Annotated in this window: 54 protein-coding genes, 1 tRNA gene and 3 pseudogenes (2 of these 58 running past the window's edge); 26 read left to right on the forward strand and 32 right to left on the reverse strand. The window is 40.3% G+C overall.

Going from position 1 to position 57,671, the window contains the following annotated elements; all coding sequences use genetic code 11:
- The 12 genes and pseudogenes from G4D54_16915 to G4D54_16970 all read left to right on the forward strand — a co-directional run.
- A protein-coding gene (locus G4D54_16915; GenBank protein QJA04003.1) for a DUF1738 domain-containing protein crosses the window boundary here: on the forward strand, positions 1–953 show its final stretch. 967 nt of this gene lie to the left of the window's left edge; the window shows 953 of its 1,920 coding nt (coding positions 968–1,920); its start codon lies off the left edge, out of view; it ends in the stop codon at positions 951–953.
- Positions 954–963: 10 nt separating this feature from the next.
- Positions 964–1,413, forward strand: coding sequence for a hypothetical protein (locus G4D54_16920; protein QJA04004.1), 450 nt, complete (start codon positions 964–966; stop codon positions 1,411–1,413).
- 2 nt (positions 1,414–1,415) lie between these two features.
- Positions 1,416–3,119 (forward strand): hypothetical protein, encoded by a 1,704-nt coding sequence (locus tag G4D54_16925; protein QJA04005.1) that lies wholly within the window; start codon positions 1,416–1,418, stop codon positions 3,117–3,119.
- Entirely contained in the window at positions 3,116–3,781 is a 666-nt protein-coding gene (locus tag G4D54_16930; GenBank protein QJA05225.1) for a hypothetical protein, read from the forward strand. Before G4D54_16925 ends, G4D54_16930 begins: the two co-directional genes overlap by 4 nt.
- Positions 3,782–3,791: 10 nt before the next feature.
- Positions 3,792–5,753 carry a type IV secretory system conjugative DNA transfer family protein gene (locus G4D54_16935; GenBank protein ID QJA04006.1) on the forward strand — a complete coding sequence of 654 codons (1,962 nt, stop codon included), beginning with the start codon at positions 3,792–3,794 and terminating at the stop codon, positions 5,751–5,753.
- 14 nt (positions 5,754–5,767) lie between these two features.
- Positions 5,768–6,595, forward strand: a complete 828-nt coding sequence (locus G4D54_16940; GenBank protein QJA04007.1) for a hypothetical protein — start codon at positions 5,768–5,770, stop codon at positions 6,593–6,595.
- 997 nt (positions 6,596–7,592) lie between these two features.
- Positions 7,593–8,108: a hypothetical protein gene (locus G4D54_16945; GenBank protein ID QJA04008.1), complete on the forward strand. Its 516-nt coding sequence runs from the start codon at positions 7,593–7,595 to the stop codon at positions 8,106–8,108.
- A gap of 435 nt (positions 8,109–8,543) precedes the next feature.
- On the forward strand, positions 8,544–9,035 hold the full coding sequence (locus G4D54_16950; GenBank protein ID QJA05226.1) for a hypothetical protein: 492 nt from the start codon (positions 8,544–8,546) through the stop codon (positions 9,033–9,035).
- 57 nt (positions 9,036–9,092) lie between these two features.
- Positions 9,093–9,608 carry a transposase family protein gene (locus G4D54_16955; GenBank protein QJA04009.1) on the forward strand — a complete coding sequence of 172 codons (516 nt, stop codon included), beginning with the start codon at positions 9,093–9,095 and terminating at the stop codon, positions 9,606–9,608.
- Positions 9,598–9,846, forward strand: a pseudogene (locus G4D54_16960) (transposase). Before G4D54_16955 ends, G4D54_16960 begins: the two are co-directional and overlap by 11 nt.
- Positions 9,843–10,469 (forward strand): transposase, encoded by a 627-nt coding sequence (locus G4D54_16965; protein QJA04010.1) that lies wholly within the window; start codon positions 9,843–9,845, stop codon positions 10,467–10,469. Before G4D54_16960 ends, G4D54_16965 begins: the two are co-directional and overlap by 4 nt.
- Positions 10,470–10,471: 2 nt before the next feature.
- On the forward strand, positions 10,472–10,648 hold the full coding sequence (locus G4D54_16970; protein QJA04011.1) for a hypothetical protein: 177 nt from the start codon (positions 10,472–10,474) through the stop codon (positions 10,646–10,648).
- Between the two features lie 320 nt (positions 10,649–10,968).
- On the opposite strand, the gene G4D54_16975 is transcribed toward G4D54_16970, so the two are convergent.
- The 6 genes from G4D54_16975 to G4D54_17000 are packed head-to-tail and all read right to left on the reverse strand — an operon-like array spanning position 10,969 to position 15,626.
- On the reverse strand, positions 10,969–11,907 hold the full coding sequence (locus G4D54_16975) for a hypothetical protein (protein ID QJA04012.1): 939 nt from the start codon (positions 11,905–11,907) through the stop codon (positions 10,969–10,971).
- Between the two features lie 2 nt (positions 11,908–11,909).
- Positions 11,910–13,082, reverse strand: coding sequence for a hypothetical protein (locus G4D54_16980; protein ID QJA04013.1), 1,173 nt, complete (start codon positions 13,080–13,082; stop codon positions 11,910–11,912).
- A complete protein-coding gene (locus G4D54_16985) occupies positions 13,036–13,431 on the reverse strand; it encodes a hypothetical protein (GenBank protein QJA04014.1) in 396 nt (131 codons plus the stop codon). The genes G4D54_16980 and G4D54_16985 overlap by 47 nt, the downstream gene beginning before the upstream one ends.
- Before the next feature lie 24 nt (positions 13,432–13,455).
- The gene (locus G4D54_16990; GenBank protein QJA04015.1) at positions 13,456–14,292 is read right to left on the reverse strand and encodes a PTS system mannose/fructose/sorbose family transporter subunit IID; all 837 of its coding nucleotides are present in this window, start codon (positions 14,290–14,292) and stop codon (positions 13,456–13,458) included.
- The gene (locus tag G4D54_16995; GenBank protein QJA04016.1) at positions 14,292–15,113 is read right to left on the reverse strand and encodes a PTS sugar transporter subunit IIC; all 822 of its coding nucleotides are present in this window, start codon (positions 15,111–15,113) and stop codon (positions 14,292–14,294) included. Before G4D54_16995 ends, G4D54_16990 begins: the two co-directional genes overlap by 1 nt.
- A gap of 21 nt (positions 15,114–15,134) precedes the next feature.
- Complete coding sequence (locus G4D54_17000; GenBank protein ID QJA04017.1) at positions 15,135–15,626, reverse strand: PTS sugar transporter subunit IIB; 492 nt, start codon at positions 15,624–15,626, stop codon at positions 15,135–15,137.
- A gap of 344 nt (positions 15,627–15,970) precedes the next feature.
- Here G4D54_17000 and G4D54_17005 point away from each other — a divergent pair, with 344 nt between their 5' ends.
- The 4 genes and pseudogenes from G4D54_17005 (at position 15,971) to G4D54_17020 (ending at position 20,363) form a co-directional block, all read left to right on the forward strand.
- Positions 15,971–18,685, forward strand: a complete 2,715-nt coding sequence (locus tag G4D54_17005; protein QJA04018.1) for a PRD domain-containing protein — start codon at positions 15,971–15,973, stop codon at positions 18,683–18,685.
- Positions 18,686–19,053: 368 nt separating this feature from the next.
- Positions 19,054–19,546, forward strand: a pseudogene (locus G4D54_17010) (hypothetical protein).
- A 57-nt stretch (positions 19,547–19,603) separates the two neighbouring features.
- On the forward strand, positions 19,604–20,119 hold the full coding sequence (locus G4D54_17015; GenBank protein QJA04019.1) for a transposase family protein: 516 nt from the start codon (positions 19,604–19,606) through the stop codon (positions 20,117–20,119).
- Positions 20,109–20,363, forward strand: a pseudogene (locus G4D54_17020) (transposase). The gene G4D54_17015 and the pseudogene G4D54_17020 overlap by 11 nt, the downstream one beginning before the upstream one ends.
- A gap of 47 nt (positions 20,364–20,410) precedes the next feature.
- Here the strand turns inward: G4D54_17020 and G4D54_17025 are convergent.
- Positions 20,411–20,779, reverse strand: a complete 369-nt coding sequence (locus G4D54_17025) for a phage holin family protein (protein QJA05227.1) — start codon at positions 20,777–20,779, stop codon at positions 20,411–20,413.
- Between the two features lie 90 nt (positions 20,780–20,869).
- The gene (locus tag G4D54_17030) at positions 20,870–21,157 is read right to left on the reverse strand and encodes a hypothetical protein (GenBank protein QJA04020.1); all 288 of its coding nucleotides are present in this window, start codon (positions 21,155–21,157) and stop codon (positions 20,870–20,872) included.
- Between the two features lie 236 nt (positions 21,158–21,393).
- Here G4D54_17030 and G4D54_17035 point away from each other — a divergent pair, with 236 nt between their 5' ends.
- A complete protein-coding gene (locus tag G4D54_17035) occupies positions 21,394–22,791 on the forward strand; it encodes a recombinase family protein (GenBank protein QJA04021.1) in 1,398 nt (465 codons plus the stop codon).
- A 312-nt stretch (positions 22,792–23,103) separates the two neighbouring features.
- On the opposite strand, the gene G4D54_17040 is transcribed toward G4D54_17035, so the two are convergent.
- From G4D54_17040 to G4D54_17145, 22 genes are all read right to left on the reverse strand, one after another.
- Positions 23,104–24,159, reverse strand: coding sequence for an ABC transporter ATP-binding protein (locus tag G4D54_17040; GenBank protein ID QJA04022.1), 1,056 nt, complete (start codon positions 24,157–24,159; stop codon positions 23,104–23,106).
- A 681-nt stretch (positions 24,160–24,840) separates the two neighbouring features.
- A complete protein-coding gene (locus G4D54_17045) occupies positions 24,841–26,085 on the reverse strand; it encodes a hypothetical protein (GenBank protein QJA04023.1) in 1,245 nt (414 codons plus the stop codon).
- A gap of 256 nt (positions 26,086–26,341) precedes the next feature.
- Positions 26,342–26,926 (reverse strand): hypothetical protein, encoded by a 585-nt coding sequence (locus G4D54_17050; GenBank protein QJA04024.1) that lies wholly within the window; start codon positions 26,924–26,926, stop codon positions 26,342–26,344.
- A gap of 60 nt (positions 26,927–26,986) precedes the next feature.
- Positions 26,987–27,367, reverse strand: coding sequence for a hypothetical protein (locus G4D54_17055; GenBank protein QJA04025.1), 381 nt, complete (start codon positions 27,365–27,367; stop codon positions 26,987–26,989).
- A 480-nt stretch (positions 27,368–27,847) separates the two neighbouring features.
- Positions 27,848–28,678 carry a hypothetical protein gene (locus G4D54_17060; protein ID QJA04026.1) on the reverse strand — a complete coding sequence of 277 codons (831 nt, stop codon included), beginning with the start codon at positions 28,676–28,678 and terminating at the stop codon, positions 27,848–27,850.
- 49 nt (positions 28,679–28,727) lie between these two features.
- Positions 28,728–29,381, reverse strand: coding sequence for a hypothetical protein (locus G4D54_17065; GenBank protein ID QJA05228.1), 654 nt, complete (start codon positions 29,379–29,381; stop codon positions 28,728–28,730).
- A 142-nt stretch (positions 29,382–29,523) separates the two neighbouring features.
- A complete protein-coding gene (locus G4D54_17070; protein ID QJA04027.1) occupies positions 29,524–31,317 on the reverse strand; it encodes an aminopeptidase P family protein in 1,794 nt (597 codons plus the stop codon).
- 110 nt (positions 31,318–31,427) lie between these two features.
- Positions 31,428–31,859, reverse strand: a complete 432-nt coding sequence (locus tag G4D54_17075) for a hypothetical protein (protein QJA04028.1) — start codon at positions 31,857–31,859, stop codon at positions 31,428–31,430.
- Between the two features lie 49 nt (positions 31,860–31,908).
- Entirely contained in the window at positions 31,909–32,733 is an 825-nt protein-coding gene (locus tag G4D54_17080) for a signal peptidase I (protein ID QJA04029.1), read from the reverse strand.
- Between the two features lie 107 nt (positions 32,734–32,840).
- Positions 32,841–33,329: a hypothetical protein gene (locus G4D54_17085; protein QJA04030.1), complete on the reverse strand. Its 489-nt coding sequence runs from the start codon at positions 33,327–33,329 to the stop codon at positions 32,841–32,843.
- Positions 33,330–33,464: 135 nt separating this feature from the next.
- Entirely contained in the window at positions 33,465–34,382 is a 918-nt protein-coding gene (locus tag G4D54_17090; GenBank protein ID QJA04031.1) for a LysR family transcriptional regulator, read from the reverse strand.
- A 99-nt stretch (positions 34,383–34,481) separates the two neighbouring features.
- Entirely contained in the window at positions 34,482–34,919 is a 438-nt protein-coding gene (locus tag G4D54_17095; GenBank protein QJA04032.1) for a PaaI family thioesterase, read from the reverse strand.
- A 69-nt stretch (positions 34,920–34,988) separates the two neighbouring features.
- Positions 34,989–36,920: a hypothetical protein gene (locus G4D54_17100; GenBank protein QJA04033.1), complete on the reverse strand. Its 1,932-nt coding sequence runs from the start codon at positions 36,918–36,920 to the stop codon at positions 34,989–34,991.
- 197 nt (positions 36,921–37,117) lie between these two features.
- A complete protein-coding gene (locus G4D54_17105) occupies positions 37,118–37,606 on the reverse strand; it encodes a hypothetical protein (protein ID QJA04034.1) in 489 nt (162 codons plus the stop codon).
- Positions 37,607–37,612: 6 nt separating this feature from the next.
- Positions 37,613–38,485, reverse strand: coding sequence for a YitT family protein (locus G4D54_17110; protein ID QJA04035.1), 873 nt, complete (start codon positions 38,483–38,485; stop codon positions 37,613–37,615).
- A complete protein-coding gene (alr, locus tag G4D54_17115; GenBank protein QJA04036.1) occupies positions 38,482–39,627 on the reverse strand; it encodes an alanine racemase in 1,146 nt (381 codons plus the stop codon). The genes G4D54_17110 and alr overlap by 4 nt, the downstream gene beginning before the upstream one ends.
- Before the next feature lie 2 nt (positions 39,628–39,629).
- Positions 39,630–40,520 carry a D-amino-acid transaminase gene (dat, locus tag G4D54_17120; GenBank protein QJA04037.1) on the reverse strand — a complete coding sequence of 297 codons (891 nt, stop codon included), beginning with the start codon at positions 40,518–40,520 and terminating at the stop codon, positions 39,630–39,632.
- A 16-nt stretch (positions 40,521–40,536) separates the two neighbouring features.
- A complete protein-coding gene (locus G4D54_17125; protein ID QJA04038.1) occupies positions 40,537–40,962 on the reverse strand; it encodes a PTS sugar transporter subunit IIA in 426 nt (141 codons plus the stop codon).
- A gap of 15 nt (positions 40,963–40,977) precedes the next feature.
- Positions 40,978–41,454, reverse strand: a complete 477-nt coding sequence (locus G4D54_17130; protein QJA04039.1) for a PTS sugar transporter subunit IIB — start codon at positions 41,452–41,454, stop codon at positions 40,978–40,980.
- A 4-nt stretch (positions 41,455–41,458) separates the two neighbouring features.
- Entirely contained in the window at positions 41,459–42,112 is a 654-nt protein-coding gene (locus G4D54_17135; protein QJA04040.1) for a bifunctional 4-hydroxy-2-oxoglutarate aldolase/2-dehydro-3-deoxy-phosphogluconate aldolase, read from the reverse strand.
- A gap of 23 nt (positions 42,113–42,135) precedes the next feature.
- Positions 42,136–42,984: a PTS system mannose/fructose/sorbose family transporter subunit IID gene (locus tag G4D54_17140; GenBank protein ID QJA04041.1), complete on the reverse strand. Its 849-nt coding sequence runs from the start codon at positions 42,982–42,984 to the stop codon at positions 42,136–42,138.
- 3 nt (positions 42,985–42,987) lie between these two features.
- Positions 42,988–43,755: a PTS sugar transporter subunit IIC gene (locus tag G4D54_17145; GenBank protein ID QJA04042.1), complete on the reverse strand. Its 768-nt coding sequence runs from the start codon at positions 43,753–43,755 to the stop codon at positions 42,988–42,990.
- Positions 43,756–44,151: 396 nt separating this feature from the next.
- Between G4D54_17145 and G4D54_17150 the strand changes: the two genes are divergently transcribed.
- Entirely contained in the window at positions 44,152–46,485 is a 2,334-nt protein-coding gene (locus G4D54_17150; GenBank protein ID QJA04043.1) for a PRD domain-containing protein, read from the forward strand.
- A 128-nt stretch (positions 46,486–46,613) separates the two neighbouring features.
- On the opposite strand, the gene G4D54_17155 is transcribed toward G4D54_17150, so the two are convergent.
- Positions 46,614–48,074 carry a glutamate--tRNA ligase gene (locus tag G4D54_17155; protein ID QJA04044.1) on the reverse strand — a complete coding sequence of 487 codons (1,461 nt, stop codon included), beginning with the start codon at positions 48,072–48,074 and terminating at the stop codon, positions 46,614–46,616.
- Positions 48,075–48,190: 116 nt separating this feature from the next.
- Positions 48,191–48,266 (reverse strand) — tRNA-Gln (locus G4D54_17160).
- A gap of 761 nt (positions 48,267–49,027) precedes the next feature.
- Here G4D54_17160 and G4D54_17165 point away from each other — a divergent pair.
- The 8 genes from G4D54_17165 to G4D54_17200 form a co-directional block, all read left to right on the forward strand.
- Complete coding sequence (locus tag G4D54_17165; GenBank protein ID QJA04045.1) at positions 49,028–49,510, forward strand: PTS glucose transporter subunit IIA; 483 nt, start codon at positions 49,028–49,030, stop codon at positions 49,508–49,510.
- A gap of 5 nt (positions 49,511–49,515) precedes the next feature.
- The gene (locus tag G4D54_17170) at positions 49,516–50,361 is read left to right on the forward strand and encodes a PRD domain-containing protein (protein ID QJA04046.1); all 846 of its coding nucleotides are present in this window, start codon (positions 49,516–49,518) and stop codon (positions 50,359–50,361) included.
- A gap of 82 nt (positions 50,362–50,443) precedes the next feature.
- Positions 50,444–51,841, forward strand: a complete 1,398-nt coding sequence (locus G4D54_17175) for a PTS transporter subunit EIIC (protein QJA04047.1) — start codon at positions 50,444–50,446, stop codon at positions 51,839–51,841.
- A 60-nt stretch (positions 51,842–51,901) separates the two neighbouring features.
- Positions 51,902–52,792, forward strand: a complete 891-nt coding sequence (locus G4D54_17180) for an alpha/beta hydrolase (GenBank protein QJA04048.1) — start codon at positions 51,902–51,904, stop codon at positions 52,790–52,792.
- Position 52,793: 1 nt separating this feature from the next.
- Positions 52,794–53,684: an alpha/beta hydrolase gene (locus G4D54_17185; GenBank protein QJA04049.1), complete on the forward strand. Its 891-nt coding sequence runs from the start codon at positions 52,794–52,796 to the stop codon at positions 53,682–53,684.
- A 4-nt stretch (positions 53,685–53,688) separates the two neighbouring features.
- Positions 53,689–54,993: a glycoside hydrolase family 32 protein gene (locus G4D54_17190; protein QJA04050.1), complete on the forward strand. Its 1,305-nt coding sequence runs from the start codon at positions 53,689–53,691 to the stop codon at positions 54,991–54,993.
- On the forward strand, positions 54,990–55,928 hold the full coding sequence (locus G4D54_17195) for a carbohydrate kinase (protein ID QJA04051.1): 939 nt from the start codon (positions 54,990–54,992) through the stop codon (positions 55,926–55,928). The genes G4D54_17190 and G4D54_17195 overlap by 4 nt, the downstream gene beginning before the upstream one ends.
- A 453-nt stretch (positions 55,929–56,381) precedes the next feature.
- Positions 56,382–57,671, forward strand: partial view of a DEAD/DEAH box helicase family protein gene (locus tag G4D54_17200; GenBank protein ID QJA04052.1) — the start only. 1,965 nt of this gene lie beyond the right edge of the window; only the first 1,290 of its 3,255 coding nucleotides appear in the window; the start codon lies at positions 56,382–56,384; its stop codon lies off the right edge, out of view.

Genomic DNA, 57,671 nt, shown 5'->3' on the forward strand with positions numbered 1-57,671 from the left:
ACAGGCTTGCGGATGACGCGGAGGTATGGCTGGATCTGCCGGCAGGAGATAAAGAGATCGAGGATACCATGAGGAGCCTCGGTATCGCAAAGACCGAAGAAGGTGGATGGTACCGGGAAGCCTTCGATATCCCCAATCATGACGGATATCCGTTCTACCGTATCGATCCGCATGAAGACATCATGACATTGAACGTACTGGCCAAGCAGCTGAGCATGTTGAATGAGCGACAGCTGGCAGGACTCATCTGTTATGCAGATACGAAGGATATCTTTCAGAATGAGGCGCTGACGATCCTGAGCCTGCATGCAGATGATATCCCCTACTTCACCTATGACCACGAGCTGATGCAGAGCGATGTGATCAACGATATCTCCTTAGAGGAGCGCTACGGTATGACGAAGGCGATCGATACCGGGCTCATGAAAAAATTAGATGAACTGCAGATCATCACCTATTTTGATTTCAAGAGCTACGGATACGGCGATATATGTAACGGACGCGTGACGCTATATGAGGAAGGCTTCATAGACGATACGATTCGTGTATCGCTTCCGGAGACATTTACAGAAGCTCAGGTGATGATCACGGACGCTTATGAACACCGATACAGCATCGCCGGGACAGATCCGGTCAGTGCGGAGCGTCTCTGTGCAGATATCGACAAGCTGATCCATCGCTATCCCGATATCCGGAATCTCCACTATGATCTGTCATCCGATCATATGAGCTTCCTTTACGAGGATCGTAGCGTCGATGTAAGCTTGTCAGATATTCTCGAAAGGAAGAATGGGTTCGAACAGTTCCTGGTGCTGCAGCCGGGAGAAACGAATGAGGGATGCTTGGAAAGGAGTTATCGGAAGCTGGTAGCGATGAGCGATCTGCTCGAAGAGGAACAGGAGCTGTTCCTGGAAAGGAAAGAAGATATCCGGATCGCCGGGATCTCGATATGAGGAGGAGAGCATGGAAAAAAACAAGGAATCGATAGCATCTGTACGCTATATCGATAAGGAATTATATGAACGACTGGTGAAGACAGTCCAGTTGAAAGGAGGACCGTATGGAAACAAGCGGGAGCTGATCAATTATGTCCTGCAGGACTACCTGGAGATGAATGAGATCGAAAATATGCGCAATCCGTATCTGATCCGGATCATCCGTGAGATCGTCTCTTCTACCGTAGGAGAAAGTGAGAAGCGTCTTGGAGGCAGACTCTTCAAGCTGAGCGGAGAGGTGGCCCTGAATGTATCCATACTCAATCAGATCGTTTATGATTATATGAACAAATTCGGGAATGACGAGGAATCTGCGAAGGTCCTGCGACAGTATCGTGAATGTGCCGTAGAACAGATGAGAGAGAACAAATTCTATCCGATGACATATGCAAAGCTCGTCAGGGAAGAAGATGATTGAGCATGGCTCGTCTCATCATCTACAATGATTATCTCAATGCAGGGAGCGATCCGTCTCATGTCCTGCAAAGTCTGGACTATATAGCCAAAAGAGAAGGTGTGGAAAAGAATGGGATGGAAGAACGTCTGAGCGATATGAAGCGGCAGTTGAATCCTGCGACGGCCAGCCGTCAGGTGACGGAGAGGCAAAGAGTTCTGATCAACGCCCTATTAGAGGAATATCCGGATCTGAAAGAAGATATCCCCTATGAGGAATATAAAAAGGATCAGAACATGTATACGGCAAGCAGATTCATCGCGGAGCTGGCAGAGCGTCTGGAGGAGCTGACGATGGGAAACGAGATCTATGCGAATTATATAGCAGAGAGACCGGGCGTCGATAAGGACGTCGATCAGGAGCATGGGCTGTTCGATGAAGGAGGAGCCGCAGATCTGCAAGCGATACGTTCAGAATTACAGCAGCATAGTGGAAACGTATGGCGCAGCATCATTTCTTTACGCCGCAATGATGCAGAAGAGTTCGATAGAGATGATCAAGAAAGTTGGAGGAGCTTGCTACAGCAGCATGTCCCTTCCCTTGCGAAAGGTATGGGGATACCGATCGAGCATTTCCGATGGTGTGCCGCATTTCATGACGAATCCTATCATCCGCATGTCCATATGATGTACTGGTCGATCAAGGAAGGAGAAGGCTTCTGCAGCAAACAGACGCTCCATGATTTCAAAAGTGGACTCGTGAATGACATCTTCAGCAATGAATTGTGGTTGTACCGGGAGTTCAAGCAGGCAAAGCGGCAGGAACTGGAGGAACGTTTCCTGTTGAAGGAGAGCGATCCTTTGGAGAAGAAAAACGATGCCTGTTATAAAGCATGCATGAAGCAGGTACCAGCACAGATCGTAGAGGATATGGAACGATTGTCTACCCTGCTTCCTGACAGTGGCAGCAAGGCATATATGTATCAAAGCAGGGATATAAAACAAGAGATCGATCTAATCGTAGCGAAGATACTATCCGAGGAGAGCATCAAGCCGATCTTTCATGAATATATGTGCAGTCAGAGAGAACTGGCTGCTTTTTATATGTCGGATGATTCGAAGGCCATGAAAGCTTACATGGACCAGACCCTGGAAAGACTGATACATCCCGGAAAGAAGGATCGAAAGGTGCTCCATAACATGGTGCTGCAGCAGGCACATCAGATCAAGGAACAAAGGTTCATAGCAAGATTGAAGCTGGAGCCTATGCTGCAGGACATCATCGAAAGGATGAAAACGAAACAGATCTCTGCAGAGGAGATCAGAGATCCGAAAAGAGTCGCGAAAAGCATCTATCGGATATATGGAATTCTGGGAAGACCTGCCGAGGAGGCTCTGGAGGCGGCAGCTGCCGTCATCCGGGATGAGGAAAAACGTATGGAGCTCTATCTGGATATCAAGAGCGATGACACGCTCAGGCACATGACGAGAGCTGATTGGAAGCTGTTGAAGGATACCTACCTATCGAAGGCAGAGCAGGAAACACAGACCGATGTCCGTGCTGATCATACGCTGCATTCCTGTGCCAAGCTCCTGCATGGTATGCTCAGCTTCATGACGATCGAGACGAGACAAAATACGCAGGAAGCTGCCCGTCTGCATAATGCTATCCTACGAGATGAAAGGATGATCCGGATGTCAAAGTGGAAACGAGAGGCAAGAACGACGTGATAGGATATGAAAAAGAAGAATATGAGAACAATCTTACGAGCGTCGAACATATCCAGAGTGGTAAGCTCTATTGGATGATCCTCGATGCTGATTATATGGAATACCTGAAGCGCATCGATCCTCATATACCGGATCATGATTACGGTCCTGATCATATAAAACCGTTCTATGGTCCCCTCATCCGGAAGGATGGGATATGCTATGTGGCGGGCGTCAGTCATTATATACCGGACAAGCATGATAAGATACCGGCGAATCTTACATTTCAGAAATTGTACGATCATGAATTTCAGAAGATGGTCGCTGTGAGCAATCTGAGATATATGTTCCCGGTACCGGAGGAATGCATAGAGAGACTCGATTACAGAAATATCGATCGCTATGTCACCTTCCATTCACAGCGAGACCGTTACAATCAAGTGAATCTCTTGAAGAAGATGCTGCATGCATTAAATGATTCGGCATTACAAAAAAGAGCGGTGCAGATAAGGAGTATGAAGCTGCATGAGGTACGGCACTATTTGATCGATCGCTGTCTCGACCTCGGAAAACTGGAACAGGCCGCTCATCAGTATGCAGCAGAAGTTATCGGGCTGCAGGAGCAGGATATAACCGAGATGGCAGAGGAGCTCTATGAAGAAGCACCGACGATAAGACTATGAAGGAGGGCTTATGAACGAGATGATACATATAACACCTGTTTCGATCATCGCATTCATCGTGATCGGGATATGTGTAATGGCCATGGCATGGATATCCGGAAGTTCGCGAAAACTGGATAGGTTCAAAGCAAAGGAAGTAGGAGATGGACAGCACGGGAACGATCGATTCATGACAGAACGGGAAGCCAAGGATTTCTATACAGTGATACGATTACCGGAAGAGATCGAGGATCATAGCGGGGAGTATCCGGAAGGGCGGATCATACACTATGATGAGACGACGAGAGAGGCTTACATCGACACGACGAATACACATGCCAGGATCGTCGCACCGACAGAATCCGGAAAGAGTACAGAATATGTCATCCCGAACGTACAATACAATATCATGGCCGGGACCAGCATGATCATCCCGGATACGAAGAAGGAGATCTATGAGAAGACAGCGCAGGATGCCAGGAACTGTGGATTCGAGACATACGTTATAGATTTTCAGGATCCGGAGCTTTCTGTACAGATCGATCTATTTGAGGATATCAATGAATATATGGATCACCATCTAACGCACGGAGACATCAAATCGAAGGCTGCCTGCGAAGACGCTGCAGGAGCGCTCGCTATGGATATCGTATATTCCCGTGATCGTGGAAATAATGAGAATCCCTTCTTCGCTCAAGCGAGCAAGGGCGTGATCCATAGCCTGATTCTATTACTCTCTATGTTTGCAGAACCGAAGTATAAGCATCTGGGAAGCATCAACAATATCCTTCATGGCATGCTGGAAGCGCCGAAGGACAAGAGCGATAAGACGCCGATGATCCTGAAGATCATGCGGAAGCTGCCGGACGATTTCGGCGCAAAGAAATATCTGGGAGCTGCATTTGCGGCCGCTGAAGAAACGGAGACCAATATCTATTCCTCGGTCCTGGGAGATCTGGAGCCTTACATCAATGCATTGGCCGAGCAGATCATCGCGAAGCCCGCTCATGCGGGGAAGAAATTCTCGTATCGCGATCTATTGGATAAGAAGAGTATATTATATATCGTCATCCCGGAGCATAAGCCGCAGTTCCGCTCTTATGCGTCGATCATCATCCGAAAGCTATATAATCAGCTCACGGAATATGCGAATACATTACCGGGGAAAAAGCTGCCGAGAAGGATCTTGTTGGAATGGGAAGAGTTCGCCTTGTATCCTAAGGTCAACGAAGTGGAGGATTGGCTGGCCATCATGCGTGGCAGAGGGATCATCGGTGATTTCATCTACCAGTCAGACCATCAGCTGAAGAACAAATACGGAGAAGATATCATGAAGATCATGATGGATCAATGCGCAGTATCGATCTACCTGGCACTATCTCAGGAGGATACGGATACAGCAGAGCGTCTATCGAAGGCGATCGGAACGAAGACGATAAAGACCGGCTCTATCAGTGTCAGCCACGATTCTGGCAAGAGTGGCTCCCTGTTCGGGAGTACGAGTCATTCCGAGACCGAGCAAATGATGGAACAGGCGCTGATGAGGGTGCCGGAGCTGCTGCATATGGATCAAGCCGGCATGAAACTGCTCCTACGACGGAATCAATATCCATTCAAGACACATCTGTGCAGATACTATCTTCCGGAATGGGGACTGTGGCCGGCAGAAAGCAAGGGAGAAGAGACGATCAATGAAATGAGCGGGATCGATTATATGACATACGATCACCTCATGTATGCGATCGATGAGCACATGGAACGTCACGCTCCGATCGTTTCTGTAAAAGAGACGGAGCTGGAGGACAGAAAAGAGCGAGAGCTTGAGGGACTTGAGCTCGTGGCAGATCAGCTGTACAAGCTGACCGGAGACCGCCGGTGTGCGGAGCTCGTACTGGAAAAAAGCTATGGCGAGCTGATCGTCTATATGGACAGATATAAGAAGATCATCAGTAAATATGAGCTCCAGCAGCTGCTGGAACCATACGCGGAATGAGGAGAGATACGAATATGTTAATGATGCAATATGTACATGAGCGGATGCTGGAATTGGTGAGAAAGAGCTATCCGGAGGATTATGAAAGATATCGCCATTTCTATATCCGATTCGAATTCAAGGAAAAGAAGAGCAGCTACTCGAAATATATCTTCGAGAAGAGGATCCTGCAGATAACTACCTTATCCAGAGAGCCGGCAGATATCCTGCTCTCTTTGATCCTGGAGCTGGCACATCATATCGATATCATCCGGCGGAAAGAGACGCATGATGACCGGACATATCTGCTTATCGTCCGGAAATTATTAGATACAGCATTGAAGCAGAATATGATCCTACCCTCGGAGCTGTACCGTACAGGCATCCGGGGACTGAAGGATCGGTTGCAAGAGAATTTCGGTTCCTTTCAAAGCTGGAGATGTGAGCCGAGACAGGAAAGTGAGCATGTATATATCTTGGTTTTCGATGCTTATATGATCAAGAATCTATTGAAGGCGAACAGCTATCGGTATGATCCGGATCAGCAAGCCTGGAGCAAGTATATAAAGGCAGAAGAATACGATGACGAACTGTATTTTCTGAGCCAATATCAGAATCGAGCAGACTTCAGGATCATCAAGGACAATACGTTCTACATACGACCATGTTATTGTTTGAAGATAGAGACCTATTCGATTGAAGATAAGGAGCTATGGAAAGCTTTCTCTTATCATTATCGACCCACAGAAAAAAAGTGGTATAAATATATCTATGCCGCAGATCTGAGGATCGAACTGGAGATGATCCAGGATCTGCCGAAGCAAAAGATAACGATTTCAAGAATCAAAGCAGCTCGCGCTTGAGAGCATCTATCGTAGCTTATATAAGGGGCTGTGAAAGGATAGGATGATGGAAAAAGAAGCCGCTTCTATGCGAGAGAGCAGCTTCTTTTCATTTGCAATCATGACCGGAATATTGTATAAACGTGCTGTCTGATCTGTCATAATACATAGATTTCACAAAGACATACAATGTATCCAGTGACGTTCAGACATTGCCGGCTCTACGCCAGTTTTATGATGGTATATCGATATCGTTCATCTACATATTTATGATATTCTATTTACTATAGTCCTTTCGCGACGACTGGATAATGGATGAATAGAGTATTTACAAAAAGAATTTGGTATGATAATATAATATTGTTTTCAAGGGAAGGTTCACTTTATATGTAACCCCCCCTTCCCTTGGGATGGCGAAGGATGCATGTCTTTAAGACATGCGTCCTTTTTATAAACGTAGAAATTTATGTTTTTATTATACAAAACTTATACGAAACGTAACAGCATTTCTGCTGAATCAGCATTGTATCATATTGTGCAATATATTAAAACCCCTTTAAATAAAGTTTTTTTACTTTCATGATTCTATTTCTTATTACATGACATTTTAAAAGTGTGAGAAGTTTGTGAGAAAACACATAAAAAATATATACTTTCTAAATTTATTTTAGGCTTTAAGTAAAAGGCTCGCGCATCACGATAGCTGGTACTCATGAGTATATATGGGCATGTGGAAAAAGCCTAGCTATTTATTTAGTATCTCATAAAATAATAAATGTAATTAAAAATCATCAGATATGGAATTTTTTGTTTTTTCCTTCACTTCATAAATAGATTTATGTTTTTATTTGCATCCAAATAGCAATTTTGTAATTGAAACCGTTTTCTTAAGAAATCTTAAATATAGTTGATTTTTCATAGTAATTTGTTAAATTAGTTATATAAAGCAAAGGGGTGGTCATATGGTAATGATTGATGTTTTCTAAAAAAGACTAATAAAATTAAGGGAGGTAACTATATGAAGAAAATTATTTTATCAGTCATAACGTGCGCATTAGCGAGTATCTCATTTTCTGAATCATGCTCAGCGAATGCTAAGGAAGTGTCCAAAAGCTGTTCTCCTATCATCGTATCTGAAAATAATATACAAGATGACGATTATATCTATTGGGATTTCCATTATATTTCTGATACAGACTTTGAAATCATCGTACCATACGAAGAAGGTAGAAATAAAACATCTGGTTCATATGAAGAGAACATCACTAGAATCGAGACCAGATCTGCATCCGGTGTGGCTGCCTGGGTGTTTGGAACATGTCAAGTAATCCAATGGGTTTCGAATAAAGATATCTGTGGGCATTTAGTAAGGCAATCAATAAATCTTTTAAAAACAACAGGGAAGCCTTTACCGAATGGAAAATATAAAGTAACATACACTTATGTCTCAGGAAGAGTACCAGGATGTGAGCCAATCCATTCCGGTGTTTGCAATAGCGGATACTGGAAAATCACTTATCAGAAAATAGGATAAAAGACTATGAATTTAAATTTATTAAAAACTGTTCTTGGCTACCTTGTATGCATTACCTATATCGCCGGTTACATTTTCAAAATACATAAAGATATTATTCTTCCTATCGGCGTCATATTCTTTGTTTTTTATATCATCGTATCTCTATTAAAATGGTCTAAAAATAAAAAACCGACATAAAAGTTGGTTTTTATTGAATATATAAAACTGGATAGGGATAAATCAACCTTTAAAAGTCATAGGGATTTTTACTTTTAGAAAGTGATAACCTTTAAACACTTTTAGGATGAATTTCTCTATCTTTTTTGTTACAGTATTTTTAGAAAGATTGGACGTTAAAAAAAGATAGAAAACCACTAACCGACCAAAGTTCTGTGATTTCTATCCGTCCTCTAAGACAATATTATGATACTGAAAATTACCAACGACTTCAACATGATTTTGAATGAAAATGATTATCAGGCTTTTGTTGCTTCGATTGATTTACTTTCTTTATATTGTCCTGTTTGTGGTGTTGTTGGTTTTTTTATCTTATACGGACACTATAAAAGATTTGTGATTACAGATGATGTATCTAATGATTGTAAAATAAGCATTCGTGTTCAGCGTATCCAGTGTACTCAATGTAGATCCACTCACTCCTTGCTTCCAACTAATTTTGTTCCTTTTACGCAGTTCACTTATCTTTTCATTTACTATATTGTCACACTTGATGAGAATGATGATTTGATTACTTCTTTTGATGTTGCACTACAAACAGTTCGTAAGGTTAAAGCTCGTGTGATTGCTTTTTGGGATTCATTATTTCCAGATTGGAGAGATCTCAAGCAGAACGACTTAAAGATAGAATCTTTAAAGCGTCATAAGATCCTCTTTGGATCCACTCATGAGTATCATTCAATTTATATACCACCAACAGAGCTGTAACTCGGATTCTAATTTCTTTTGATATTATGTCATTGAAATTAGAAGGGAGATGATCTTATGATCGATAATGATGCTTTCAAACTGTTGTTAAACAATCTTTTTCACCTGAATCCTGATGATATTGCCAATATTCTCTGTACTACATTCAATAAGATGATGGTTCTTATTGTTACACTTGCAGATAAACATCAGGCTTGTCCATACTGTGGGTTTACTGCGCCCAAAATTAAGGAGTATGTGACCAAGGAAGTCACTCATTCAGCACTTACCACACAGAAATGCATAATAAAATACAGGGCGCGTCGCTACAAATGTCCTGTTTGTGGAAAGACCTATTATGAATTCAATCCCTTTGTCTTCAAATCTCAGAAAATATCGATCCTCACTGTGCATAATATTCTGAAGGATCTGAAAGACTTCAACGAAACATTTACTTCTGTTGCCAGAAGATACCATGTTTCTCCTACTTCCGTTTCTACTATTTTCGATAATCATGTGGACATTGCCAGAAACAAGCTTCCGGAAATCATCAATTTTGATGAGATAATATGCCTTCAAATCCGAAAAAAGTAAATATGTCTGCGTTCTTCTTGATTTTAAAAAGCAGGTTCCCGTTGATGTTCTACCGAACCGTAAAAAGGAATATCTTTTAAACTACTTTCAAAAGATCCCTTTAGAAGAACGCAAAAAGGTAAAATACGCCTGTTCAGACATGTATGAAGTATATCGGGATGTTGTACATAAGGTGTTTCCCAACTGTATCTGCCTGTTGGACTATTTCCATCTTTCACAAGATTTCCATAAAAAATGAATGAGGTGCGTATCAAAGTCATGAAAGGATACAAAGATGACAAGGCTTCGGATGAATACTATCTTCTAAAGAAATTCAACTGGCTATTATTTAAAAATCCAGAAGATGAAGATAAATATGGAAGACTGTTTGATGTAGAACGTGAACGCAAATACAACTCTCACTTTAAAAGCTATATGAACTACTACGATTTAAGAAAGAAACTTCTCGAAATCAATAATGATCTAACTATTTGTTACTCATTAAAACTAGAACTTGTAGACTTCTATTCAAAATCTACAATCGACAATGCGAAAGTGAATCTAGAAAAACTGATTCGCAGCTGCATTGATACAAACATTGAAGAAATGATCAAATTCTCTAATAATCTTATTAACTGGAAACAGGAGATCATTAATTCATTTACGATTGTAGGTACTGAATATAAAGTTGAAGCAGACAAAGGCCAGGTGGTGGTCTGCAATAAAAAAGTGAATAATGCGATCATTGAGGATCGAAACAAGATTATCAAGTGTATCAAGAACAACGCCAATGGCTACACCAACTGGCTTCGCTTCCGCAATCGCGTAATGTATGTACTCGATCCAGACGCAACATTCAGCCTAGAGCCAAAGGAGAAATAATTATGGATGCACAGGATATTATTGAACTGATCGAATACTTCAGAAAACTACAAAACAATGAATTAGAATTCCAAATCGAAGAATTACGCGGTTACATAGACATAAGATTTGAAGAACTGTATGACCGATTAACAGAATACATTGATTTGAATTATTCGGACTCAAATCACCCATTATAAAAGGAGCAGAGATTTCAACATCTCTGCTCCCTAGTTAATAATTCTTTAAACACTCATAGGGTTTTCAACCCTACAATTTTTGAAGCCAACTTTTAGTCGACCCTATCTAATTGCGGATTCCCACAAAAAATCAGTAGTATTAAGCATGTAGGTTTAGCTTGTATTCACAATCACTATCCTGTTTGCAGATTTATATTAACACATAGTTTCCCATAATGCAACCGTTTCCAAAAAATTTCTTTAAGGTTTTTTTCAGGCACTCTTTTACCTGATGCTTTCGATATAGTATTGTATGATTTTGATATTTTTCCATACTAGGTTTACTTATCTCTATAGCTGATATATGCTAAAAGCACATTTCCTTCTATCATGATTTTACCATAACCACAAGGAATGAAGAAGGTTTCTCCTGCCTTTATTTTTCTACCATCAATGACCCCTATTCCTTCTACACATAGAATGAAGTAGAACTCAGTTAAACAAAATTCTCCTTTATTCTTTATTTTAATTTTTCCGCAGGTATATAAACCAGGTCTATCCAAAAACTCAGTGATATGACATCCATCTTTTTCAATCTCCGTTGTTTCAAGAGGTTCTTTCTTATCATCTGGAATTGTAACATTATTAAATACATGTTCTATATGCAATTCTCTTGGATTACCATCTTTATCAACACGATCATAATCATATAAACGGTATGTAACATCACCATTTGTAGAAAAGGCAACACATACTCCTTCTCCTGCAGATCCGTGTAAGGTTCCTTGTGGGATATCAATAAAATCTCCTCCATGCACAGTCACTTTTCTAAATAGCTTATCCCATTCTTTTTTATTGGTCAGATCAATAAACTCTTTTTTACTTTTTGCATGATGACCGAGAATCATATAACCTTCTCCCTCACCTAACAACCATTCACTCTCCGGTTTTCCACGCATACCACTATATTTCAATCCATATTCATCACTTGGATGAACTTGTACAGATAATGGAGCAACTTGATTGCCAATAACCATGCGAACTGGTAAGTAATCTAAATTACATCCGAACAATTCTCTGTTTTCTAAGTAAAACTGAGATAATGGAATATTTTCTTCCCGCACATTGCAATCCAAATGATTTGGTATAGCAATTACAGAATAGATTTCTGCTACATTCGGTAAATCTGTTTTTAAATCAAACATTTTTATCAATGACCTTCCTCCCCAGATACGACTCTCAAGGATGGGATCAATTTGAAATATTTTTCTTTTCTTCAATTTTATCTCCTCTTCTTTAATCCTTCATAGAAATACATTATTTTACGAATTAACATGTCATGCGTTTCATTTAATTGACTATATCTTTTTAGTGTTTCTCTTATTCCATTATTTTTAAGGTAAGCCTGTAATTCTAACGCTTCTTCATCAGTTTCATCTACATACAGTAACCCTAGAGCAATTGCTTTAGCATGAAAATCGTAATTTTCTCCTTGTTGCAATGCCAGTACAGCTGGATATACTAATCTATCATTATAAGCTAATTTTCGAATAGGATTACAGGCAACTCTTTTAATGCTATCCAATATTGGATCTTTTGCCAAATTGGATATACTGATTCGATTAAGGTCAGCTTCCTTTAATTTATACTCATTTAATATAACTCGTTTTGTTATTTTTGCGACACCAAGTGCAACATCTTGGCAAAATGGGTTTAACTCAGCTTCATTCATCGTTTCTAAACCACAATAGAATCCACTATAGGCGTAAGCCGCATGTGGTCCATTTAGCGTGAATAGTTTCATTAATTTAAGTCTATGTACATCATCTGATTCACAAATTCCTGAAATATTTGAAATATCATTATAAGCTAGTTTTTCAATGATAGAGTCTGTTACAGCAAGACTTTGTACTTCCAATGCACTATTTGATTGAGCAAAAGTCGAACGAATAATAATTGCATCTTTAACTTCAACATAAGTATCAAACTCTTTATTCTCAAACTCATTCAAGTAATTCTTAATCCCCTCGGTAATAGATAAAATCAAATTTGTTTTATTAGTAAAAACAAGTATACTTAATCTCTTCTTCTGTGTAAGTTTATCCTTTGCAACTTTTCCAAGCAAAGGATAAAGCATGTAAATATCTTGTGGATAGGTATCAATCGCTATAACATTTGCCTCGCTTAATGGTTTGCTAATATCATCATTTACATCATATACGCCATAACCAGAATACTTTTTTTTATAAGTTTGATAAGGAGTGTGCATATCAACAGTAAATTCACTATTTTTTAAATTATCGATAACTTTTTTATCTATATCGTAAAAATCAACATTCCATCCAGCATTTAGAAATTCAGCTCCTAAAAAACCTTTTCCTAAACGCCCTGCACCTAAAATAGCAATTCTATTCTTCCTGCTCATCAAGACATACCCCTTCAATTCCAGCTTCATTAACTTTAATCGCAATTTCATTCAAATCTTTTGTGACTTCTCGCATTGTGATAGCTTGCAAAAGCATTGGTAAATTCATACCAGATATAATTCTATAATCTTTAACCTCATTTGTAAGAAGATTTATTAGCAATTGATTATAAGGACTTCCATGTTTTAAATCACAGAAGAATAGAATAGAACTATCCTTATTCTTATTCAGATATGAATTTAGCTTTTTAGAGAATTTGTCAATCCCTTCTTCATCTAAACAAATGGCTTCTATTTCAATTGCATTTTGAACTATAAACATACAAGAATTTACAAGTTCTCTAGCAAACATCCCGTGTGATAATAACAGTATTTTCATCTTATACATTCTCCATTCTGATTATCAAATAATTCCAATAGCTGCTAAAACAAACACTGCTATAATCAGTATTAGAATCATTTTAACAACAGAAACATTCTTTTTAGCCATCAATTGCCAACATCCTAAAACAAGCAATAGTGGTAATAGTTTAGGAAAAATTCCATCTAATAATCCCTGTAAAGAAACTTGATCATTACCGCTAGGATATGTAACAAGTAAATTAATTCCTACATAACTTGCGGCAATACCACCCATAATTGTTGTACCTAATAACAAAAATGAATCTCTGATTTTATTAGATGCTTCTCCTATCAAAGTTTGTATTGAATCTAATCCAAGTCTGTAGCCACTATAAAACAACACTTTTGATATCAATATTACAACTAAATTATATACTATTATATAGAAGACAGCTCCAAGAATAGATCCTCCAGTTGATAATGTAATTGCAATAGATAATAATAATGGAACAATTAATCCTGGATTAAGTGCATCTCCGATTCCGGCCATCGGTCCCATTAAAGATGTTTTTGTAGATTGTATAAGCTCATCGTCAACATCTTTCCCTAATGCTTTTGCTTCTTCCATAGCAGTAACAATTCCATAAATCACACTACCAAAAATATTTTCTGTATTGAAGAATTTATAATGTTTTAACAACTCTTCACATTTTTTATCATTATCATAGTATTTATCAAATAGTGGTTCCAATCCCCAAAGAAAGTTTGGACCTGACAATGCATCAAATGATCCAGCTACGCCATATGCGTTATAGAATCTGCGCCAAATAGTATCAATTTCTTTTTTTGTCAACGGCTCCGTCGTTTTTGTAATTCTATCTTTTTTTTGTTCAACCATTATAATACCTCCTCTTCTTCTACCGTAAGTGTGTTATTTGTATAAGTTGTTCCCTTATCACTACCTATATAATATAAATATGCTATTCCAGCTGCGATAAATGTTAATCCGATGATATTTATATTCATAAATACAACCAAGGTGAATCCAACAAGGAAAAAGATAATAAAGAACTTGTTATGAATCGTTGTTGTTAATAACGCTGCAATACCAACTGCTGGAAGGATTCCGCCTAATGCATTCATTCCATTTGATACAAACTGAGGTAACATCTCCATAAAATCTCCAATATATTGTGCCCCAAAATAAATTGCGATAAAAGACGGGATAAAGCGTAGTGCGAAATATATTGTTTGATTATATAGCCAGAATTTTTTTACAAAGCTTTTATAGTCATGATCAGCTAATGCCTTTGTATAAATTCCTTTAATCATACTTCCCACCGCAGCTTGTGCAGTAAAGGTAAATGACCCCAATACACCGATTCCAGATGCAATGGCAATTGTTGCGCCTGCATCCAACTTTCCTAAGATACCTATTGCGATAACAGGATAAGCCATAAATGAGACATCCAAACCAACAGCTCCTCCTGGCGTTACAACTGCTAAATAAACGAGCTGTACCCCAATTCCTAATTCGACACCAGCTTTTATATCTCCTAAAATAATTCCACATATAGTACCACCAATTAACGGTCTACCTAACGTATACCATCCTAAAGAATTACCTGATAACGGACGTTTTAAATTGCCAAGCAACGGGAATGCATTTCCACTAACTGCACAAAGTAATGAAATTATAATACATTGAATTACAAACATTGTGTTTCCTCCTTTTATAAATTAATAGTTATTAAACTTTTTCTTAAAACTCTTCCAACTTGATGGAACTTTAGATACCATCGTCATGATTTCAAATTCATAACCTAAATCATCTAATCGATTGTATGTTCTAATTTCTTCTGGTAATAAAAAGAAGCCATTATTAATTGCAATTGAATTTTCTTTTTTACTACAACAGCTTACAGTAATTGGTTCCTTTACAACCCATCCTAATTCATACAGACGTTCATAATCAGTTACATTTTTAGTTATAATATAATACTTTTTTCCTGACTTCTGTGCTTCTTCCAGTTTTTTTGATGCTTTAGTTACATCAAAAACATGCAATTTTACAGTACTAGGCAGTACACTTTGATAAATAGCTTTCATTTGCTCATTTTTAGCTATTTCATCATTCACAATGATGATACCATCACAAGGGTAATTGGGTAACAGTTTAATCATCGTCTGCCCATGAACTAATCGATCGTCAATTCTATACAAAGTAATCATAATATTTCCTCCTTAATTACACCGGCGCTTCATGTACTTGTACGATATCATCATATACGCTTTTTAATGTTCTGTATGAATTTACAATTTTTTTTAACATAAAATTAATAAAACATCCTTATTTCTTACACTATCTTCAAAATCCTATATATCTGTTAGCTACTTTTTGACACTATCCTTTAAGTTTGATAAAATTTATTTAATATTTGTTTAGTGTGAAAAAAAACTATTTAAGTGTCGAAAATAGAAAAAATATATATTAAAAAGAACTTCTACAGTTAAATACGCATTCCAGTTATGGATACGAAATAATATATGTTACAATAAAATCAGGAGATGATATTATGATTGAAAATACAAAAAAAGAGATTTATTCCTATGTAAAGAGCATCAGTAATCGCATAACAATAGATAATATCACTTTATTTTCCACTGCTAATATCGCCAATGAATTAAAGCTTAGCAGAAACTTAGTCAGTCAATATTTAAACCAGCTTCATAAGGAATATAAATTGATCAAGATTAATACACGTCCAGTGTATTTCCTAGATTTTGAAACACTGACAATGAAATACCAATTAGTTGACTTAAAATGGGAATATTTAAGTATTGAAGAGATATTTAATGTATTAAATAATGCAAAAGAAAAATATGCGGACTTCAATAAAGCCATAGGAAAAGATAATAGCCTCTCTTATTGTATTGAACAAGCAATCACAGCTGTAACCTATCCTTCTAATGGGTTGCCTATTCTCATTTTTGGTGAAAGTGGTAGTGGCAAAACTTTCATTAGTTCCTTAATTAGTGAATACGCATTAAATAATAAAATCATCCAAAAAGGAGAAGACATTATTTATGTCAATTGCATGCGATATCAAAACAACTCTATTAATTTTATTAAATTAATAAATAAGATTATTGAACAAGAAAAAAAACGGAAACTGATTATCACATTTGATGATATACATTTATTGGAAACTGAGGCTATTGAAAAAATTTTAGCTATCCTTGAGGGTAAAAGTTCTGCTTTTCATACAACAGCAATTTCTCATCAATACATACTGACTTGTTCAACTAGACTAGATGAGAATATTCGCCAGAAATTAACAGCAAGAATTCCTATCATTCTAAATTTACCATCTCTTGATGAACGTTTATTAAACGAGAAAAAAAATTTTATTCAATACTTCTTCACTGAAGAGGAGAAAAAAATTAAATATAAAATTTCAATAAGCAATCATGTATTGAACTTATTAATAAACTTTAACTTCATAGATAATATCAATGGCTTAAGAAATGCTATTCAACTCAGTGTCGCTAATGCCTACGTTAAAATGAATCCCAATTCGTCTACAGAAATGAATGTTTTTGTTCACAACTTGCCTGATCTTCTAATTTCAAGCCGGACGATAGATACAATTAAAGATGAAGAAACAAACATGATTCGTATAAATAAAGATTTTAATACTACTCAAACCAATGAGACACTTAACTTTTTTAATACAATGCTTGAAACTTATATTGCATTCTCTGAAAACACTTTAAGTTTTAATGGTTTTATATCTCAATGTTTCCGTAAAATAAGTGATTACTATGAATATTTAATGTTTGATAATAAATATTCAAATTCAAGAATAAAGGCTATCGAAAATGTGACTAACACAATCGTTAATGAAATTGAGGATACCTATCACTTATACTTTCCAGCAACATTTCAGCATGCATTAGCATCTTCAATCTTTACAAGGTTACAAATGCATTCCAAATTTATGTCATTTGAAGAACAAAATGCTAAATTAATTGAATCATTTTATCAAACTGTCTGTGAAACCTTATCTAAAGAAGCCATCATCGCCGATGAAATTACAAATTTAACTTTCTTGAAATTAGATTTTAAGATGAGTAATCTTGAGAAAATTATCATTACCTTAAGTATTCATGTATATAATCACAATATTCATAATACAGAAACACTTGGAATTATCATTGCACACGGTTATCTCAGCGCTTCCTCAATTGCTGATACTACAAATAGCTTATTAGGCTATCACCTATTTGAATCCTGCGATATGCCTCTAACGATGCAAATGCCAGAAGTAGCTGAAAAGGTAAAAAAATTGATGAATGTAAAACGAAATGTGAGAAATCTTGTTCTTATGGTAGATATGGGATCTTTAGAACACTTAGGTGAAAATCTCGATTCTCTTTATAATATAAATATTGGTATTGTAAATAATATATCAACTGGATTAGCCATAAATATTGGTCAAAAAATTCTTGCTAATGTTTCGCTAGAACATATTATGAAAGAGTCTTGTAATGAACATTTAATAAATTACAAAATTATCATAAATACTAAGCGAGATAAAGCTGTCTTATTTACAAGCGAAAACGGGAATATAATTAACGAAAGACTTGTTGATCTCTTTAAGAAAAGTCTACCAAGAAAAACTGGTATTCATATTATTCCATACGATTACAAAACCTTACTTGATGAAGGCGATAAAAGCTTTATATTTAACAGTCACGAAATTCTATTCATATGTGGTACCTTAAACCCAAATGTTACTTCTGTACCCTTCATAGGTTTAGATTCCTTCTTAAATACAAGTGAGCTATCAAAAATCGCTTCCATCTTATATTCGTATATGAATAAAACAGAGCTTATTCAATTTCAAGAGAATCTTTTATTAAATTTCTCAATGCAGAATGTAGTCGGCTATCTTACAATCCTGGATGCACAAAATGTAATAAAAACAGTAAATACAGCATTGGCTGTTCTTCAAAAGAAGTTACATATAAAAATGGATTTTAGCACCTCTATAGGATTAATTATTCATATAAGTTGTATGATAGAAAGATTAGTTACTCACACTGCTGTAGAAGCAGAGATTGATTTTAAGGATATTAATGACAATCAAAAACATTATTTATCCATCATCCTAGAATCGCTAAAAAGTATAAGTTATACATATGGTGTTAAAATTCCTATGAATGAAGCTCTTTATATTTATGATTACATAAATGAATTTCTTAACGATTCCGATATAGCTGTATAAGAAAAAGCCTCTTAAAAAAGGAATATTCCCTTATCAAATTATATGATACTTATTATCAGTAATATTATATTCACTATCTTTTCAACATATTATAAAGCAAGAAGAAGCAGGCACCACTTGACTATTAGGAATATATAAAACTGGATAGGGATAAATCAACCTTTAAAAGTCATAGGGATTTTTACTTTTAGAAAGTGATAACCTTTAAACACTTTTAGGATGAATTTCTCTATCTTTTTTGTTACAGTATTTTTAGAAAGATTGGACGTTAAAAAAAGATAGAAAACCACTAACCGACCAAAGTTCTGTGATTTCTATCCGTCCTCTAAGACAATATTATGATACTGAAAATTACCAACGACTTCAACATGATTTTGAATGAAAATGATTATCAGGCTTTTGTTGCTTCGATTGATTTACTTTCTTTATATTGTCCTGTTTGTGGTGTTGTTGGTTTTTTTATCTTATACGGACACTATAAAAGATTTGTGATTACAGATGATGTATCTAATGATTGTAAAATAAGCATTCGTGTTCAGCGTATCCAGTGTACTCAATGTAGATCCACTCACTCCTTGCTTCCAACTAATTTTGTTCCTTTTACGCAGTTCACTTATCTTTTCATTTACTATATTGTCACACTTGATGAGAATGATGATTTGATTACTTCTTTTGATGTTGCACTACAAACAGTTCGTAAGGTTAAAGCTCGTGTGATTGCTTTTTTGGGATTCATTATTTCCAGATTGGAGAGATCTCAAGCAGAACGACTTAAAGATAGAATCTTTAAAGCGTCATAAGATCCTCTTTGGATCCACTCATGAGTATCATTCAATTTATATACCACCAACAGAGCTGTAACTCGGATTCTAATTTCTTTTGATATTATGTCATTGAAATTAGAAGGGAGATGATCTTATGATCGATAATGATGCTTTCAAACTGTTGTTAAACAATCTTTTTCACCTGAATCCTGATGATATTGCCAATATTCTCTGTACTACATTCAATAAGATGATGGTTCTTATTGTTACACTTGCAGATAAACATCAGGCTTGTCCATACTGTGGGTTTACTGCGCCCAAAATTAAGGAGTATGTGACCAAGGAAGTCACTCATTCAGCACTTACCACACAGAAATGCATAATAAAATACAGGGCGCGTCGCTACAAATGTCCTGTTTGTGGAAAGACCTATTATGAATTCAATCCCTTTGTCTTCAAATCTCAGAAAATATCGATCCTCACTGTGCATAATATTCTGAAGGATCTGAAAGACTTCAACGAAACATTTACTTCTGTTGCCAGAAGATACCATGTTTCTCCTACTTCCGTTTCTACTATTTTCGATAATCATGTGGACATTGCCAGAAACAAGCTTCCGGAAATCATCAATTTTGATGAGATAATATGCCTTCAAATCCGAAAAAAGTAAATATGTCTGCGTTCTTCTTGATTTTAAAAAGCAGGTTCCCGTTGATGTTCTACCGAACCGTAAAAAGGAATATCTTTTAAACTACTTTCAAAAGATCCCTTTAGAAGAACGCAAAAAGGTAAAATACGCCTGTTCAGACATGTATGAAGTGTATCGGGATGTTGTACACAAAGTATTTCCCAACTGTATCTGCATATTGGATTATTTCCATCTTTCACAGGACTTCCACAAAAAAAATGAATGAGGTGCGTATCAAAGTCATGAACGTATTCAATTATAACTGCCATTCTGTTATGGTTTGTCATTATTTGTCGAATATAAAAAAGCGGCGATCAAGCTTGCCAGTACGAACCATCCAAGCAGTGTTGTAATCTGCAAGTCTACACCGATTATCTCACCGATTTCGATCAAGCCTGCCGCAATCATGAATGCAAACGTAATCATGATCCAGTATCCAATCTTTTTGAGTACTCCTTTCCACCCCTTTACAGAATTTTCTTTTTTCATGATTCTTGACTTCATCCAACCTGTTACCCAGTCTGCTATATTAAGTGCAAGGAACAACGCAAACAGATACCAGTGTTCTCCGAATATCACGCTGATAACTGCTATAACAGTGCCCACAAATGCGTTGTAGTTGTCTGTGATTGTTTGTACCATATGTTTCATATACCTCATCTCTTTCCGCCATTCTTGGCAATATGTGGGCGTTTAACGCACGCCCATGCGAGATACTTTGGATCACTTCCTTTACAAATCCTTTTTCCCCCATGTGCCATTATTTTTATAAAAATAAGTCGCTCCATAGTGTGCTATAAACCAAAATCCGCCATAATCACCACCCTTATACATCTGTCCGCATATCCTCGCTTGCATCGTCGTATGTAACATGATGTCAAACATCACCTCATCATCTTTAAACGATTCAGCTAATTGCTTCGCTAGGTCTTGCGTAGATAAACCGGAAGATGAATCTGGAGCGATATAATATCCTTGAATAATCTTTACTGGATTTGTGCTTATCTTGGAGCCTTCCAATACTGGCTCCGCATTTCTGATTGTTAAATTTGTTTGGTATAAACTTTAAAAAGAAAATATTTACAGTACAAAAAAGAGCATGTTATTATAGAAAAGTCTATTAAGATAAGGTTCGTCTACATGCAATAAACCCCTGATCTTAATGAGGCAGGAGAGGGTGTATGTCAATAAGATATATGCCCCTTTTCTTTTCGCTCGAACATATTACCCTCTGTGCAAATGGAGGAAAATAAAAAATGAAAACAACAATGATGTATTCACAGCGAAATGAAGTTATCGATACGAAGTATTTAACAAAACTTAGAGAAGAAAGAACGAAGAATACAGCATTAGTAAAAAAGAGAGCAGTCTATGCTCGTGTATCTACCCGGGAGCAGGCTCTAACCGGTTATGGAATTGATGCACAACTGTCAAACATAATGAATAAGTTACAGGCAGACGGCATCGATATCAATACTGTGGAAGTTTATATAGATGATGGGTTCAGTGCAAAATCATTGAATAGACCTGCTATGCAAAGACTTCTGAAGGACATACTGGATGACAAAGTAAACGAGGTCCTCATATACAAGCTGGATCGCTTGGCACGGAATGTCATCGATACATACGAGCTGTTGCAATTTTTTATCGATCAAAAGTGTGAATTGAAAGCAGTCGTGGACAATCTGGATATTCACAGTGCGAATGGAAGACTATTAGTGGGAGTACTGGCAATCATTGCGCAATGGGAACGCGAAGTGATCAAAGAAAGAGCTTCCGATGCGAATGAGGAGATGTTGAATCAAGGAAAGTATCCCTTTGGTCAAGTTCCATTTGGTTATAATCGGGATCCTGAAGGATATCTGCATATCGATCTTCAAGCAGCGGAATATATCAGATATTGTTTCGAACTGGCAATGAGTGGAAATACGATGAAAGAAATAGAGCATATAGCACCATTGAAGTATCCGGAGTTCCAAAAGAAAGCAGAGGTGATACGAAATATGTTGTTGCGAACGATAAACTATGGTGTATATGAATTTGAAGATAAGGAATATGAGTTACCGGGAATCGTTTCCAAAAGAACATATGAGAAGGCGAAAAGAATGATATACAAGCGTTACAAGGAAACAGATCCTAGTAAATATTATTTTGGAAACAAAATCACAGATACATGTGGAAAAATCTGTGAGCGAAAAAGCACATCAAAAAAGTTAAAGGAAGGTGTAAAAAAATACTATTACTATGTTTGTCCAGAGTGTCAAAAGCGGATATCACAGGATAGGATCGTAGAGGCAACCTTATCAAGGATTGCGGTATACGCAAGAGAGCAGCAGGAGATGAAAAGTCAAAATTATTTATATCGAAGACTACGTACATTGGATAAAAAAACAAAAAATGCATATCAAGATTACGTTTCAGCAAAGATCGATGCAAAGGTTTATGGTATGTTGGTCAATAAGCTGGAAGAAGAAAAAGAAAAGATCATGAAAAAATTATCAATAAAAACTACAGGTCGGGATATGAATACAGAAAAGTGGAGCAGTATGAGTGATAAAGAACGCAAAAACTACATAGAATACTATGTAAAAGAGATCATTGTGGACACATCACTAAAAGCAGCCATCTCAATAGAATTCAATGAAGAAGCTTAAATTGAAAAAAATAAAAAAAAGACCTAAGTAACGAGTCGAACTATTGACATATATTTTATATGTGTTAGAATATAGATATAGAGTGAAATAGTAATGGGGTTTATTGCTCTGAAGGTAAAGAAGTTGATTTAAAGCTAATATTGGAAAAGGGAAAGTTCTCCTTTAGCAAAGGGCAACCCACCATGATAGATCAGAAGAGATTCCTAACGGAATCTTTTTTTGTGCTTTGTTTAAATGGTATAAAAAAATAAGCCGATTCCACATCTTCAGCAGGAGAAAATACGGGAATACGGCTTTTTTATTTCATCCTATTTATTTCATCTTATATATACGATTTTGCGTACAGGCATCGAACAGAAGTACATATTCCCAGTCAATCCAGAACCGGATATTCTCCATGCGCTGATGGATATGGGAAGTATCTGACTTCATAATAACGACTCCCTCTTCATATTGGATATGATAATACACCTGCTCACCGGACTGTTCAACCAATACAATGCTGCCGCATATACCACCTGTTGATACCTCAATGACATGTTCACAACGCACCGCCAGTATTACGGAAAGATTTTTATCCTCTGACAGCCATGGTATCTTCTGCTCATGAAAGAGAAGCTCCCCTTGTGCAAGGACTGCTGTAAACTGATTGATATCATATACACCTAAAAAAGAGGCAGTAAACAGATTGATTGGATTTTGATAAATGGCAATCGGATTTCCCATTTGCTGAATCTCTCCATCCTTCATAATAATCAGAATATCCGCCAGTGTCATTGCTTCCATTTGATCATGAGTTACATAAAGAAAGGTGGCATTGTTTTTCTGATACAGCTGCGCAATTTCAATTCGAAGCTGTGTCTTAAGTCTCGCATCAAGAGAACTCAGAGGCTCATCCATCAGAAACAACGACGGTTTTCTTATGAGTGCACGGGCAATCGCACAACGCTGTTTTTGCCCACCTGATAAATCACGCGCTTTGCGTTCCAGTAAGTCACAGATACCCAGCACTTCACATATCTGATAGACAGCTTCCTTTATATCCTGCTGCTTCATTCCGCTGTGAGCAAGACCGAAGGTTATATTCTCAAAAACACTCATATGAGGAAACAATGCAGCTTCCTGAAATACCATGGAGATACTTCTCTGAGCAGGTGTTTTCTGATTGACAAGCTGATCATCAATATATATTTCTCCTGAATCCGGAGTCAGAAATCCTGCGACAAGCTGAAGCAATGTCGTTTTCCCACACCCGGATGGACCTGCAAGCACAATAAAGCTTTTTTCCGAGAGCTCGAGATGAAAATCGCGTACTGCCTTAATATCCCCATAGGATTTTGTTATATTTTTCAATAAGAGTTTACTCATGCACATCTCTCCATATTCCACATTAAGTGTAGCCGAAGAAAACAAAAAAAGCAACCTTGTCGAGCAAAGCTGCTGTTCTTGTAATCCCCCATTCGTATTGATTTTGTAAACAGTATCAGTTTATTTACTAAGAGTGTACATGAGAATAAACGGGCTTGGGGAAGACCATTTTCACAATCTCCATCAATACGATTCCCATATGATCACCGAAGTGATCCCCAGTGTCTCGAAGCCCACCCTCTTCAAGACACCTATATGTTACTAGAAATAGTGAATTTATACAATGGATTTCACGCAAGTTGACATTTAATAAAAATTTTGGCGATTATTACAGTTTTTCAAGAAAACCGTCAACTCGGGCTGTAAAAGAAAAAACTTCTTATGAAAAGAAGTAGTTTTCAAGTATTAGATTTTAACGTTTACATATCCGCCGCCACTTGCTACTGTAAATCCCTTATTTGTATCTACAGCTAAAAAGAACGCACTTGCTAATCCCAGACTACATAAACTTGCAATCAATAATTTTTTCATTACTTTTGCCTTGATATTCTATTAAGACCATATGCATATCATCTCTGACATAAGAATGATATGTTAAAAATTGATTTAACTCAATAGAATCGGCTTAAGTTAATGTTTATATTGAAAATCTGGTTTTAAGATACTTTTCAAGAAAAACCATCAACTTAATTTGGTATTTAAAAAATGTTCAAAATAATGCAAACTTTTATAATGACCTGTTCGTTCAACTAGTTTGGTTAATTCAAATCTGAAAATATCTATATCAATATCATCTGTTATTTTAGGAAGAATTCTCTTGATAATAAAGTTTTGTTTTACAAAATCCGGAACATTTTCATCAAGACTAAAATATTTATACATCATTCGTATTTCTATAGGATAACCAGATAATACACCTTTTTCTATAACAGGCATTTTTATCGGTAAATCCAAATGATTTTGACAATCTGCTATATAAATCAAATGCGGTACAAAAACTCCATCATAATAATCTAGCATCAAATTGAAATATTCTAATGCTTTTTCATAATCTTTTCTGTGATGATAGTAAGATGCTATATTTGAATATAATTCATAAATTTTTATATTCGGTATCTCATTTCCTTTTAAGATTTCATTCACTTCATTAACAACACTGTCAATTCCTTTATTTGATGCATAACTATACATTATTATTTCATAATTATAAACATCTATAAGTCTAATAAAATTCTTACTTTGTCTAAATATGCATTTAAGTTCGCTTATCATCGTAAACATCTCAAGGTATTCTTCACTCACTAAATAATAATGTAAAACGATAATTTTTAAACAACTTAAATTAACATTTAATAGATTTAATTTTTCAATCAGGTTATAGTACTTCTTTAAATCTGTTTTGCACTCGATCTTCAATTTAGCAAATAATAAAACTTTGAATACATCATTCCAAACAAACACATCATTATTAAGTAAGCCTTCATAAACGTATATTCGTTTCTCATTTATCAATATGTCTGATTTATAATAATTATATAAATCCTTCAATATATAGTAAAATTCACCATAATATACATATCCTTTGAAATTTTCTAACAATCTTATTCCTCTATTACATGCATGTAATAAGGATTGTATTTGAAAATACTCAATATCTCTTAAAATCCCTTTAATCAGCTTTTCTATTTCATCATCAACAATTGGAAACTCACCAAATTTCAAATCCAGCTTATCCAACAATTCAATATAAACATTCTCAGATCTGCTCAATCCGCCAGCTTCGATATTCTTTAACGTATTTATACTGCAAATGCCATCACAAAATTTCTTCAGAGTAAAACTATTTTGTGTATTACCCCGCCGTTCTTCTCTGTAAATGCCAATCAGTTTACCGATAACTGATAATCTATCTCTACTAACATTCATATATATCCCTGCCTTTAACTTCACTCTCTAGTAATGCTACTCATATATTATAGAGGTTATTTCCAATATTTGGAAGTTAAAATCACATAAATGTCACATTCTTACTTCTTTACTATAGCTTTTCACCGATTATTGTCAAAAAGATAGTAAATCGCCGATGATTAAAGGTTAGCTAATGCCTCTTATCGCTTCTGTAATGTATGCAGAAAAAGAGCTGTGATGAAACAGCCCTTTAAAATATTGTGGGTATAGCTTTTTAGGATAGTTGTAGAGATTGCAAAATCGCAGGTCGAATATCATCTTCAACATCCAGTATATTCATAGCATCCACCGCACTGACATCGATTTTCTGCATCAGTTTTTTTACATAAACTAGTGTTGCTTCCACTTTTCCCTCTTCCTTGCCTCTTTGCTCAATGAAATCGCTAAAGTTGCACATCGTCATGACCTCCTGATCTATCTCCTTCTCCATTAGTATACCATACGTCTTCTGTAATTGTTCCATTTTATCCTCTATAACGAGATTTTTTATAAACAAAATCTTTAACAGCTCTAAAAGCCTCTGCTTGTTCTCATCCTCCTGCTCTACCGCATTCGGAATATCCTGCGCTTTTCGTATGCCTTCCTTCTTTGGATACACCATGACCGCTGTGAGCAAGTCATAGTCCTCCCTTTCGGCATGCCATATCTTTGTTTCACATGTTTCCTGTATCTTATAGGTGTTGATGACATCATTCTTTTGATTGTTATGTCCGATACAGATCCAGATGGAACAGACCTTTTTGATCCTGTCATAATCCGAATGCTGAAATCCATCCTTTGGATGCTTCTGTCTTGCCATCAATCTACTGCAATAATACAAAGCACGCTTGATCAGAGGATAACCGGGATCATCCTTTGCCTAGCTTTCCAGATTGATGATCATGCGAACTTTCTTATCCGCAGGTGTGCTCTTCTCGGCTTTCTTCTGCTTCATGGGGATTGTCGCCTCGAACTGAATATCGTATTTGATCTGTGCCCCCGGTATGGCTTCATCCGTGACCTCAACCTGCTGATCATCGATATATTCACAGTCTGCTGTGTTTATAGAAGACATTTCGATATAGGACGGTATGTCCTCCAGTGGAATATCTGCGTATTCCGGAATACAGCCCTTCATCACATAGGCGAGAATCTGCTTGTTTGATAATAGCTTTTTACAGTACATGTCATATTTCTTTTTATTATCATAGCAGCTAATCATAGCTGCTGCTTCTGTTTTCATTTTTGTTGTCATAATCATATCCTTTCTTTCTCCTATTGCTATCTGTACTTTAAGGATATGATCCGGTGGTGCTCTTGCTCTGCTGTTGTTTTTATTAGCATATAGAGGTTCCTGCTGTTTCGTATCATACGCAGGAACGGATGCAACAAAAACAAGGCAGTCCTTACCGCCGACAAGCGGTGTTCAGCTGCTGTAAGCTACTTAATAATTGTAAGGAAGGAATGAAAGCATAAGAAAAAACACTTCTAGCAAGCGGTTGAGCTACCGAAAGGCCGGGGCTTTTGCGGATGAATACCATGTGAATGCAATGTATTATTTATATAGTTTCTCATAGACCGACCTCTCCTTTTTTTGTATCTACAGTGTAGCATATCCCCTGTCAAAAATACAGAAAATTCTATAAAATCTCTATGTCATAAAAGAAGTGAAAAGCTAGTTTTCTGCCTCACTGTAAAAAAAGCACCCACCTGGATGCCAATATACGTTCGCAGTCTTGTTTTAACCATTCGCTTCATTTTTCACCAGAAAGATATGCAAATACTCCATCGGCTGTACAACCTTGGAAATGATACGGTATATATAACCGGCTTCCTCCAGACTGCCTTCCAGAGGAAGCCCCTGTGTTATAACTGCATTCATGCTTCTGTATGTCAATATATCATATAGAAAGCTGTTCTTTTCCTTCAGTAGCGAAATCATCTGCTTTGCCTGTTCAAAATCCTCCTCCTTCATAAGATAAAGAAATCGAATAAAACAGCAAAACGCATCATTCCTTCGATATTTATCAAGCAGCTCTCTGCAGGACTCCAGCTCCTCAAAATACAACGCAATGCTCATGAGATAGTGCCGCACCTGAAACAGATCCTCGGGATTCAGATTTAAAATCTCCTGAAACTGTCTTTGCGCCTTCCTCATATATCCGGCCTCGTACAAAGATGCCGCATAAGCGAACTTGATATGAAACAACGGCTTTGCTTCATCAAATTCAAAAAAATCAGATGCATCCCGCAGAAAAAAATCCTTTCCCAGATTCATAGTTGCCAGCTCCATGCCCTCTTTCAGCATACCGAGCTTTCTGTACATATTCTGTTCATTGATTCCCAGCACTAGGTAAGCCTCGATACAGTCTGTGCAAATCCCCAGCGCTTCTCTTGCAATCGTCTGTTTCTTTTGCGAGCTGCGGCAGTGATTGGCTTCCTCCAGCTTTTTCAGTGCGTCGCGATACGTATTCTGATTTGTATCCTTTACCGGATGTGTTTCATCCAGAAAGGCATCCAGTGTCATCTGGAAGGTAATGCCGATATCTGTTGTATCTGAAATATGATTCATATAGAGTCCCTCATCATTTCCCTTATTATATGCCAGTTCCCTATATTACTCAATGACTTTCGTTCGACTGTTTCAGATAATCTACTGCCCAGTAACTGTCAATTTCCTCAAACTGATTCTTTTGCGGTGGCAATTTCGAACAGATTGCATCATAGGATGTCTTCCATATTCCAATCACATCCTCTTCTTCATCATGCTGTACATGAAACCAGATCGTATCTGTCTCCTGATCCTGATAGACGACATTCTTCGGCAGCCTTCCCTTTTTCTTCTCCCGCAGAATGATTTTTAATTTCAGAAGCTCCATCGCCCGATCATCCAGCTTATCCTCCAGCATTCTGATTTTCTCTGCGACCTGCGACGGATCGCAAAGGTAGCGGCGGATACAATTTTTTTCAGACTGAAAAATAGAAAAGTCCTTATCTGTCAAATCACTTTTTGGCTTAACCAGCAACACAAAGCGATGCTTTTTATCAACATATATCATCGTATGGAGAAAGGTATTGATTTTTCCACAGCTTGGGCAGGCTTTTTTAAAGAATACCCCCTCCAGCAGCTCCTTACGAAACTGCGGCTCCATCTCCGGCATGATCAAGGTTTCACTCTTTTTATGTGTTTTGTAAAAGCAGCGGGGACAGGTAAGCTCCACCAATATAGATTTCATAATATCACCATATGTAACATTATACCTGTAAGCGGGCATATTGCAATAACAAAACACAGGAAGGATGATTGTCCCATTCTGAAACAGCGCCAGCAATACGATATCAGTGCTCCCTTTTAGCTGCCACATCCAAAAAGCTTCCTGACATCAAAAAGACAGAGCGACCGCCCTGTCCTGTTTATTATATTTCTCTGGTTGCGTATTTCAGCCATTCCTTTTCCGCTTCATTCAGATAAGGAGAAACCTTGGCATACACCTCTTTGTGATATGCATTCAGCCACGCAATATCATAGCGCGTCATCAGATCAACATCTAACCCATCCAGATCAAATGGTACGAATGTGATCGTTTCAAAATACATGAACTGTCCGTATTCGTTTTTCTCACCTCTGCGTACCACCAGCTCATTTTCATGCCGGATACCATGGGAGCCTTCCACATAAACACCGGGCTCATTGGACTGGGTCATCCCCTCCTCCAGAACACAGCTGTCATTTCTTTCCGGTACCACTTTCCAGCGGAAGCCGTTTGGCCCCTCGTGTACATTCATCAGATGACCAACACCGTGCCCTGTTCCGCATTTATAATCGATTCCCATTTCCCATAACGGACCTCTTGCGAGAATATCCAGATTCATACCGCGGCAGCCTTCAAGAAATTTTGCCCTGCTCAGCTGAATCATGCCACGCAGTGCACATGTATAGTGTGTACGGATTTCATCGGAGATCGGTCCGAGGACAAAGGTTCTGGTGATATCTGTTGTGCCCTCCAGATACTGTCCTCCACTGTCAACCAGCAGCATCCCCTCCGGCTTCAGCTCGACATTGGTTTCCTCACTGGCACTGTAATGCATCATTGCGGCATGCTCCTTGTATGCGGAAATTGTAGAAAAGCTCAACCCCAGATTGTGTTCCTGTTTTCGACGCAGACTTTCCAGATAATCACTGGCACTGATTTCCGTAATTGTTTCCTTGCCGATGTTATTCTTTAGCCAGTACATGAATTTCGTCATGGCAACAGCATCCTTGATATGCGCCTTGCGATTATTCTCCAGCTCGATTTCATTTTTTCTTGCCTTCATCAGCTGGGAAGGATTCGGACAGTCTACGATGCGAATCTCCTTCTTCAGATTCTGTGTGATTGCATAGTTTACAACACCTGTATTCAGCATAACGCACGCATCTGCCGGAATGGTTTTCACAAACGCATAAATATCATCATATGCATGTACCGCTACAGCATTTTCCCTGAAGTTCGCAAGCATCTGCTCATCCAGCTTATTCTCATCTATAAAGATATGATTTTCATTATGGGTGATTACCAGATAACATAGCATGACAGGGAAACAGCTGATATCCCAGCCGCGCATATTCATCATCCATGCGATATCATCCAGAGAGGTTACGATGTGATGTGTTGCGTTTTGTTCCTGCATTGCTGTACGGATATCCGCCAGCTTATCCTTTGTACTTTTTCCACTGTATGCCTCTTCCAGAAAGAAGCCTTTTTTCGTAGGCAGTGGCGGGCGTTCCTCCCAGATCATCCCGACAAGGTCTTCCTGCGCGGAAATGGTAACATCCTTATCCTTCAGCTCCTCCATAATGTCATGTACAAGTTTGGTATTCATGACACGTCCATCAAAACCAAATACACCGTTTTTGCTCATATGCTCACGAATATATGCAGGTATGGCAGGTACCCCCTCTTCTCCCTGCTTCATCAATTCAATCGTGCTGTCCTTCAGCTGATTTGCCGCCTGAATAAAATATCTGCCATCTGTCCATAAGGCAGCACAATCTCTGCATACGATCAGGGTTCCTGCCGAACCGGTAAATCCGGACATGAAGCTTCTCGCCTTAAAATGCTCTCCGACATATTCAGTTTCATGAAAATCGGATGTCGGAATCATGTATACGTCCATATTTCTTTCATTCATCAATGCTCTTAATTGTTTCAATTTTTCTATTACCGTCATAAGTTCCTCCTTCAATCATCACAGTAACCATTGTACTCCAAAAGAAGGAAAATGAATATAGATTTCACCTTAAAATTATGGTTTGTTCCTCTGTTATCTTATGGCACGCATCAGAAGTTTGCCTGTTCCAGCTGTGCAGTGAGCTGAATCATGATTTCCCTGTTATGCAACCTGTCAGCATCTCCCTGCATGATAATAACGACGGGATGCGTCCCCTTTACCTGCATACCGGTATCATATATTTTCGTATCCAGTGTATCACTGACATCCTGTTTGGTTTGTGCATCATATGCCGTTACCTTCATATCCAGATATGTATTATCAAGATCGGCAGTATCACCCTCCACATGAACACTGGTTGTGCCCTTGTAGGTCATAATGCTGTCCAGCTTTTGTTTCATTTCCATATGCAAAGCATCGGTTGTGACCCGTATTCCCTCTTTCAATGTGATGCTATTCTCCCATAAGCGAAACATTGCAAATGTAATCAATAGCACAGATAGTACAGTTGCTATTCTTATATATACCATATCTCTTTTCATAGCCATATCCTCCCAAAAAAAACCAGTCATTTAGAGTATGACCGGTTTCTTATTTTTTATAGCTCAGGATATGAATTTTGTAGTATTTCGCTTCCTTCACGTCATATACGGTATAGTTGAATTTGGCATGCTCTTTCGAAGCAACGATGTCCTTACCAGTGAGGAACCATTTATCCTTCTTAATCAGCTTCTTCTGCTCATCATATAGTTGAATTTCCGCTTTTACGAAACGCACTGCGAATTTTGTATCATTGTGCAGCTCTCCACAAAGGACGCAATGCCCTTCCAGTGCTTCAAATTTCACTGCATCCACATAGAGTGTTTTCTGTTTTTTCAACACCTGCTCTTTTTCTTCCCATCTCGTACGTATGGTCTTATTGAACAGCCAGATTACAGCAAGCTCTGCATACAGCAGGATACCGAATTTACTTTTCAGAAAGAGAAAGATTTTACCGATAAAGGGGATATGAAACACATAGGTTCCGATGATATCCTTTCGCAGTGTCTTATACATGTCCAGATTATCCTTACCCTCTGCATTGGTGCGGTATATGGTATTTCCCTGGAAATCTTTTTCTGTTTTATTAAAATGGTGTGTTAATAATATATCATCACCAAAGCGGTCTGCCTTAAAGGTGATAATATCACCTTTATTCAAATGCAGTGGTTCTTCTGGATCAAGAACCTTCGTACAGACAAGTGAGAAGGTGGGAATGCGGGGCTCCATACTGTCTGTTAATACAGCATATAGGCGATAGCCGGTAACCTGTGCTGTTTCATCCGGATATTTTGCCATAAGAAAAGTATAGGCTGCCAGTAATACCACAACAACCACAAACACGATATTTGCTATGCGTTTGATTCCTTTTCCCATAAGTGCTCCTACTTTCCTCTTCTATATTTTATAAGATTATTGGAAGGTTGAAAAGATGTTTTTAAAAAAGCCGTCGGATGACGGCATTCTTTCAATGTAAGAAACTTCTAAGGTGCAACTGTAGCGTTCTCTAAAGTACCAGTCACCTCAACTTTAAGAGCTTTAGTCAAAGCTTCTGTTGCATCATCACTGGTTGGTGTAATTGTGACCGTATATGAATTTGCTGCATCAGTAACATTTTTATCAACACCAGTAGTAAGATCAGTACTACCTTTTTTAAATGTGACATCTACTCCTGAAACAACTGCATCTGTTGTCTTATCTTTAACAACTGCATTTAATTTTAAATTAGCTTTGCCTCCCGTTCCTGACACATTAAAATCAACAGTACCTGTAGCTACTGGTTTCTCACCATATGTTCTTGTCTCTGTTTGTGCATATGTTGGTGTAGAAGTAGTCGCAATTGTTACAGGACTATCAAAGCTTAATTCTCCAGAAGAAGTTGCTTCTGTTGTGTCCCACGCAGCGAATGTCCCTGCGGATGTAGCGATAACAGCACCTGCTGTTAATAACGATAATAGTGTACTCTTTTTCATATCATTGTTCTCCTTTTCAATGGTTTTAAGAATAGGTAATATTTTCTGTTACCTTTTACACTATTATTGTAATCCTTTTGGGAAACTTTGTATAATACCAATAACCCGCAAGCCGGTTATGCATTTTAGGTATAGCTACATATCTGCATAGGTTTCATGAATAATATTAAGAAACACCTTTCCTGCTTCACTCAGCACTTCGCGCTTTCTTCGGATGATCACAAAATACTTTTGAATATCACAGTTTCTGATGCGCATGCTGTGGATATGTGAATGCTTTAATTCCTCAATCTGCCATTTATTCCCCAGCATAAAGGCATCCGTATGATTCAGCATGTTGATAATCGCATGGTAGTTGCTCATTGTGATCGTTTTCTTAAATCTGCTCAGCTGCACACCATCCATTGTCAACGACATATTCAGATTCGAGAAAAAATCATATGGCAGATGAATCAGTGTGAAATCCAGAAAATCCCTTGCATCCTTCTCCTCCACCAGCTCATCCAGATTCTTCTCGTTGATATGAACGTACAGCGGTCCTTTTCCAAGGATATTCAATTCAATTTCCTTGGCATCCGCCATCTTACGATAAATACTCAATTGATAATCATTTAAAATCGTGATTCCGATTTCCGACTTCATTTCACTGACATTGGCCAGCACCTGCTCCGCCGTTGTTTCTACCATATGAATCTCTGTAGTTGCTGATTTCATATGCTTATAAAATTGTAAAATCAAATCATCCCGTAAGAATACGGAATCCACGGATACCGTCAGCTTGCTGTACAGCTTTTCCTCACTGACATCCTTTAAACGCTCCAGCACCTGAAACTGCGAGAGGATTGACTGTGCATAATAGTACATCAGTCTACCGGTCGGTGTCAGCGTAACCCCGTGATTGCTACGGATAATCAGCTCTTTCCCCATTTCTTCCTCTAATGACTGTATACTTCTGCTCAGACTTGGCTGGCTGACAAACAGCTTCTCCGAAGCCTTGTTGATGCTTCCACTGTCGACCACTTCAACGAAGTAGCGTAATTGTTGGTTTTTCATCTCTCATTCTCCCTAATTGTGGACATTTATGCTCATTATTATGATAACATAAAAGACAGATTTCTACGTATGCAGATTCTGCCTTTTTCTGTAAAATTATTATTTTGTATTCATAATATAGGAACCATTCGCTGTTGCGACTACCTTGCCGCTTTTCTTTGAGCGTGCAATAGCTCTGGTCTGTGACATTCTGCTTCCTGCATGATCACAAATTCCTTCCACCAGCAGCGTATCGCCACTGCTCACACCGCCAACATAGTTAACAGCCATTTGTATCGTTGGTGTAAACACTGCATTCCCGCTCACATACGATATACATCCCATCGTAATATCCAGTGCTGTCGCAATAATGCCTCCATGCAGATTTTTCGCCGGATTCATTTGCCAGTCTTTCACCGGAAAAGCCAGAATCACACTTTTTGTAAGAAAATCCGCGGTTACCAGCTCCATATCCATCATGGAATTTATCGTACCTTCATCGCGTACTCTCTGCTTTACAAAATACTGAATACGTTCATGGAACTGTTTTTTATCCATATATATCACATCCTTACCTGCCTATTATACTCCTTACAGGAAAGAATTCACACAGTTTGCACAATGAAATCATTTCTGCTTCCAGTTCAATATCCGGATTTTGTAATCATAAACACCATATACTTCATAAGCTGTATAGGAAAATTCTCTTGTTTCTTCCGGCTGTAAAAAATCTCTGCCGCAAAGATACCATTTCATTGTCTTTATCACATTACGGAAATCATCATACAATTCAATTTCCGCTTTAATATACTGTACAGGAACAGGTGTTTTATTGATCACTCTGCCGGTTAATACAGCAAATCTGCTGCTGCAATCGAATTCCATATCTTTCAAAAGGATTCCCTGTTCTTCCTGCATTTCCACAATTGGTGCTTCTTCCACCTTTGATTTTTCTATTTCCTCAGGTTCAGGCATTTCCTCCTGCACATCCGTCTGCCTGCTCTTGTTGATATCATATTTTCTGTTGAAGTTCGGATATTCCTGTTGTTCTGCTTCTACCCGCTGTGGTGCTTTCACACCGTGCAGCAGCTCCTGCACCTCTTTTCGGACTTCCTCCAGCAGTTCCTTATCTACACCGGCATCCGCAGTGTAAACATCATTTGCTGTTACCTGTTCTTCTTCATGAAATTCCTTCTCTGCAATTTCATCATTTTCCACCATTACTTCGTCTGGATCGCTGGATGGATCTTCTGTTTCCACCGGATTTTCTTCTACCAAAGGATATTGTCCGCCTTGCAGTGTTTCCTGTATACTGGTTACTACCGGTTCCAGAATGCCGATTGCCTGAATATGCAGTTGATTGTGCTCATTTGGTTGGTACTGCTCTTTTTTTTCTTTGACAGCTTCCGCAGGACTTGCCGTAGCGGTATCCTGATCCGATTCCTCTTCGTTTGTATTGATTGCAATCAGTATATCCTGTAGCTCAGCCTGTGTAAATGTAGCTCCCCCCTCTCGCAGATCAATCGTTTGTTCTGGCTTTGATTTTCCAGAGGATGTATGCTGAACCAGAGACTCCTGCGTATTCTCTGATCTCTGTACATGCTTCCCCTCTGCATCCGGGTGCTCCTGAATTTCCTGCTGTATTTTCGTTGGGCCTGCCGGCTTCTGATGCTTCTGCTTGTACACAATCGGCAGCAGCTCCTCATCATCAGCCGCTTTCCTTTGTTCCATCAATGCTTTTTTCACTGCATGGCGCTTGCGTAAGCGCTGCTTTCCGGTCTGTTTCGGAATCTGCTGTTTTGAAGCCTTGCCTGCTGCTTGTAAAATACTGTCGGCAGCTGCCTGCTGTTTGGCTTTCGCAGTCTTATCTTCTGTTCCCTTTGCCTGTCTTGAAATATCTTCCTTTGGAGTCTTTAGCAGCGGCTTCTCTGCATCTGGCTTCACTTCCTGCCCGTGCGTAACCTCTTTCTTTTCATCCACTGAGCGTTGATCAGGATCCAAAGCATTCTTTTTCGCAGACACCTCTATACCCGCTTTTCCTTTACGCTCCCGCAGCACACCCTTTATCAACAGCAGCATGGTGCTCAGGATACAAACGCCCAGCACCACGGCATACGTGATTTTACCATAGCTGCTTTGCAGAAATTCATACACCCTGCCCATATACTTTATATGAAAGAGATAGGAGCCTACCAGATCCTCATGTCTGGTTTCATAGGTATCATAATAGCTGCTGTCAGGGGCCTGCGTAATGTAAAAGGTTTCCTGATTTCGAACTTCACTTTTCACAAACATATGCGTTAAGATAACCGATTCCCCAAACCGCTCTGCCCGAAAGCTGATCAGCGTGTTATTTTTTGGTTCCTCGTTTTCTTTGAAGGTCTTTACAAAGATGAGAGAATCCTGTTCGATCGCTTTTTCCTTGTTTTTACCGGTAACCTGTATCATCCGGATATGCAGAAGATGCTCGCTCTGTTCCGGAACATAAATCAGAATCGTTACCAACAGTAAAAGTATTAGAAAAAAGCCTTCCAGAATCCATGACAGTTTTTGCTTCATATCGTATCCACTCCTGCTTGCACTGCTGTATTGTCTACCGTTATTCTATCATAGATTCCAGCTTATAAAACGCCAAGAAAGTCCTTATTTATAAGGTTTTTACAATTTCTTTCCGCAAATCTCAGCGTAAACATAAATTTGTGTTTTTATCTTAAGATTTACAAAAAAAGCCTCCGACAAGCAGTCGCAAGGCAGCCTTAAGCAGCATTGTGCTCAGACTCAAAAATATCTTCATCCAGAAATACCATACGCGGTTCATGGCAGCTTTGCAATACATCCGGAATCCCCATTAAATCCACACCGCAGAAATGGGATGCAGCATGCTGTGCGGCGTTTCCTGTGAGGGGTACATACAGATAGGCTATACCGCAGCAGTAAGCGGATGCTATAAAGCCTCCCAGCTCTTTTAGTTGCTGATTCCCTATAATCAGCAGGCTGCTATCCTTTTGACATCCGCTTTGATACAGGAATCGGACGATTGCCTCCAGATGATCAAAGGTCTTGATATGCGCTGTACCGGGAACAGTATAGCATGCAGCTTCAGGAAATTGCGCTGTGATATCCTTTTTTATTTCCGCCGGTACATCGGATTCACAAAGAATCAAAAGCTTATCCGCTTTGATATAGGCGTTAAGTTGTTTTACGATTCCCCGGCAGTGATATACCTGCTGTTTTTCTGTTTGCATCCTGCTTCACCTGCTCTTTCTCTTTTCATTGATCAGCTTTGGGAAATAACCGCTGATACGCACATGATCGAAGAAGATCACAAAGGCCTGTTCATCACAGCCCTGTACCTTTTTTTTCAAATGACCGTATTGTCCTCTGGTAATTGCCACCATCATGACCTCCTTCCTGCGTCCGCTGTAGCCGCCTGTTCCATCCCAGACAGTAACACCACGCCCCACATCCAGGATCAGCTGCTGCTTCAGTTCATGATTTTCCGTGATAATCAAAGCAGCCGATTCTGCATTATCCTCGTGAATGCGATCCAGCACGAAGGACAGGATACAGCTGTGTACGATGGAATATAAGGCTACCTGACTGTCGTAAATGAGAAAACAGAGTAGATAAATCACCGTATTGACCAGCAGATAGATACTGCCGACACTTCCTTTTCCTGTTTTTGTCAGATACAGTCCGATGATGTCAATACCTCCGCCGCTCCCGCGTCCCTTGAAGAACAGCCGTGTACCATATGCACATAGAAAGGAGCCAAGCAGGACAGAGATAAAGACATCCTCAACCAGAGGCGCTTTGGGCACCGGAATCAAAGACAAAAACAAAGATTCAAACAGTATGACGATTGCCGTATGCACGGCAAATGTTTTCGCCAGCACCCTGGCAGCGAGAATGATCATGAAGATATTCAGGATCAGATTTATAATCCCGGCGATATCAAAGGAAAGTCGATAGGGCAGGATATGGAGCAGCAGATCCCGGAGCAGCTGGGCGATTCCTAAAAACCCGGCACTGTAGATATGCAGCGGAACCAGAAACACATTCATCGAGAAGGAAAACAGCAAAGCTCCGCTGATACAGTACAGCCAGTCCTGTGCTGTCTTCATACGATATAGCGCTGAACGCGATCACTCATTCCCACCGCGATTTCTCCTGCCGTCCCCTGTATGATTTGGCCAAGCAGATAGCTGCTGACTGCCCCGGTTCCATCATCACCACTCAAAAGTGCATATTCCCCAACCTGCACTGCTTCTATATCGGTCACATCCACCATGAACATATCCATGCATACCTTTCCAATCAAAGGTGCCGGCCTGCCATGTATGGAAACATAGCTCTGCGGGGACTGTGCGATACAGCGTCGGTAGCCATCCGCAAAGCCTGCCGCCAGCACTGCGATTCTGACAGGCTGTTTTGCGATAAAAGCATGACCATAGCCCACCCCTTCTCCCGCTGCAATATCCCGCAGCAGGACGATTCTCGCTTTCCAGACAAGCACCTCCCGCAATGGTATTAAGCGCTGCTCCGGGGCTGAGGCAAGACCAAAGATATAGGCACCGACACGCACCATGTCCATATGCATATCTGGAGCATGTATCGCTGCCTTACTGTTGCATATATGACAGATGCCCGTATCGATTCTTCGTTCCTGCAACGCCCGGATGCAGCTTTGAAAGCGCTGATACTGCAATTCGGTAAACGCCAGCTCCCTTTGATTGCTGCCGGCACCGTATACCAGATGGGTATACATCCCTGTTATTTCTATATTCGGCAGTGAAAACAGAGGAAGCAGCTGCTCCACGCAGTCTGCTGTAGAACTACAGCAGTCGATTCCCATGCGGTGAAAGCCGGTATCCAGCTTCAAATGCACGGCAGTCTTCAGGTTCATACCTGCACAGCACTCGGAAATATGGGAAAGAAACGTTGCGGAAAAGGCACTGAGTGTGATGTTGTTTTCCGCAGCCAGGCGTATTTCCTCATCCGATACATAGCCAAAAACAAGAATCGGCTTTTCTCCTGATACGCTTCGCACACGCAACGCCTCCTGCATGGTGGCTGTTCCATACCAGTCGCATAAATCGTCCATCGCCTGTACACACGGCTCGATTCCATGACCGTACGCATTCCCTTTTACGACTGCCATAAACCTCGTTCCTGCTGTGAGATGCCGCTTCAGCTGCATCACGTTTTCCCGAATTCGCGCTGTATGGATTTCTGCATAGGTTCGGCAGCTGATGTTTTCTTCCATACCTATTCGGCTTTGCCGCACTCCGCAATGATGGCGGCTTCATATGCTTTTTGCAGCTGCTTCAAAATCGGTCCGGGCTTTCCATCCCTGATCGTATGCCCGTCCACCTTTAAAACTGCACTGCATTCCGTATTCGTATCAGCGACAATGACCTCATCTGCGGCATACAGCTCATCCAGTGTAAAATTGCCTTCACGAAATGGTATCTGTTCCTGCTCACACAGTGCCTCCAGTATTTTCTTCGTCGTACTGGGCAGAATATCCTCATTTTCAACATGTGTCAGTATACAGCCGTCCTGAACAATCAGGATTGAGCCGGATTTTTCTTCCGTGACAATACCGTCCTTTACCAGAATCGCCTTCCCTGCCCCTTTTCTCTTTGCCTCAGAGCGCGCCATGCAGTTTGGAATCAGATTCAGTGTTTTTACATGACAGTATTTCCAGCGGATATCCTCCACACTGATCGCAGTTGTTCCCGCCTGGATTTTCTTCACATTGCGGGGAGCATGTACCGCAAAGCCGGACAGCACCGGCCTTTGATCCTCACGCCCGGGATACAGATGGTTTCGGATACCGTCATCCCCTCTTGTCAGCTGCATATACACATAACCGCTGTGCATATCATTCTCCTCAACCAGCTGCTGAAAGAAGCCTTCGAATTCCTCCCTTGTATACTGCAGATTGAAATCAATGACATCCGCCCCCTGAAACAGACGGTCGAGATGCCGCTTTAGACCAAACAGCTTCCCATTGTATACACGAACGACCTCATACAGACCGTCTCCGAAGACATAGCCGCGGTCCTGCAGAGAAATGTGGATATCCTGCTCTTTGACCATAGCTCCCTTCCATAAATATCGTTCCCCGATTCCTTTTTTTTCTATTCCATTCATCCTTATATCCTTCTTTCTATTCCTTGCATGCCGAATAGCTTATTTTCCCGCTCAGCATCCCGTATGTTTCTTTGAACACCTCATCCATGTGCTCCTTCAGCTCATCAAAATTCATGAATTTACGGGAGGTCACAGCTTCCAGAAAAATCGGAAGGTTGATACCGTAAAAGCATTCCAGCTTTTTCTCTTTATACAGTCTGCCGATTGCCTTTGCTGTGACATTGCAGGGGGAGCCTCCCAGTAAATCTGTCAAAACGATCACACCGTCCCCTTCATCCGCCTGTTCGATTGCCTTGTATACCTTCTGTTCAAACTGTTCAATGCTGTCTCCGTGAAACAGTCCCAGATGTGCAACATTCCCGATATTTCCGACAATCAGCTTTCCGCTGCTGACAAAGGCTTCTGCCAGGGGTCCATGTGTGGCGAGTACCAGTCCTATCATACGACGTGCCCTCCCCTAGGCTGCGTCTTTGATTTCGATTCGCTTATCATCCGGTACGACTCGAATATAGACGTCCATGCCCTTGCTCTGCATAGCCTTGATGCTATTCATTTCTTCCTCATTCACCGCAATGTTGCGATACAGCTTTCGTCTGTCTGCCCGGGCACCGATTCCGCCGATTCCCACTTCCTGTATCGGAACACCCGCATCATGCAGATCCGCGAAAACCATCGGTGTTTTTGCGAGCAAAAAGATACGTTCATCCTCACTGCCTGCTTCTTTGAGATAGGAGATGGCACTGCTTACGGAAAGCACCTCCAGCTCCAGACTGCTCGGCATTGCGGATTTCATGATCATTTTCATAAAGGAATCCTTTGCGGCCTTATCATCCACAATAATCACCTTGCTTGCTTTGGTATGCAAGACCCAGGCCGTCATGACCTGCCCGTGTACCAGCCGGTCATCAACGCGTGCGTATACAATATTTTTCATACAATTATTCCTCTTCCTTCTGCAGACAGGCGATAAATGCCTCTGCGCGGTGCTGCAATTCCTCAAAGCGGCCTTCCTGAATCACACGCTTATCCATCAAGCGTCCGCTGATACCATAGCCGGTGCAGCCGACAGCCGCAAATTCTGCGATATTTTCCTCGGTGATTCCCGCAGTCGCAATGAATTTCACATGGGAAATCGGTCCCATCAGATCCTTAATGTAGGAGGCTGTCATTCTGGCAGCCGGAAACAGCTTAACATAATCTGCACCGTATTCATGTGCATCCAGTACCTCGCTGGGGCTCAGTGCTCCCGGAATGGACAGCATGCCCAGCTCCTTTGTTTTACGAATGACCGCTTCATTGACATTCGGTGAAATGATATAGGCAGCCTTTGCCTGATACGCAAGCTCCACCTGTGCAGGACTGACAACCGTCCCTGCCCCGATCGCCATACGGCCTCGAAAATGCTCCTCCAGCATGGTGATCGCATCCAGTGTTTCCTTATAATCCTTGCTTTTCTGATCGAAGGTGACCTCCGCCAGACGGATGCCGCCCTTATACAGTGCTTCCATCGTCTTGAGGAGGGTGTCACCATAGACACCCCTGCAAATCACGATAAGCTTATGCTCCTCCAGCATGGCTCGAATTGTATCCATATAAACTCCTTTCTTCGTTTATTTTAGAAGAATCCAATCAGCACACCGACAATAGCGATGGCAATCAAAATCAGTATGATCTTAGATGTTGAAAGCTTTTTCTGCAGCAGGAAGTAAGAGAGAAAGACAAAGCCAACCGGCAGTAAGCCCTTGAATATCGCATCGAAGATGGTTTCCTGCAGGACCATGTCCGAGCTTCCCAGATGCAGCACCGTGGAAGAAGTAACCGTTACAGTCGTAGCCGCAAGCCCTCCCAGGGTAATGGCTCCAACTGCCGTAGCCAGCGTCATAAAGCGCTCCAGCTTTCCGCTCGCAAACAGACCGTTGACAGCTTCCTTTCCCTTTTTATAGGAGGTCTGGAACATCCAGTAGCAGGGCACCATGACATAGAGAACGGTTACGATCATATAGAAGATCGGACCGAAGAAGTTGCCGTCCATTCCCATACCGATCGCAATGGAGGCAATGATAGGGATTGCCGTTCCCTGTCGCAGAGCATCAAATACACCTGCCAGCGGTCCCATCAGTCCGGTTTTGATTGCGCTGATGACCTCGCCTTCAATTGGCAGTCCGTTTGCACGCTCCTCCTCAAGGGAGCATACCAGCCCCATGATGATGGAGCCGCCGTAATACCCGGCTGTATTAAAGAATTCCATGTGTCGCTGGCACGCATTCACAAATTCTTCCTTATCATCACCATACAGCCGCTTCAGCACCGGTCCCAGACAGCCCAGCACACCGGGTGCCTGCAGACGCTCGTAGCTCAGCGTTGCTTCTCCAAGCAGATGCCAGAGAAGAAAGCATTTATTTAAATCGGTCTTTGTCAGCTTTTTCTCAGTCTGTACGTTGGTATCTGTTATCTGACGTTCCATACTCTACACCTCTTCCTTTGCTCGGTTGAATTTGAGATCAGCATACAGGGATGCAATAATGAAGGCTACAACTGCAATGACAATCATTGGCACATTGCCGTAGATAGAAAGCACGAAGCCCAGCATAAACAACTGAATAATATTCGGACGGTTGGACAGCAGCCGCAGGATGATCGCAATACCCATCGCCGGCAGTATCTGTCCGATCACGGTAAGAATCTGCATCGGCGTTCCCTTTAAGGCGTCCAGCACCTGTGTAGCGACATCTGTTCCGAAATACAGGATTCCGAAGACCGGTACCGCAGAGATACAGAAGGTTGCAATCTGTGCAAGTACGAATTGTACAAAGTAAATCTTTTTCATATCCCCCTGTGCGGCGGCACTGTCCACCATGTGTACGAATACGGAGTTGATGGTGCTTCGCAGATTCCATACGATGGTCCCGACAAGACCAAAGGATACGGCAATCGTAACTGCGACCTCCGGAGTGGCTCCAGTTGCTATCGCCAAAGATGTTCCGACAACCCCTGCAATGCCGGGATCGCTTGGAATTGCACCTCCGACATTCAGAAACCCAAGAACTACGGTATTGATCGTCGCACCGATGATCAGACCATTTTGCGGATCCCCCAGAATCAGACCGACGATGGTGCCGGATACGAGCGGCTGGCGAATGGATACGTGTACGATTCCTGTAAGCCAGGGTGGTGAGCACAGCGTCATATAATACAAAATTCCGATAAGCGCTGCCTGTAAAAAGTTAATTTCCATGTTTTTTCTCCTCTCATGTTGTTTGAAAACCTAGTAGCTACTGACTGTTTACACACATACTATAATCGCTCAAAAACCTCCCGTCAAATAACGCAAAAGCACAGTTTTTTTACATTCGTGTCACTTAAAAGATAGAAAAAGACGGTGATATTTTCCAATATATGCAAATTATTTCAATATCCGCATATGTGTGCTTTTATTACCCACACAAACTATATCCGTGCTATAATAAGTGTGCAAGCAGACGGCATGCGTGCATTCTGCAGCCCGGAAATTCAGCACCAAAAAGTGGAGGAAGTGTGAAAGAAAATCAAATTTATGAAAAGACAAGTAGCTTGAAACGTCTTTCATGCAATGCCTGTGTCCGCGTGCAAAACGCGGGGAGTGGAGGAAACTATGAAAAAAGCACCTCGAATGAAGGATATTCAAAACCTGATTGCCAGCTATACGGCAAACGGCATTACAGCACACACCTATGATTTCAGCAGCTGTAATGCGCATGACATCGCATTGATTCTGAAAATTGATCGAACCAATGTATCCCGCGTTCTCAATCAGCTGCATCGTGAAAACCGGCTCATCAAGCTGCAGGGACGCCCTACCCTGTATCTCGACGCCGGTGTCATTCACTCATTTTCTACAGAGCCGGTTCCGTATACACTGCCGGTGGGAAGAGATATTCAGGAATACCTGCATCAGGATAAGCTTGTGCGCGTGCGGGAGCACAGCAGCAGGCAAACGCTCACCTACACCGGTATTCATGCGAACGAATCCCTGCATTCCCTGTATCAGGAGCTGTTGGCGATTCTCATGTATCCCCAAGCCCTTCAAAGCTTGGCGCTTTGTGCCCCCTATGGAGAAGGCAAGCATCATTTTCTGAAATTTTTTATAGAAAAGGCGAAGGAGCTGCAGATGCTTGGCAGGCATACACAAATACTGGAGCATGTGCTAAGCGATGCGGCAGATGAGCAGAATCAGATTTATAACATGCATCCGGAGACCCCCGCCTTCCTCATTCTGGATGTACAATGCAGTGATATGCACATTGTACAGCAGGTGGCAGAAAAGCTGCAGAAGCAGCATGCCGCCTTACACAGCAGCTGGAAAGTATGTTACCTGTTTCATGATGCAAATGCGGATATCGCACAGCTGCAGCGGTTTATAGACTATCCGATGGTGTTTCCCAGTTATGAGATGCGTACGCTGAAGGAACGTCTGGAAATCATATTCGCTGAAATACAGCGGCAGTCCGATATTCTGAATCAAACCATCTGTCTGCATAAAAATGTAATCACCTGTATGGCACTTGCAAACAAAGCATATACCACACACATTTCCCTGCAGGAGCTGCGCCGTTCCATCATACGGGCACATTACAGCTTTATTCAGCGCAAGGCCAATGTCATCGATATCACCTTTGAGCATCTGTCCGATGGTATGCTGAACAGCATTCGGGATGTATCCTCCCGCTTTGCACAGCTGCACAGTATCCTCGATCTGTTTGACGGTGATGTGCTTTATTTCATACCGCAGACCTCCTGCCGCTTCTTTACCGCACTGCATCATGCCGTCCTGAATGAGCAGCATCTGATTGACAGCAACGATGATGAGCAGATTGTTTCCATCTGTAATTCCATGCTGAAAAAGACAGAGAAAATAGAGATCAATACAATTCGCTCCATCTTTGTGAAAGAGCTTTACGATCTGATGTTCCCGCTGCTGGCATCCACCCCGCTCAAGCAGAAGGAGACGATGATCTTCGTTTTATTTGAATATCTGCAAAATCTCATAACGGAATTAAAGAATAACACCTATACCCGCAGCTTTACACCGTCACACGGTCTTGGGACAAAGCGCACGGATGCTGTTACGGAGGATATCGCACAGATCATTCAATCCAAGATGGAGGTTGTGCTGCCGCAGGATGAGCGCATTCTGATCAGCACCTACCTGCAGCTGGCCATTCAAAAGCTGGAGGCCAAAACTCCGATACTGTTTGTATGCCACGGGGAGGATATCGCCGCTAATTATGAAAAATACATACGCTCAGCCAATCTTTACGAAAACTGTCATTCGCTCGATTATTCCGAAGCCTGGCGAAGAAAGGAATTTCACCTCTTCCTCGATCACGTATGCGACAGGATCCAGCAGATCGATAATCATGAGACCCTGCTGCTGTTTAGTGATATCGCTCCGTTAACAGAGATTGGCGAACAGATCAGCAGCCGTCTGCATATCGATGTACAAAGCTATGCCCCTATCTCGCTTCCGCTTATTCTCAATACCATATCCGCAATGAAGCACGGGCATGCACAGGAATACAGCCAGCCGCAGACACCAAGTTTTCCTGCTTCCTCTCTCAGTGAGAATTCCCGAACACTGATTGACCGTATTTCCCGTCAGATACTCCAGCAGTCCCTGGTCTTTCTGGATGCGAACAAGGCTTCCTCCTCTTTGATGGTTGTCCTGTTAAATATTTTGAAAAAGCTGAAGCTCGGTTATAGTGATGAAATTACCATCCGTTTTATCATACACGGTGCATTCGTCATCGAGCGTGCCATCCGCAGCGATCCCCTGCCAAACAAAAAAACACGCGAGATTATCAATTCCCATGCCGATGTGTACAATACGATCAGTCTTGAGCTGAATGAATTGAACAATATTTTCAACATCAGTATATCCAAAGCTGAAATTGCCACGATTACACAGATCTTTCTGGAATATATGTAATCAAAAAAATCATGTGCACCCTTTGATGCCCCGCTTCCGGCTTATACTTTCCTATTTCATATCACAAAAAAACGGACCGCTGCGCTATACCGGCAGTTGTCCGTTTTCTTTATGTATGGATGGAAAAATCAGGCAAGCTCAGCCTCGAGCTTTTCAATCCCCTTTGCAATACGCTTCAGGGTTTCCTCTTTTCCAAGGATATGAGCGATTTCAATGGCACCGCCAGGTGTAAACTGCTTTCCGGTGATGGCAGTACGAACCGGCCATAAAATCTGCCCGTTCTTCATTTCCATCTGCTTCGGTAAAGACAGCAGCAGCTCATGCAGATTTTCTTCACTCGACCAGTCATTCAGCTCTGACAGGGCACTTTGTGCCGCCTGCAATGCCTTATATGCAATTTCATAGGTCGTCTTCATTTTCTTATGAATATACATGGCATTATCATATTCCGGCAGCTCGTCAATGAAATCCAGACTTTCCGGAATAGAGGTCAGAATATCACATCTTGGCTGCAGAATGCGTGCAACCGCCATGATATCCACCGGTCTGTGAACGGATTCCTCGATATACGGCTTTGCCAGCTCACAGAATGTTTCCGTGCTCATCGCGCGCAGATACATACCGTTCATCCATGTCAGCTTGTCAATATCAAAAATAGCCGGTGATTTGGAAATACGCTTAATATCAAACACCTTGATCAGCTCATCCAGTGTATAGATTTCCTGCTCTGTTTCCGGTGACCATCCAAGCAGAGCGATGTAATTCAGAATCGCTTCCGGAAGATACCCTTTCTTCACAAGGTCCTGAAAGCTGGCATCCCCGTTACGCTTACTCAGCTTGTGCTGTTCATCCTTCATAACCGGTGGAACATGCACATAGGTTGGAATATCCCAGCCGAAGGACTGATAGATCAGATTATATTTTGGAGTGGAGGACAGATACTCGTTTCCACGCACAACATGCGTGATACCCATCTGGTGATCATCCACGATATTGGCAAAATTATAGGTTGGATAGCCGTCGCTTTTCAGCAGCACGGATTCATCCAGAATACTGTTATCCACCTCAATGCGGCCGTACACCTCATCATCAAAATACGTTTCTCCATCGTGACGAATCGTCTGACGCACAACATATTTTTCTCCCTTGGCAATACGTTCTCTGGCTTCTTCCACAGACACATGCTTGCATGGATCATCGTATTTGAAAGAGATTCCCAGACTTTCCGCTTCTTTTCTCTGCTTTTCTATTTCTTCCTCACCGCAGAAGCAGTAATGTGCGCCTCCCAGATCAACCAGCTGATCGGCATACTCCTTATACATCGGCAGTCGCTCAGACTGTACATACGGTCCGAAATCCCCTCCGATATCCGGTCCTTCATCATGATGCAAACCGACTTCCTTCATGGTATCGTATATGATTTCGACAGCGCCTTCCACGTAACGTTCCTGATCGGTATCCTCGATACGCAGAATAAAATCTCCGTCCTCATGCTTGGCAATCAGATATTCGAACAATGCTGTTCTCAGATTTCCGATGTGCATATACCCGGTAGGACTTGGTGCAAATCTTGTTCTTACTTTTTTCATACGGGCCTTCCTTTCCATTTATTGGTTTCTATATATAGCAGCAGCTTGGCATTTCCACACAGGGTGCTTCCCCGCAATAAAACAAAAAAGTCGCCGAAGCGACTCTCGTTTTTTATTGGCTGGGGTACTTGGATTCGAACCAAGGAAATGCCAGATTCAGAGTCTGGTGCCTTACCGCTTGGCTATACCCCAATCTCTCAGCGGCAACGACATTATTCTACTTGTTTTCCATGCTTTTGTCAATAGCTTATTTTAAAAAATTCATTTTTTTCAGAAGACGGTTCCTATTCACCGATTTATAGTATAGAAAACAGCTTATATTTGGTAAAAAAACAAAACTATCGCATAGCAGTTGTCTCATACATAAAGAAGTCCCTTCTATGGTATCCTTAATTGATTTGTTATTTTTCGATAAATTGAAACTGGAGCTGCTCACCGAAAGGTTAAAAGCAGGAAAATGGCTAATCAAATACAGATATAGCACGAGACCGGTTTTCATGACTTGTATATATAGTAGAGCACTATAATCGCTAAATTGATAATACAATGCAAAAAGAATTACCTTTCCGCATGACATATCCTTATGCAAACAGCCGCTTGAAACGCATCCTCTGAAAAGCTATCCATAATATCTGTATAAGGAATCTAAAAAAAGACGATTATCAACAAATAGAGTATGCAGATTTTTCAAAAGAGAAACCGATAAAATGCAGGAAAGCCATACTCGCATACGGTGTATATCACCCTGCTGGGTCTCTTGCATTTTGTTATCCTATTATATTTTACATTCTCCCTTTTCACGCGATGCTTGACAGCACTTCAAAATCGTGGGATAATTTTGACGAAATCGATGAGAGTAACTCACCTGAGGCTTAACCAGAGATTTGTGCATAGTACTACGCAGTAAATGAAGGAAGCAAGGAAGATATTTGTTTTCTAGATTAGGAGCGATTATGTTCGGATTGAAAAAGAAAAGCAGAAAAGTGGAATTGGTTTCACCGGTTAACGGAAAAATGATACGCTTACGTGATGTACCGGACCAAGTTTTTGCATCTGAAATGATGGGCCCTGGAGTTGCTTTTATTTCCAACGACGGAAACATATGTTCCCCATGCGATGGTGAATTGATGACTGTATTTCCCACAAAGCATGCGATTGGAATAAAGGCAGAGAATGGAGCCGAAATACTAATTCACTTTGGAATTGATACTGTCCAATTAGAAGGAAGTTGTTTCCATCAAAAGATAGATGCAGGAAAAAAAGTAAAAAAAGGTGATTTGATTATAGAAGCTGATATCGAAGCAATCCTCGAGCAAGGGTATAGCATCGATACACCTATGATTATCACAAATGCAAATGAATTCCATGTTACAATTCATCAGGCTGATGCCGTTACTGTAAACACGGCTGCAGTCATATCGATAGAAAAGAAGTAGAGCATATGGAAGTTATAAAAAAGCTGGGAAATAACGCGGCTATATGCAGGGATCATAGTGGCAGAGAACTGATTGCGATCGGATTGGGCATTGGATTTCCAAAATGTCCTTATATCTTAGATGATTTGAGTAAAATTGACCGCACGTTTTATAACGTTGATGCGGAATATCTAAGTCTGTTTGAAGATATTGATTCAAAAATCTTTCGTATTTCTGCCGATGTTATTGATTTGGCAGTTACCATGCTCAGTGTTCCCTTAAAACAAAACGCTGTATTTACATTGGCGGATCATTTAAACTTCGCTCTTGTTCGTCTGAAAAACGGAATGATATTTACAACACCGATAGCAAATGAATTAAGAGATTTGTATCCGGTAGAAGTAAAAATCGCAAAATATACGTTAAATTTATTACATAAAAATTTAAATGTACAATTACCGGAATCCGAAGTATATGCAATTGCCATGAATATTATCAATTCTGAGGAGACCTACACACGGAATAATCAAATCAGCCTTACAGCAGAATTCATTCAGGAAATCGTGAAGATTATCGAAGGACAGATGAAGGTTTCAATTGATACAAATTCATTTAATTATTCCAGATTTGCTTCTCATATGCAGTATTTATTCAGAAGAAAAAGCCAGTACAGTGAAATCAGCAGCACCAATAAAAAATTATTTGAAGTTTTGAAAAAGGAATATCCAGATACCTTTGCCTGTGTGCTGTTGATCAAAGAAATGATATTTCATAAATTTAGCTGGAGTATTGAGGATGAAGAATCCTTATATTTAATACTCCATGTAAATCGATTGTGTTCCCATGAGGGTGTAACGAATGAGTCGGCATAACCTTTGCACAATATAAACATCATCTGATGCTTATCGTGTAAAGGTTTTTATTTTATAGAAAATCAGAGAGGAAAAAACTATTATGAAAAAAGATAAAGCTTTAAAAATTGCAGAAAGTGTATTAGAACAAGTCGGTGGAAAACAAAACATTGCGAAGGTGTTGCATTGTCAAACACGTCTTCGCTTCAATCTAAAGGATGAAAGCATTGCAAATCATGAAAAAATAGAAGCGGTACAAGGTGTTTTAGGTGTTGTAAGAGCCGGTGGACAGGTACAAATCGTAATAGGTCCAGAGGTAAAGGATGTATATAACGAACTGTGTGAGCTGGGTGATTTTGATAACACGGACAGAGAACCTGTTTCTGCCGCAAAAGAAAAAATCACACTGAAATCTATCGGAAATGGAATTTTAGATGCTATTTCCGGAAGCATGGGACCTGCGATTCCAGCCATCGTCGCCTCCGCATTCTTTAAAATGCTGACAGCTATTTTAGGTCCAGAGCTGTTAAATGTCATTGGTGAAGGAAACGATCTGTATACATTATTCACCTTCGTGGGAGACGCTGCATTTTACTTCTTTCCGGTAATTGTCGGTTATACAAGTGCAAAAAAATTCAATCTAAATCCGGTAATGGGGATATTGATGGGCGCAATTTTGATACATCCGACATTTGTCGGTCTGGTGGGTAAACCATTTACTGTATACGGTATTCCCTGCAATGTTCAAAGCTATGCAAGCTCCATTGTTCCGATAATTTTATCAAACTGGGTAATGTCCTATATCGCTAAATTCTTCGATCGTATCGTTCCGGGGGCAATCCGTTCTGTATTTGCACCAGCACTGACAATCGCTGCGATGCTGCCGATTGCATTATGTGTCTTCGGTCCAGCAGGAGCATTCATCGGGCAATATGTAGTAGATGCATTATTCTCGTTGGAAGGAATTGCAGGATTCATCGGGATCGGATTGATTGCGGCATTGTATCCTGTTCTGGTAATGACCGGTATGCATATGGTACTGATTACAACATTATTTCAAATTTTTGCTACCTATGGAAGTGATGGATTCGCCGCAGTAGCTGTTTCCGTCTCCAGCTTCTCTATTATGGGGGTAGGAATCGGTGCTTTCTTCCGATTGAAAAATAAAGAACAAAAGGCACTTGCCCTGTCTTATGGGATAACCGCCATCGTCGCAGGGACCTCGGAGCCGACGATTTACGGTATCTGCACAAAATACAAAAAGCCATTTATCGGACTTTTGGCAGGTGGTTTCTTAGGAGGAGCATATGCCGGTTTAACCGGTGTTATCGATGCGACACTGGTACCATCCTCCAATGTATTTGCAGCATTATGCTTTTTAGGAGGCTCTCAGGCAAATGTAATCAACGGTATCATCGCATGTGCAATCGCTTTTATATCAACCGCTTTATTCGTTTACTTTTTCGGATTTAATAAAAACGAAAAGGATATCCAACGTTAATATCAATGCGATTAGAGAAGGAACTTCTTCCTATAGCTCAGATACACAAAGGAGTGTTCTATGATAAATACAAGGCTTACATTACCGAGTGGTGCGTATGCTGATACGTATATTATGGATTCGGAAATCAATTATTGTGAATACAGAAAGCGACCTGCAATCCTTGTGGCACCGGGTGGCGCGTATGCCGTTCATGCGACAAAGGAAAGTGAACCGGTGGCTATTCAATTCATGCAAATGGGGTATCAGGTATTTGTTTTAAAATATTCGGTAGGCTCAGATCGCTCGCGACCGGAAAAAGGCATTATAAAATCTGCAGTATATCCGCTGCAAGCTGTTGAAATGCTGGAAGCTTTACATATTGTAAAAGAGCATGCCGATGAATGGAACATAGATAAAAACCGAATTTTCTTAATGGGATTTTCTGCAGGCGGACATGTGTGTGCATCTTGTGGTGTACGATGGAATGACCCCGCAATCGTAAAGCAATTAAGCTTTCTCCCGAAAAAAGATGAACTGAAGGCAGCCGGAATTGTTTTAGGCTATCCGTTCCTGGTTCCGAATAGTGATGAATTTTTCAAAAAGCATCCTTTAAAAGCTGTCGAAAAGGTACAGCATATTATGAATTATGTTCTTTATCAATCAGATTTTCCATCACAGAAGGATGTCGAAAAAGTGAATTTGATAAATTATATTTCACAGGATACCGTACCGATGTTTCTCTGGCATTCCATTGATGATCCAGTCATTGATGCTGGAAATTCCACACGCTTTATTTCAAAGCTGTTGGAATATGGCATATCTGCGGAGTATCACTTATTTGGTCATGGCGAGCATGGAAAAGCATTGGAAAACAGTTTAACGCATAAAAGGGATGAGATGATCGATCATCATTTGAACAGTTGGATTTCTCTGGCAGATTATTGGATGAACAGGATAGGTGAAAAGTAAAATGAGAAAAGAAGATTATACGATTTTTGAATATCGAATGAGCAAAGAAATAAAATATGCTGATCTGATTTATAATGAAAAAATGAATGGTATATTCGAAAAAGTCTGTGTAAAAACAAAAACCGCAGGATATGTGGATATGTCGATTTATCGTCCCTTGAGTTGGGATGGGAAGCAGATTTTAAAGCCGGTATTTAACTATCATGGTGGAGGCAATGTATTGGGATACTATGAGCAGGATGGAAAATATTGCCGTTTATTGGCGGATTTAACCGGCTGTGCTATCTTTAATGTAGACTATGTTGTTGCCCCGGAATTTAAATATCCAAAGCCTTTATTTTCCAGCTATGAAGCAATCGCTGAAATACGAAAACGCTGTGATGAAGTAAGGATTGATAAAGAGCATGTTGTCGTAATGGGACATAGTGCAGGCGGTTATATTTCCGCCTGCTTGACACTGATTGACCGAGACAGAAAAGAACTCGGTATCAAAGGAGCCATTTTAGATTATCCGCCATTGCGACAGGAAATCCGTGCAGAATTCAGAAAAGCGAAGGACCCTTCAAAGGCGATATCCGAAAATAGAATGCTGCAGTATATCAACTGGTATTATAATAGCTTTGATGAGCTGAATGATGAACTCGCCTCTCCCCTACTCGCTGATTTGCATGATTTGCCGAAAACCCTGATCCTGAGTGCGGAATACGATTCTTTAAAAAAAGAAGAAAAGGCATATGCAGATAAAATGCAGAAGGCGGGAGGAGATGTAACCTATGTTGAATTTGCAAATTGCCGCCATGGCTTCACCCATGAATGGTTTGATGAATTTATGCCAGAGGAATCCGAAAAAGCATGGAATATGATGGCAGCATTTATCAGAGGGATAATGTAGAAGCATGGCGCAGAAGAACTTAAACTATCATGTAATGCCTCGAAGGGGCTGGCTGAATGATCCGAACGGCTTGGTTTATTTTAAAGAAAATTATCACATTTTCTACCAGGCAGATGAAAACAGTATGGATGGAAGTGTCAATAAAGCATGGGGTCATTATGCAACGAAGGATTTTCAAACCTATACACGTCATGCTACGGCTGTTTCTCCGGATTCCAAATACGATAAGAACGGCGCATATTCAGGAAGTGCAATCATCAGAGATGACATACTGTATGTATTTTATACCGGTAATGTAAAATATGAGGGCCCCTATGATTTTATTCATGAGGGAAGAGAGCATAATGTAATGCGAGTGGAAAGCCGTGATGGAATAACCTTTGAACATAAAAAATGTTTACTGCGAAACAGTGACTTTCCAAAGGATTGTACAAGGCATGTCAGAGATCCCAAGCTGTTTATGAAGGATGGCCGCTATCATTTAATTTTAGGTGCAAGATTGAAAAATGACACCGGCTGTGTATTGGAGTATGTGAGTGATGATTTAGAATCATGGAAGTATGCTCATCGCTATGTACCGGCAAAAGATACAGGATTCATGATAGAATGTCCGGACTACCTGCAATTACAAGGGGAAGCATTCCTTTTATGCAGTCCGCAGGGTTTAAAAAAGCAGGGCTATGAATTTCATAATGTATATGATTGCGGATATTATAAAATCAGCAATCGGCAACTGATTGATTATCAGACACTTGATTATGGATTTGATTTTTACGCAGCGCAAACGTTTTACAACGCAGATCGTAATATACTGATTGCCTGGATTGGGATGCCGGATAATGCATATATCGATCGTTATGAAGCATGGAATCAGACCCTGACGATGCCCCGCTCCATTTTCTTTGATAAGCGAATCATCCAAAAGCCGATACAGGAAATCCTGGCTTTGAGAACAGATAGGAAGCTGTATACGAATGATTTTGTAATCGGTAAATCCTGCAATATCGAATGGGATGCAGACTCCGATTTTTCGCTACAAATGAATGCGATACGCTGCGTGTATAGAAATCATAAATTCACACTGGATTTATCTGCATGCAGCTGCAATCGGCAGGAAAGATGCATTACGCCCATAGAAATCCGTCATGTTTCTGTATTCATTGATGAATCTGTATTGGAAATTTTCATCAATGAAGGTGAATACACAATGACCTCACGATTTTATGATGATGAGCACAGCTTACACGTAACAAGCGAGAATATAAAGCGATTTGTAACATACAACATGAGAGGATTCAATATACTATGAAAAAATTATTAGCAATCGGAGAAGCGTTGATTGATATGATTCCAAGCAATACAGTAAGAATTATGGATGTAGAAGGCTTTCAACCAAAAGTCGGAGGGGCACCGTTGAATGTATGCGGAGCATATACCGCATTAGGTGGAGAAAGCGCTATGATTACCATGCTTGGCAAGGATGCCTTTGGTGAAAAAATCATAAAGGAAATGCAACGATTCCATATTCATACAGAGTATATAAAACAAACGAATGCCGCAAATACATCTTTGGCATTTGTAGCCCTGGACGAACATGCAAATCGAGAGTTTTCATTTTATCGGAATATGGGTGCGGATATGCTTTTATCAGAGAAGGATATAGAGGAAAGCTGGTTTGAAGATTGCTATGGTTTGCATTTCTGTTCGGTTTCCCTTGGTGATTTCCCTATGAAAAAAGCTCATAATCGAGCATTGGAACTGGCAAAGAGGAAAAATCTACTTGTATCCTTTGATCCGAATGTCCGTCTTCCTTTATTCGACGATCACGAATATCTGAGAAGAACTATTCACGAATATATGCACTTTGCTGATATCTTAAAAATCAGTGATGAAGAGGTTTCCTTTATATTTGGAAGCGATCATATAGAAGAACATGTACAATATATATTTGATTCCGGTGTAAAATTACTGATTTACACTGCCGGAAAAGACGGTGCAGCTGCCTATACGAAATACAATACGGCATACGCGGATGGTATTGAGGTAAAAGCAGTTGATACCACCGGTGCAGGAGATGGTTTTATCGGATGTTTACTGTATCATCTATCCAAAGATGATATTCATGCTTCTGATTTGGATGGATTAAGCGAACAGCAATTAAAAAGCTACTTGGATATGTGTAATAAATTTTGCAGTATTTCTGTAACAAAGGAAGGTGCTATCGCAAGCTATCCATCCCGGTAGGATTCACGTTAGGCTATCATCAAAAGCATCCTGTAAGCAAGACCCGCTCACACAGCGTTGTGTGTTTCTGTGGTATCTGTTTTACAGGATGCTTTTTACAATATACGAAAAGCCGGTTCCATTGATAACGTACAGTTCTTTTCCATTGGAATTAGAAGGCTCTTGTTATGCATGCTCATTTGCTTGAACATACTTTGCGCTGGATATAGCGGTACAAAATATGAACGCATCCTCCCTCTTTTCGCGAGGATGTGCGTTCATTTACTGACAGCTTGCAGATCGCAGTTGAATGACATGTTGACTATATGCTTTTTGACATATTCTTGGCAAGGTAAGGTCCTCATATGGGGTTCGTATCTTTGTGCAATCCCCATTAACAAATAAAACCACATTTCCATACTTTCGAACAGTTGTGTTTTCTGGTACAATAGCAGAAGATACAGGAGGGATCTCATGAAGATACTTGATTCTGAAATTCAGCGTTTTTTCAATACCAAAAACTGGAAGATCGCATTGCGTTACCATGATCAGGATGTTGTGGATGAAATTGTGATTAAGGAAAGCATTCCGGGCTTTCTATATGAAATAAATGCTGTCGTTAACGTGTACGGATACGAGAATCACTGCACCGTTCTGCTGAATAGTGCGGGTGAAATTCTGGATTTCTCCTGTGAATGTCCGTATTGCGAGCAGCAGGAGCTTGCCTGTGGACATATCGGTGTTGTCCTGCTGATTGTGTACGATCTAAAGCCGGAGTCCTTCCCCTTCACCTACAGCCCGCTGAACCAGAGGGAGGATGCCTTTCGCCGCTATCTGGAGCAGCAGATGCTGGAGCGCTCGCGTTCCTTTATCGACCGCTACGCCCGAAAGGATCTGGCGAAATTTCAGGCGAACACTCTTCTTGACAAGGTACAGCTGCACGCTCATGCCGCATATGACCATGAGCTTACACTGGATTTTAAGATTGGTATTCAACGAAAATATGTCATACGCAGCATCAGCGGATTTCTTGATGCCATAGACAGGCAGCTGGAAGTTGATTACGGGCGCCAGCTGAAATTCACTCATCACATGCAGGCCTTTGATGAAGCTGCTCAGGCACAGATCAATTTTTTAAAGCAGTATGTCAAGGAGCATGAAACACAGTATTCTTATGGCTACGGCTCCAGCCGCAAGCAGATTACAATTGATTCAAAATCCATGGATGATTTTTATGAGCTTTACAGCAATGATGCCACGGAGTGCATCGATCTGCAGTTTGCGGATGAGGACCGGCAGGAAATCGGACTGCGCATCGATATGCAGGAGGACTTTTTTGTCATCACCACGCTGCTGTCCCTCGATCAGCTTCTGCGTGGAGAAAACCGCTGGTATTATATGGAAGACGGTGTTCTGCAGCGCTTTTCCTCAGAGCTGAGCGAACAGCTGCATGATATGCTGGAGGAGCTGCGTGAGGATCGCCAGATTCTGATACATAAGGATGATATGATCCGCTTCTGTACCTATGTCATCCCGGCAATACGGGAATACGTGCATTTTGAAGGTATTTCTCTGGATACCTTTATGCCGTATCCAATGGAGATTGACTGCTATGTCGATTTGGAGGATAACGGTGATATCTCCATCCGCCTGCTCTATCATTACGAGGACAGCCCCTCCCAGAATGCGTTTGCACCGCATGCCGATTCCTCTTTGGAGCTGGATCATATCCGCCAGTATATCGAAACCTATGCAACACGTCTG

This window comes from [Clostridium] innocuum (assembly GCA_012317185.1).
GTDB lineage: Bacteria > Bacillota_I > Bacilli_A > Erysipelotrichales > Erysipelotrichaceae > Clostridium_AQ > Clostridium_AQ innocuum.

Excerpts from the sequence above, each read along its gene's own strand:
- G4D54_17125 (QJA04038.1), bottom strand. The coding sequence starts at position 40,962 with ATGATAGGACTGGTACTCGCCACACATGGACCCCTGGCAGAAGCCTTT.
- G4D54_17180 (QJA04048.1), top strand. The coding sequence starts at position 51,902 with ATGATAAATACAAGGCTTACATTACCGAGTGGTGCGTATGCTGATACG.
- G4D54_17035 (QJA04021.1), top strand. The coding sequence starts at position 21,394 with ATGAAAACAACAATGATGTATTCACAGCGAAATGAAGTTATCGATACG.
- G4D54_16920 (QJA04004.1), top strand. The coding sequence starts at position 964 with ATGGAAAAAAACAAGGAATCGATAGCATCTGTACGCTATATCGATAAG.
- G4D54_17100 (QJA04033.1), bottom strand. The coding sequence starts at position 36,920 with ATGAAGCAAAAACTGTCATGGATTCTGGAAGGCTTTTTTCTAATACTT.
- G4D54_17055 (QJA04025.1), bottom strand. The coding sequence starts at position 27,367 with ATGATTATGACAACAAAAATGAAAACAGAAGCAGCAGCTATGATTAGC.
- G4D54_16955 (QJA04009.1), top strand. The coding sequence starts at position 9,093 with ATGATCGATAATGATGCTTTCAAACTGTTGTTAAACAATCTTTTTCAC.
- dat (QJA04037.1), bottom strand. The coding sequence starts at position 40,520 with ATGAATGGAATAGAAAAAAAAGGAATCGGGGAACGATATTTATGGAAG.
- G4D54_17000 (QJA04017.1), bottom strand. The coding sequence starts at position 15,626 with ATGATTACTTTGTATAGAATTGACGATCGATTAGTTCATGGGCAGACG.
- G4D54_16945 (QJA04008.1), top strand. The coding sequence starts at position 7,593 with ATGAAGAAAATTATTTTATCAGTCATAACGTGCGCATTAGCGAGTATC.
- G4D54_17170 (QJA04046.1), top strand. The coding sequence starts at position 49,516 with ATGGAAGTTATAAAAAAGCTGGGAAATAACGCGGCTATATGCAGGGAT.
- G4D54_17050 (QJA04024.1), bottom strand. The coding sequence starts at position 26,926 with ATGGCAAGACAGAAGCATCCAAAGGATGGATTTCAGCATTCGGATTAT.
- G4D54_16980 (QJA04013.1), bottom strand. The coding sequence starts at position 13,082 with ATGAAGCTGGAATTGAAGGGGTATGTCTTGATGAGCAGGAAGAATAGA.
- G4D54_16990 (QJA04015.1), bottom strand. The coding sequence starts at position 14,292 with ATGGTTGAACAAAAAAAAGATAGAATTACAAAAACGACGGAGCCGTTG.
- alr (QJA04036.1), bottom strand. The coding sequence starts at position 39,627 with ATGGAAGAAAACATCAGCTGCCGAACCTATGCAGAAATCCATACAGCG.
- G4D54_17140 (QJA04041.1), bottom strand. The coding sequence starts at position 42,984 with ATGGAACGTCAGATAACAGATACCAACGTACAGACTGAGAAAAAGCTG.
- G4D54_17135 (QJA04040.1), bottom strand. The coding sequence starts at position 42,112 with ATGGATACAATTCGAGCCATGCTGGAGGAGCATAAGCTTATCGTGATT.
- G4D54_17075 (QJA04028.1), bottom strand. The coding sequence starts at position 31,859 with ATGAAAAGAGATATGGTATATATAAGAATAGCAACTGTACTATCTGTG.
- G4D54_17105 (QJA04034.1), bottom strand. The coding sequence starts at position 37,606 with ATGCAAACAGAAAAACAGCAGGTATATCACTGCCGGGGAATCGTAAAA.
- G4D54_17080 (QJA04029.1), bottom strand. The coding sequence starts at position 32,733 with ATGGGAAAAGGAATCAAACGCATAGCAAATATCGTGTTTGTGGTTGTT.
- G4D54_17045 (QJA04023.1), bottom strand. The coding sequence starts at position 26,085 with ATGAATGTTAGTAGAGATAGATTATCAGTTATCGGTAAACTGATTGGC.
- G4D54_17085 (QJA04030.1), bottom strand. The coding sequence starts at position 33,329 with ATGAAAAAGAGTACACTATTATCGTTATTAACAGCAGGTGCTGTTATC.
- G4D54_17040 (QJA04022.1), bottom strand. The coding sequence starts at position 24,159 with ATGAGTAAACTCTTATTGAAAAATATAACAAAATCCTATGGGGATATT.
- G4D54_17025 (QJA05227.1), bottom strand. The coding sequence starts at position 20,779 with ATGGTACAAACAATCACAGACAACTACAACGCATTTGTGGGCACTGTT.
- G4D54_17190 (QJA04050.1), top strand. The coding sequence starts at position 53,689 with ATGGCGCAGAAGAACTTAAACTATCATGTAATGCCTCGAAGGGGCTGG.
- G4D54_17015 (QJA04019.1), top strand. The coding sequence starts at position 19,604 with ATGATCGATAATGATGCTTTCAAACTGTTGTTAAACAATCTTTTTCAC.
- G4D54_16965 (QJA04010.1), top strand. The coding sequence starts at position 9,843 with ATGAATGAGGTGCGTATCAAAGTCATGAAAGGATACAAAGATGACAAG.
- G4D54_17165 (QJA04045.1), top strand. The coding sequence starts at position 49,028 with ATGTTCGGATTGAAAAAGAAAAGCAGAAAAGTGGAATTGGTTTCACCG.
- G4D54_17110 (QJA04035.1), bottom strand. The coding sequence starts at position 38,485 with ATGAAGACAGCACAGGACTGGCTGTACTGTATCAGCGGAGCTTTGCTG.
- G4D54_17195 (QJA04051.1), top strand. The coding sequence starts at position 54,990 with ATGAAAAAATTATTAGCAATCGGAGAAGCGTTGATTGATATGATTCCA.
- G4D54_16940 (QJA04007.1), top strand. The coding sequence starts at position 5,768 with ATGTTAATGATGCAATATGTACATGAGCGGATGCTGGAATTGGTGAGA.
- G4D54_17150 (QJA04043.1), top strand. The coding sequence starts at position 44,152 with ATGAAAAAAGCACCTCGAATGAAGGATATTCAAAACCTGATTGCCAGC.
- G4D54_17095 (QJA04032.1), bottom strand. The coding sequence starts at position 34,919 with ATGGATAAAAAACAGTTCCATGAACGTATTCAGTATTTTGTAAAGCAG.
- G4D54_17070 (QJA04027.1), bottom strand. The coding sequence starts at position 31,317 with ATGACGGTAATAGAAAAATTGAAACAATTAAGAGCATTGATGAATGAA.
- G4D54_17145 (QJA04042.1), bottom strand. The coding sequence starts at position 43,755 with ATGGAAATTAACTTTTTACAGGCAGCGCTTATCGGAATTTTGTATTAT.
- G4D54_17175 (QJA04047.1), top strand. The coding sequence starts at position 50,444 with ATGAAAAAAGATAAAGCTTTAAAAATTGCAGAAAGTGTATTAGAACAA.
- G4D54_17130 (QJA04039.1), bottom strand. The coding sequence starts at position 41,454 with ATGAAAAATATTGTATACGCACGCGTTGATGACCGGCTGGTACACGGG.
- G4D54_17065 (QJA05228.1), bottom strand. The coding sequence starts at position 29,381 with ATGCCCGCTTACAGGTATAATGTTACATATGGTGATATTATGAAATCT.
- G4D54_16985 (QJA04014.1), bottom strand. The coding sequence starts at position 13,431 with ATGAAAATACTGTTATTATCACACGGGATGTTTGCTAGAGAACTTGTA.
- G4D54_17005 (QJA04018.1), top strand. The coding sequence starts at position 15,971 with ATGATTGAAAATACAAAAAAAGAGATTTATTCCTATGTAAAGAGCATC.
- G4D54_16995 (QJA04016.1), bottom strand. The coding sequence starts at position 15,113 with ATGTTTGTAATTCAATGTATTATAATTTCATTACTTTGTGCAGTTAGT.
- G4D54_16925 (QJA04005.1), top strand. The coding sequence starts at position 1,416 with ATGGCTCGTCTCATCATCTACAATGATTATCTCAATGCAGGGAGCGAT.
- G4D54_17185 (QJA04049.1), top strand. The coding sequence starts at position 52,794 with ATGAGAAAAGAAGATTATACGATTTTTGAATATCGAATGAGCAAAGAA.
- G4D54_17090 (QJA04031.1), bottom strand. The coding sequence starts at position 34,382 with ATGAAAAACCAACAATTACGCTACTTCGTTGAAGTGGTCGACAGTGGA.
- G4D54_16970 (QJA04011.1), top strand. The coding sequence starts at position 10,472 with ATGGATGCACAGGATATTATTGAACTGATCGAATACTTCAGAAAACTA.
- G4D54_17060 (QJA04026.1), bottom strand. The coding sequence starts at position 28,678 with ATGAATCATATTTCAGATACAACAGATATCGGCATTACCTTCCAGATG.
- G4D54_17155 (QJA04044.1), bottom strand. The coding sequence starts at position 48,074 with ATGAAAAAAGTAAGAACAAGATTTGCACCAAGTCCTACCGGGTATATG.
- G4D54_16950 (QJA05226.1), top strand. The coding sequence starts at position 8,544 with ATGATTTTGAATGAAAATGATTATCAGGCTTTTGTTGCTTCGATTGAT.
- G4D54_16935 (QJA04006.1), top strand. The coding sequence starts at position 3,792 with ATGAACGAGATGATACATATAACACCTGTTTCGATCATCGCATTCATC.